This is a genomic window from Streptomyces sp. NPDC029041, from assembly GCF_040637515.1.
Lineage (GTDB): Bacteria > Actinomycetota > Actinomycetes > Streptomycetales > Streptomycetaceae > Streptomyces.
This window is the reverse complement of the sequence record NZ_JBEZWO010000025.1, coordinates 1-57,671: the sequence shown is the minus strand read 5'-3', so window position 1 is coordinate 57,671 and position 57,671 is coordinate 1. Positions and strand designations below refer to the sequence as shown.

The window sequence follows — 57,671 nt, the reverse complement described above, 5'->3', positions numbered from 1 at the left end:
AGCCGGCCCGCCGCATCCCGCTGCCGGTCCATGTCTTCGCACCGGTGCGGCACTGGCTCGCCGCACCCGCGCCCCGGCGCACCGACGCGGCGCCGCTCCCGGCGCCCGCGTCGGCAGAGCCGCGGCCGGCGGCACCGACGGCGTCCGCCCGGTCCGGCGCCGACCGCGCGCAGGACTACGTCACCGGCTGCTTCGCCGACGTGAGCGGCATCGGGGCCGACCAGTTGCACCCGCGCGTGCCGCTGGAGCACTACGGCCTGAACTCGCATCTGGTCGCGCGGTTCAACGAGCGGCTGCGGCAGGACGTCCAGGGAGTGTCCAGCACGATCCTGTTCGAGTACGCGGACCTGGCGGGGGTCGCCGCCCATCTGGCGGCGCACCACGAGGGCCCCTGGTCGGACCTCCAGGCCGCGCCCGCGGTGTCCACGGCACCGCCGGCATCCGCATCGGCATCGGCATCGGCATCGGCATCGGCATCGGCATCGGTGGTGAGGAAACCGGACGACGCGCCGGAACCGATCGCCGTCATCGGCATCGCGGGCCGCTACCCGGGGGCCAGGGACCTGGATACGTTCTGGAGCAATCTCGCCGGGGGCGTCGACAGTGTCGGCCCGCTGCCCGCCGAACGCGCCCGTGAGGGCTGGCCCACCGAGCGCATGTGGGGTGGATTCCTCGACGGTGTGGACCGCTTCGACGCGCTGTTCTTCCAGATCACCCCGCGCGACGCACAGCTGATGGACCCCCAGGAGCGGCAGTTCCTCGAGGTGGCCTGGGAGACCCTGGAGGACGCGGGCTGCACCCGGTCCCGTATCAAGGAGCAACTGAACTCCGACGTCGGCGTGTTCGTCGGCACGATGTACAACGAGTACCCGTTCTTCGGGGTGGAGCGTTCCCAGGCCGGGGAACCCTGTGACACCGGCTCCGCCGTGGCGGGCATCGCCAACCGGGTCTCCTACTTCCTGGATCTGCACGGCCCGAGCCTGGCCGTGGACACCATGTGCTCGTCGTCGCTGACCGCGCTGCACCTGGCGGTGGAGAGCCTGCGGCGCGGCGAGTGCGCCGCGGCCCTGGCGGGCGGGGTCAACCTGTCGCTGCATCCGCACAAGTTCCGCCAGCAGGACCGGCTGAAGATGGCCTCCAGCGACCACCGGTGCCGCAGTTTCGGCGCGGGCGGGGACGGTTTCGTGCCGGCCGAGGGTGTCGGGGCGGTGCTGCTCAAGCCGCTGTCCGCCGCCGAGGCCGACGGTGACCGCATCCACGCCGTCATCCGGGGCACGGCCGTCAACCACGGCGGCCGGACCAACGGCTACATGGTGCCCAACCCCGTGGCCCAGGGCGAGCTGGTCCGTGCGGCGCTGCGGCGCGCAGGCGCCGAGCCGGCCACCATCGGCTATCTGGAGGCGCACGGCACCGGCACGCAGCTCGGTGACCCGGTGGAGATCAACGGCCTGAACCGGGCCTTCGCCGACGCCTCGGTGGCCCCCGCCAGCCGGGCCATCGGCTCGGTGAAGTCCAACATCGGCCACGCGGAGGCGGCGGCCGGCATCGCGGGCCTGACGAAGGTGATCCTCCAGCTGCGCCACCGCCGCCTCGTGCCGTCCCTGCACGCCGACGAGCTCAATTCCGCGGTGGACTGGGCGGCTTCCCCGTTCGAGCTGGTGCGCGAGGAACGGCCCTGGACCGCGCTCACCGGCCCGGACGGTGCCGCGCTGCCGCGCCGCGCGGGCATCAGCGCCTTCGGCGCCGGGGGAGCCAACGCGCACGTCGTGGTGGAGGAGTACACCGCCCCCGAACCGGCCCCCTCGTCCGCCGGACCCGGTGAGCCGGAAGCGCAGTTGATCGTGGTGTCGGCGCACGACCTCGACCGGTTGCGGGCCCTCGCCGGGCGGCTGCGGGACCGGCTCGGCCGAGCCGGCCGCCCCGCGCCGGCCCTGGCCGACGTCGCGCACACCTTGCAGAGCGGCCGGGAACCGCTGCGGGAACGGTTCGCGGTGGTGGCCCACGACGTGCCGGGCCTGTGCCGTGCGCTGGACCGGTTCGCGTCCGGCGACACCGGGGCCGGTGTGCACGGACGCACCCCGGGCGGCCGTCTGCCCGACGGCCCCCTCGCCGTGCTCGACCCGGCGGCCGACCGGGACGCGGAACTGCTGCGCCTGGCCCGGCACTGGACGGGGGGCGGGACGGTCGACTGGGCAGGCCTGCACACGGCACGCCGCCGCCTGGTGGCGTTGCCCTCGTACCCGTTCGCCGGAAACCGCCACTGGCTGCCGGAGCCCGCGCCCACGGCCGGGGGGAAGGCTCCCCTGTCCGCCGCGGCCCCCGCGGCGGAGCAGGCACCGGCGACCGAGGCCGCCGGTGAGGTGTCTCCCGTGTTGTACGGCCGTACCTGGCGGGCGCTGACGGGACTCGGCGACCAGCCCGTTCCCCCGGGGCGTGTCGTGTGTGTGTTCGGCGCGCACAGTGAACCGGTGGCGCGTGCCGTCGCCCGGCTGCTCGGACCGGACCGGGTGCTGCTCGTCCGCGCGGGTGCCGACGCCGGGGACGGCGTGCGGGGACTCGCGGACGAGGCGGCGGCGGACGCGTTCGCGCGGGGCCTGTCGGCCGAGGGGCCGGAGGCCGTCGGCGGTCTGATCGACCTCGCCGACCTCGGCCGCCCCGAGCAGGAGGGCCCCGGCGCCTTCACGACCCGGCTGGTTCTGCTGCGTCGTCTCGTCCGTGCCCTGCGCGGACACGGCGGCCGGGTGCTGCAGGTGACCGAGGGCCTGTACGGGCCCGCGGGCGCCGGCAGCTCGCTCGCCGGGGCGCGCCTGGCCGGGTTCGTGCGGATGCTCACGGCGGAGTACCGGCGGGTGGCGGGCACCGTCCTCGACCTGGACGTGTCGGCCACCGGCCCGGACACGGCCGCCCGCCACATCCTGGCCGAGTACGCCGAACGGCACGGCCCGAGCGAGGTGTCCGTGCGCGGCGGGGTGCGCCACCGCGCCGACCTGGTGGCGCTGCCCGACACCGGGCACCGGCCGCTGCGCCTCGACGCGGACCGCGCCTACCTCGTCACCGGCGGAACCCGCGGTATCGGGGCCCGCGTCGCCCGGTTCCTGGTCAGCCGCGGTGCGCGGCGGATCGCACTGACCGGGGTCCGGCCGCTCCCGGCGCGCGCGCACTGGCCGCTGCTCGAACCGGGCTCACCCGAGGCGCGGACGGCCGCGCTGGTCGGGGAGTTGGAGGCCCTGGGCGCACGGGTCCTGGTGCATGCGGGACCGCTGAGCGAGCGGGACCGTACCGACCGGTTCCTGCGCCGGGTGCGTGACGAACTCGGGCCGATCGGCGGCGTCGTGCACTGCGCCGGCCGCGGGCCGGCCGGCCGGCCGTCGTTCATCGGCAAGGACATGGCCGACTTCGGCCCCGTCCTCGAACCGAAGACCACGGGCCTGGAGGTGCTGGACGAGCTGTGCGCCGGTGACCGGCCGGACTTCTTCGTGCTGTTCTCCTCCCTGTCCGCCGTCGCGCCCGGCCTGGCCGCCGGCGTTCTGGACTACGCGGCGGCCAACGCCTTCCTCGACTGCTACGCGGAGCACCGGGTGCGCTCGGGCCGCACCTGGTTCCGCTCGATCGCCTGGCCCACCTGGAGCGAGTCGGGCATGGGCGCGGAGCGGCCGGACAGCTGTGCGCCCGTGGGCGTGGGTCCGCTCGGCGACGAGGCGGGGCTGCGCACGCTGGAGCGCGTGCTCGCCCTGCCCGCCGAGCAGGCGCGCGTCGTGCCCTGCCCGCCGCTCGACGGTGTGCCCCCCGACCCAGCAAAGCTGCTCGGCCGTCCGCACGGCCCCGGCGCCACCGACGCCGAGGAGCCCACGGCCGCGTCCGCGGCCCATGTCACCGCCGAGCCGCCCGCCCCGGCCGGCTCCGCAGCCCCTGCGTTCCCGGCCGGGGACGCCCGGCCCCTGCCCACTGAAGAGGAGCACCTCGTGGCGCACACCCCGGTCACCGGACCGCCCTGGCTGGCCTCGGTGTTCAGCGAACTCCTCGCGATCCCCGAGGAGGATCTCGACGCGACGGCCCCCCTGGGCGATCTGGGAGTGGAGTCCGTGCTCCTGGGGGAGATCCTGCTGCGGCTCGAGGACATGACGGGCCTGACGCTGGACCCGGCCACGCTGCTCGACCACCCCACGCTCGAACTGCTGGGCCGGCACCTGCTGGACCTCGGGGTGCCCGCGGCTCCCGACGGGCCCCCCGCGCCCGCGGCGCCCCCCGCCGTCCCGGCCTCCGTCAGCGCGGGCGCCCAGCCCGCCGCCGTGGCGGTGGCCGCGCCGGCAGCCGGGTCCACGGGCCCCGGCCTGTCGCGGAAGATCGCCGTCGTCGGGCTGTCCTGCCGCTTCCCCGGTGCCGCCGACGCCGCCGCCTTCCAGCGCAATCTGCTGGCCGGGGTGTGCTCGGTGACGGAGGTTCCCGCCGCGCGCTGGGACGTCGAAGAGCTCTACCGGCCCGAGCCCGAACCGGGTCGCAGTATCAGCAAGTGGGGCGGATTCCTGGACGGCATCGAGGACTTCGACCCCGAGTGGTTCGGCATGAGCGAGGACGAGGCCCGTTGCCTCGACCCGGCCGTACGCCTCTTCCTGGAGGGCGCCGCGGGCTGTCTCGCGGACGCCGGATACGCCCCGCAGGAGCTCGCGGGCCGGGACGTGGGAGTGTTCGCAGGTGCCCGGCTGTCCCACTACAACAAGCGGGTCGGCGACCGGCGCGGCCTCGTCGGCATGGGCTCCGACCAGAACTTCATCGCCGCCCGCGTCGCCCACCACTTCGATCTGCACGGCCCCAACCTCGTGGTGGACAGCGCCTGTTCGTCCTCGCTCGTGGCGCTGCAGCTGGCCTGCCGCAGTCTGCTGGACGGCGAGTCGGAGCTGGCGCTGGCCGGCGGCGTGGACGTGCTCCTGGATGAGGAGCCGTATCTCGACTTCAGCGCGGCCAAGGCGCTGTCCCGAAACGGCCGGTGCGCGACCTTCGACGAGGGCGCCGACGGGTTCGTGCCCGGCGAGGGCTGCGGCATCGTCCTGCTCAAGCCGCTGGAGTCGGCGCTGAGGGACGGCAACCGGGTGCACGCCGTGCTCGACGCGGTCGCCGTCAACAACGACGGCCGCACCATGGGCCTGACCACCCCCAATCCGGCGGCCCAGGCCAAGGTGGTGCGCAGGGCCCTCGCCGCGGCGGGCCGGGGGGCCGACGAGGTCGGCCTGGTCGAGGCCCACGGCACCGGCACGATGATCGGCGACCCGATCGAACTGCGCGCCCTGACCGACGTGTTCCGCGAGGAGACGCAGCGCACCGGCTTCTGCGCGATCGGCAGCGTCAAGACCAACGTCGGGCACCTGCTGAGCGCCGCCGGCATGGCCGGGCTGATCAAGGCGGTGCTCGCGGTGCGGGACGGGCACATCGCGCCGACGCTGTTCTGCGAGCGGCCCAATCCGCGCTTCGACTTCGCCGCCTCGCCGTTCTACCCGAGCCGCGCGGCCCGGGACTGGGTGCCCGAGCCGGGCCGGGTGCGGGTCGCCGGGGTGAGCGCCTTCGGACTGGGCGGCACCAACGCCCACGCCGTGGTCAGCCAGCTGGACCCGGCACTGGCGGCGGCGCACCGGCCCCGGCCCGCGCTGCCCGCCCCGGTCTTCCGGCGCCGCAGGCTGTGGCTCGAGGCCGCCCGCCCCACCGAACCACGGATCACGGTCCCCGCCCCGGCACCGGCACCCGCCCCGGCACCGGCACCGGCACCGGCACCGGCACCGGCCACCACACCGGCCGCCGGCCGCCCGCCGCTGGGCGCGTCCATCCTCGGTCTGTCCTTCGAGGAGCCCTCCCCCCTCCCCGACTCCGGTTACGCCCCCCTCACCCCGACCGGCGCAGGCTCCACGGCAGCGCCGCAGGAAGGACGGAAGTGGTGAACGTGCCCTCCGCACCGCAGCCCGAGCACGAGCTGGTGTGCCACCTCGTGCTGGAGCACGGCGACTTCATCATGCAGAACCACCGGGTGCACGGGGTGTCCGTCATGCCGGGGGTGACCTTCCTGGACATCGTCTTCCGGATCCTGCGCGACCGGGGCTTCGACACCACCCGGGCCGAGCTGCGCAACGTCCTCTTCCACGAGGCGATCGCCACCGCCGAGGGCCGGGACCGCGACATCCGCATCACGGTGTCCACGTCCCTCGACGGCAGCCGCTGGATCACGGCGGAGAGCCGCACCCGCGAGGGCGGGAACCCCGCCTCGGAGTACCGGGAGAACTTCCGCGGCGAACTGGTCCTGCACGACGTGCCCGAACCCGAGCCGCTCGACGTCGACCGGCTGCGCACCACGGCCCGGCGCGTGGCCGACCTCGACGAGATGTACGCACGCGCCCGCGCCGAGGAGATCCGGCACGGGTCGGCGATGCGCTGCTTCGGCCGCCTCTACTACGGCGAGGGCGAACTCCTCGCCGAGCTGGGCCTGGACGAGGAGTCGGCCGCGCTCGACGGTCACTTCCACCTGCATCCGGCGAAGATGGACTGCACCACCATCGCCGCGTTCGCGCAGCTGCCGCCGCCGGACCAGGACCCGTTCATACCGGTGTTCATCGAGTCCTTCCGCGCCCCGCGCCCGCTCACCGGGGTCGCCTACGCCTACATGCCGCGCCCCGAGACGTACGCGCAGTCCGGCGACATCATGCACAACGACTGCGCGCTGTACGACGGGGACGGCCGCTTCCTCGCCGGGTTCACCAAGCTCACCTGCAAGCGCATCCGCAACCCCGAGCTGATCACCCGGCTCCTCGACGCCCCGCAGGCGCGCGGCGCCGCGCCCGGCCCCGTGGTGCCCACCCCCGTCGCCGCGCCGGCCGCCTCCGACGCCGGCGGGTCCGGTGCCGACGCGGTGCGTGCGCACCTGCGCGCACTGGTCGGCGGTCTGCTGGGCAGGGCGCCCGAGAGCATCCGTACCGACGCGGGCTTCTACGACCTCGGCCTGGACTCCGGGCACATGCTGGACATCAGCCGCCGCCTGGAGGAGTACGTCTGCGCGCCGCTGTACCCGACGCTGCTGTTCGAGTTCTCCGACATCGACTCGCTCGCCGCGCACCTGTACGCCGAATACGGCACGCCGACGGGCAGCGCCCCCGACCACGCCGCCGACCACGCCGTCGCAGCGCCACCGCCGGCCGCCGCGCCCGCGCCCGCGGTCGCGCCGGCGCTCGGCTGCCACCGGCCCGTGTGGGCGCCGCTGCCCGCCGAGGCCGCCGCCGAGCAGGCGGGCGACGCGCGGACGGTCGTCCTCGTCGGCGCCGACGCCGCGACCGCGGCCGCCCTGCGCGAGGCCGGAGTGGCCCGCGTGGTGCGCGCCGAACGTGCCTCGGCGTTCCAGCGGATGGCCGCCGACCACTACCGGCTCGACCCGGCGGACCCGGCCCAGCTCGGCGAACTGTCCACCGCGCTGACCGCGGACGGCGTTTCTGCCGCGGCGTACGTGCGCTGCGCCCGCGCCGGCCGCACGGACGGCTCCACCGGTGCGCTGCCGGACGCCTACCGGGAGAGCTGGGCGCTGGCCGTGGCCGTGGCCGGAACCCGGCCGACGCGGCCGGTCGCGGTGCTGTTCCTGCACCCGCGTGACGCTGCCGCTCCCCGGCCGCAGGAGGACGCGCTGGGCGCGCTCGCCCGCACCGTCACCGCCGAGGCCCCCCTGCTGCGTTGCCGCGCCGTCGGACACGAGGCGGCCACGGCGGCGGAGCTGGCCGCTGTCATCGCCGCCGAGAGCGCGGACCTGTCCCAGGAGAGCGAGGTGCGTCACGCGGGCGGCACCCGGCTGGTGGTGCGGCACGAACCGCTGCCGGTGCCCGCCGGAGCCGCCGGGCCGCGCGCGGACGGCGTGTACCTCGTCACCGGCGGGGGCGGCGGTCTCGCCGCGCTGCTGGTGGATCGTCTGGTCGCGCGTGGTCCCGTACGGCTGGTGCTGACCGGCCGCAGCGAGCCCGGCGCCGCGCTCGCCGAGCGGATCGAGGGCTGGCGCAGCCGCGGCGCGGACGTCACGTACGTGCGCGGCGACGTCGCCCACGCCGACGACACGCTGGCCGCCGTGGCCTGCGCCCGCGAGAGGTACGGCCGGCTCGACGGGGTCTTCCACTGCGCGGGCAGCGTCGACGACGGGCTGTTCTTCCGCAAGGAAGCGGAGCGTTCCGCCGCCGTGCTGGCGGCCAAGGTGGCCGGCACCCGGAACCTGGACGAGGCCACCGCGGACGACGATCTGGCGTTCTTCGCACTGTTCTCGTCGGTGTCCGCCTCCGTCGCCAACCCGGGCCAGGCCGACTACGCCTACGGCAACGCGTTCATGGAGCACTTCGCCGAGCAGCGGGCCGCCCGCGCGGACCGCCGCGGTGTCTCGCTCGCGGTCGGCTGGCCGCTGTGGGCCGAGGGCGGCATGCGGGTCTCCGACGAGGTGCTGCGCCGCTCGGCGGACAGCACCGGGCTGCACGCCCTGCCCACCGAGGCGGGCCTGGACGCGCTGTTCGGGCTGCTGTCGAAGGCCACGCCGCGCGCCGTCGTCACCTACGGCGACCAGGAGCGGATCGCCGGGCTGCTGCCCGCGCCCGCGCCCGTGCCGTCGGCCGGCGCGACCGGTCCGGCGCGGGAGCCGCACGGCGACGACATCGCGATCATCGGGGTCGCCGGCCGCTACCCCGGGGCGGAGGACCTCGACGCGTTCTGGCGCAATCTCGCCGAGGGCCGCGACTGTGTCACCGAAGTGCCCGAGGACCGCTGGGAACACGCGGCGTACTACGACCCGGAGCGCGGGAAGACCGGCCGTACGTACGGGCGCTGGGGTGGGTTCCTGGACGGCGTCGACCGCTTCGACGCGGCCTCGTTCGGTATCTCGCGGCGTGAGGCCGAGCTGATGGACCCCCAGGAACGGCTGTTCCTCACCGTGGGCCGGCAGGCCGTGGAGAACGCCGGCTACCGCCCCGAGGAACTGTCCCGCACCCGGGTCGGGGTCTTCGCCGGTGTCATGTGGAACCACTATCAGCTGTGTACGGACGGCGCCGGTTCGGCCGCCCCGACCGCCCTGCACTGCTCCGTCGCCAACCGGCTGTCGTACTGCCTGGACCTGTCCGGGCCCAGCATGGCGGTGGACACCGCCTGCTCGTCCTCGCTGACCTCACTGCACCTGGCCGCGGAGAGCATCCGGCGCGGAGAGTGCGAGCTCGCCATCGCGGGCGGCGTCAACGTCGCGGCGCATCCGCAGAAGTATCTGCAGCTCGCCGAGGGGCGGTTCCTGTCCACGGACGGGCGCTGCCGTGCCTTCGGGGCGGACGGCGACGGCTACGTTCCGGGTGAGGGCGTCGGGGCGGTGCTGCTCAAGCCGCTGGCCGCCGCGCTCTCGGACGGCGACCACGTGCACGCCGTGATCAAGGGCTCCTTCCTCAACCACTCGGGGCGCACCAGTGGGTTCACCGTGCCGAGTCCCACGGCGCAGGCCGCGTTGATCGCCGACGCCCTGGAGCGCTCCGGGGTCGGCGCGGACAGCGTCGGCTACATCGAGGCGCACGGGACCGGCACCGCGCTCGGCGACCCGATCGAGGTCGAGGGGCTGCGCCAGGCGTTCGCGGACTCGGGGCTCGCCCCGGGCAGCTGCGCCGTCGGCTCGGTGAAGTCCGGGATCGGGCATCTGGAGAGCGCGGCCGGGATCGCCGCCGTCACCAAGGTGCTGCTGCAGATGCGCCACCGCGAGCTGGTGCCGTCGCTGCACAGTGAACCGCCCAACCCGCACATCGACTTCGCTTCCTCGCCCTTCGCCGTGCAGCGGACCCGGGCACCGTGGACCCCGCCGCCGGGCAGTACGGTGCTGCGCGCGGGGGTGAGCGCGTTCGGCGCGGGCGGTTCCAACGCCCATGTGCTGCTGGAGAGCGCGCCGCCCGCGGCACCCACCCCCTCGGTGGGCCCGCAGTTGTTCGTGTTCTCGGCCAAGGACGAGACGACCCTGCACGAGGTGGTCCGCCGCCAGCTGCGTCACCTGGAGGAGCTGGGGCGTGCCGCCGGCTCGGCCGACGAGGTGACGGCTCTGCTCACCCGTGAGGTGGCCGGGCTGCTCGAGGTGCCGGCCGACGCCGTGGACGTACGGGAGAGCCTTGCCGACCTCGGGGTCGACCGGCTGGGCCTCGCCGAGCTGGGCCGCCGCGTCGAGGGCCTGATGCCCGGCGGGGCGCCGCTCTCCGGGCAGGCGTCGATCACCGAACTGGCCTCGGCCGCGGCGCGGGCCGCCCGGTCGGAGGCGGTGCCGCTCGCGGACATCGCGCACACGTTGCGGGTGGGGCGTGCCCAGTCGGCGGTCCGGCTCGCCGTGGTCTGCGACGAGCCGCAGGCACTGCGGAGCCGGTTGGAGCGGTTCCTGGACGGCGAGGAGCCCGGTGAGGGCGTCTTCACGGGCAGCGTGAGCGAGGAGGCACCCCCGGCGCGTCTCGAGCGGGCCGCCGAGCTGTTCCGTCTGGGCCGCCTGGCCGAACTGGCCCGCGCCTGGGCGGACGGCGCCGTGGTGGCATGGGAGGAGTGCCGGGCCGACGGCGGCACACCGCCGCGTCGCATACCGCTGCCCGCCCATCCGTTGGACGAGCGCTCGTACTGGATCGGCGGCTGGAAGACCGCGCAGCGGGCCGCCGCCGAGCCGACCCGCGCCACGACTGCCCCTGCCGAGACCCCGGACACCCCGCTCCAGACCGCACAGAGCGACCCGTCGCCGGTCGCGCCGCGGCCCGCGATCGACCGGGAGGACGTGCTGGCGGCCGTGGTGGACGCGGTCCGGGCCCGGCTCTACCTGGAACGGGACGAGGTCAGCCACCGGCTGTCGTTCAACGAGATGGGCGTGGACTCGGTCGGCGCCGTGGAGATCGTGGAGCGGCTCGGGGCGCGGTTCGCCCTGGAGATGGACCCGGTGGCGCTCTTCGACCACCCCACGGTGCCCCGGCTCGCCGAGCACGTCATGGAGCTGTGGCGGCAGAGCCCGGCACCGGAGCCGGAGGCCGCGGCGGCCGTTGATCCGGCTGATACCGCCCCGGCCGCGGATCCCGCTGATACCGCCGCGGCCGCGGATCCGGCTGATACCGCCGCCCCGCCGGCACCCGTACCCGCGAGCGCGACCGGGGCCGGGGCGGTCGCTGCGGACGTCTGCGAGGACATCGCCGTCATCGGCATGTCGGGGCGCTTCCCCGGAGCCGAGGACCTGGACGCGTTCTGGGAGAACATCGCGGCCGGGCGGGACAGCTTCACGGAGGTGCCCGCGGCGCGCTGGGACGTCGGCGCCGTCTTCGACGCCGACCGGCTGGCCCCCGACAGGACGTACAGCAAGTGGGCGGCCATGCTGCCCGAGGTGGACCGCTTCGACGCGGCGTTCTTCAACCACTCGCCGCTGGAAGCCGAGGTGATGGACCCGCAGCAGCGGCTGTTCCTGGAGCAGTCCTGGGCGGCCCTGGAGCACGCCGGGTACGCGGTGGGCGCCGACGAGCGCACGTCGTGCGGGGTGTTCGTGGGCTGCGCGCCCGGCGACTACTCGACGCTGCTCACCGCGGCGGGCCGGGCCGACACCGGTCATGCCTTCCTGGGCACCACCAGTTCCCTGCTGCCCGCCCGGATCGGCTACTTCCTGAATCTGGACGGCCCCACCATGGCCGTCGACACGGCCTGCTCGTCCTCGCTCGTGGCCGTGCACCTGGCCGTCGACAGCATCCGGCGCGGCGAGTGCGCCATGGCCCTCGCGGGCGGCGTGGCCCTGATGGTCACCCCGCAGCTGCACGTCAGGGCCAGCAAGGTGGGGATGCTGTCACCGCGCGGCACGTGTGTGCCGTTCGACGCCTCGGCCGACGGCACCGTGCTCGGTGAGGGTGTGGGCGCCGTCGTACTGAAGCGCCTGGACCGGGCCATCGCCGACGGCGACCACATCCACGGCGTCATCAAGGCGACCGGCGTCAACGGTGACGGCCGCACCAACGGAATCACCGCGCCCAGTGCCGTGTCCCAGGCCGGGCTGATCGCGGACGTGCACCGCAGGGCCGGGGTGACGGCCGAGGACATCGGGTACGTGGAGGCCCACGGCACCGGTACCGCGCTCGGCGATCCGATCGAGGTACGGGCGCTGACGGAGGTGTTCCGCCGCTCGACCGAGCGCAGGGGCTACTGCGGCATCGGGACCGTGAAGGCGAACATCGGCCACACGACCATGGCGGCGGGGATCGCGGGCCTGCTGAAGGCGCTGCTCGCGCTGCGCCACCGCGAACTGCCGCCCATGCCCTCCTTCGAGGCGCCGAACCCGAAGACGGAGCTGGAGACCAGTCCGTTTTTCGTGGTCCGCGAGCGTCAGGAGTGGCAGCCGGGCCCCGGTGGGCAGCGGATCGCCACGGTCAGCAGCTTCGGCTTCAGCGGGACCAACGCGCACGCCGTCGTCGCCCAGGCGCCCGCGCCCGAGGACCGTCCCGGCCTGCCGGAGCTGGAGCGGCTGTTCCCGGTGTCGGCCCGGGACGACGCGGCGCTGGACCGGCTGCTGCGCCGGCTCGCCGACGCCGACCTCGACGGGGTCGCCCCGGCCGATCTGGCCTTCACCCTCGGCGTGGGCCGTGCCCAGCTGCCCGTGCGGGCGGCCGTGATCGCCCGCACGGTGCCCGAACTGCGGCGGAAGCTGCGGCTGCTGGCGTCGGGTACGCAGGCTCCCGGCTGCTTCCGTACGGGTCGGGACGGTGCCGGCCGGCCGGACGAGCCGGACAGCCGGCCCCGCGCGGAACTCACCCGCCTCGCGGGCTCCGGATCGTCGGCCGAGCGCGTCGCCGCCCTGGAACGGCTGGCCGGCGCCTTCACCGCGGGCCAGGACCTCGACTGGGCGGCGCTGCCGTACGGGGACCGGCCGCGCCGGGTTCCGCTGCCCACGTACCCCTTCGCGGGAGGCCGGCACTGGATCACTCCCCCGGCCACGCCCGCTCCGGCGCCTGCCGCTCCGGCCGCAGGCCCTTCCCCGGCGTCCGCCGGGCCGGCGGCACATCCGCTTCTCGGCACCCCCGTCGGCACACCCGGCGACCCGGACGGCGCGCGCTTCGCGGTCCCCGTACCGGCCGCGCACTGGGTGCTCGACCACCACCGGATCGGCGACCGGCCCGTCCTGCCCGGCGCCGCCGGCCTCGACCTGGCGGTGGCCGCCGCCCGGCGCTGCGGTCTGCGCGGCACCGTGCGGCTGCACGGTGTGCGGTGGCTGCGGCTGATCGACGCCGAGGCCGCCGGCACCCTGCGGCTCACCCTGACCGGTGACGGCGACGGCTACCGATTCGCCCTCACCGCGGGCGACGACGGCGCCGTCTGCTCCAGGGGCTCGCTCACGGCGGACCCGGATGCCGTCGACGACGCTCCCGAGACGCTCGACGTCGCCGGGATCACCGCCCGGTGTCCCTACGAGGTGCCGGCGAACCGGTTCTACGACGACTTCCGCTCCGGCGGGATCGCGTACGGCTCGTCCTTCCGGGTCCTGGAGAAGATCACCTTCGGTGACGACGAGGTGCTCGGCACCCTGCGCGCCGCCCCGGACACCGCCGGGTTCGCTCTGCACCCGGCGCTGCTCGACGGCGCCCAGCAGACCATCGCCGCTCTGGAAGCGGGCAACGACGCCACCCTGGTGCCGTTCTCCGTCGAGACGGTGGAGGTCCTCGACGCATCTGCCGTCCCCGCCTTCGCGCATGTCGTCCGGGAGGACGCGCACCGTTACGCCGTGCGTCTGGCCGACCGGTCCGGGAGGGTCTGCGTCCGCTACCGGGGCCTCGCCCTGCGGGAGCAGAACAACCCGGTCGACTCCATGATGTACCGGCCGGTGTGGCGTCCCGCGGCCCTTCCGCAGGCCGGGCAGGTGCCCGCCGGAGGCCGCTCGGTGGTGGTGCACACCGCCGATTCGGCCGCGCTGGCCACCGCCCTGGCGGCCCGCACCGGCGCCGACGTGGTGGCGCTGCCCGGCACGGAACCGGCGGTGGCGGGCTCGTACACGGCGCTCGAAGAGCCCCTGGAGACGGTCTACTTCGTGGCCCGCACCGGCGACGCCGAGGGGCCCGCCGAGGCCGACCGCACCGCGTTGGACCTATTCCGCCTGGTCAAGCGGCTGCTCGCCGCGGGCCGTGCCCGCGACCGGATCGCGCTGCGCATCGTCCTGGCGGGTGCCGTCCCGGCCGACGCGGACGAGCCGGTGCGCCCGCACGCCGCGGGAGTGCTCGGACTGGCCCGGGCGATCGAGTCGGAGTGCCCGCGCTGGAGCGTCGCGTGTGTCGACGTCGGCGCCGACGGCGGCGGTGCCGGCGGTGCGGAGCGGGCGGCCGAGCGGATCGTGGCCGAGCCGGGCACCGAACCGCTGGTGCTGCTGCGCGGCGAGACCCGACTGGAGCGGACGTTCGAGCCGCTGCGGGTCGCCGCGCCGCAGGGCATGGAGCCCTTCCGCGAGGGCGGCGTGTACGTGGTCGTCGGCGGCGCCGGCGGCATCGGTTTCGCGCTGAGCAGGCTGCTCGCCCGGATCGCCCGGGCCCGTCTCGTGTGGATCGGCCGCAGCCCGCAGGGCCCCGGACACCGGGCCAAGGCCGAGGAGATCGCCGCGCTCGGCGGCCAGGTCCTGTACGTGCAGGCGGACGTCGCCGACGAGGCGGCGCTGCGCCGCGGGCTCGACGCCGTGCACGCCCGGTTCGGCCGGGTCCACGGCGTGGTGCACGCGGCGCTCGACCTGCGCGACCGCACCATCGCGCTCATGGACGAGGAGGACTTCCTCGCCGGGCTGGCGCCCAAGGTCGCCGGCGTCACCGCGTTCGCGCGGGTCTTCGGGGACGAGCCGCTGGACTTCATGCTCGTCTTCTCCTCCGCGGTCTCCTTCGTGGAGGCGGGCGGTCAGGCCAACTACGCGGCCGCGAGCACCTTCGAGGACGCGTACGTCCAATGGCTCGACCGGCGCCACGACTACCCGGTGTCCGTCGTGAACTGGGGCTTCTGGGGAAGCGTCGGCGCGGTGGCCAACGACCGGATGCGGGCGGCGTTCGCCCGCCTCGGCGTCGGTTCCGTCGAGCCGGCCGAGGGCATGGCGGTGATCCGCCGGATCATCACCGGGCGGCTGCCGCAGACCCTCGCGATGAAGGCGGACCGCGCGGCCCTGCCCGCCATGGGCATCCGGGTCGCGGGGTCGTCCGGGAGCGAGAACCCGGCGCCGGTGCGCCCGGCGGCCGCCTCCGCGCGGCCCGCGGGCCCGCAGTCCCCGGCCCCGTCGGCCGGCGGGTCCGGGCCGTCGGCCGACGCCGTGCGGTCCTACGTCGCCGGGGTGTTCGCCGAGGTCCTCAAGTACGAGACGGCGGCCCTCGACCCGGAGGCGACGTTCGAGAACTTCGGCGTCGACTCCCTCGTGAGCCTCAACATCGTCGACCGTTTCGAGCAGGACCTGGGGGACCTGCCGCAGACCCTGCTCTTCGAGTACATGACCATCGAGCAGGTCGCGGAGTACTTCCGGCGGGAGCACGGGGAACGGCTCGCCCGGGTCCTCACCCCGGCGCTGGAGCAGAACCGGGAGCAGGACCCGGCGAGCCCGTCACCCGCCGGCGCCCCGGCGGCCGGGAGCCCTCAGGACCCGCCGGGCACCGTCGGGGACGACGACCTCGCGGTGTTCAGCAGGGCGCAGGAGGCGTTCGCCGAGGTCGAGGCGTTCAGCCGCGACTTGCTGCGCAGCAGCTTCCCGCTCCTGGACGGCGTGCCGCGGCCGGGCGAGACCGTCACGGCCGACGCGCTCGCGGACCGGCTCGGCGTGGTCGGCCGGCACCGCCGCCTGTTCGACGCCGCCCTGAGCATCCTGCGGTCCTGCGGCGCGGTGACCGGCGACGACGGCACCGTCACGTTCACCGACTCCCCGGCGGCCGTCCCCCCGGACGGTGCACGCGTCGCCGCGCGCTACCCGGAGATGAGCGGTCACGTCAGGCTCCTGGAGCGCACCCTCGGCGCACTCGGCGAGGTCCTGGCGGGCCGCCGGAACCCGATGGACGTCCTCTTCCCGAAGGGATCGGTGGCCCTGGTCGAGCCCATCTACAAGGGTCAGCCCATCGCCGACCACTACAACCGGCTGCTCGCCGAGGAAGTGGCCGACGCCGCCCGCCGGGTACGGGCGAGCGAGGGCCGGCCGGTGCGGATTCTGGAGATCGGGGCGGGCACCGGCGCCAGCTCCCGGAGCGTGCTGCCGGCCCTGGCCGCCGCGGACGCCGAGGCCCACTACTGCTACACCGACATCTCCCCGGCCTTCCTGCGCCACGGCGAGCGGGAGTTCGGCCCGGCGTATCCGCGACTGGTCTTCCACACCCTCGACATCTCCGACGACCCGGTGGAGCAGGGCATCGAGCCCGGCTCGTACGACGTGGTGCTCGGCACCCATGTCCTGCACGCCACGCCGGACATGGAGCGCACCCTGCGCAACATCCACACCCTGCTGCGGCCGGGCGGTCTGGTGCTGGTCAACGAGATCACCCGCTTCTCCGAGTTCCTCACGCTCACCTTCGGGCTGACGACCGGCTGGTGGATGTACGAGGACGCGGAACGCCGGCTGCCGCACTCGCCGCTGCTCGCACCGGCGCAGTGGCGGCAGATCGCGGCGACGGCGGGGCTGCGCACCGTGCGCACCCGCGGGTTGCCGGGTGTGCCCGCCGACCGGCTGGAGCAGTCCCTGGTCGTGGCGGAGCGGCCCGCCGAGCACTCCCCCGCGCGGGTGCCGGACCGGGCGGCCGGCGAGCCGTCCGCGGAGTCCGTGCGGTCCTATGTGACCGGCGTGTTCGCGGAGGTCCTCAAGTACCGGGCCGGGGACCTCGATCCGGCGGCGACCTTCGAGAACTTCGGGGTCGACTCGCTGGTGAGCCTCAACATCGTCGACCGCCTCGAACAGGACCTGGGCGATCTGCCGCAGACGCTGCTCTTCGAGTACACGAGCATCGAGCGCCTCGCCGGGTACCTGATCGCCGAGCACGGGCAGAAGCTCGCCTCGGTGGTGAGCGGGGAACCTGAGCGGGCCCCGGAGGCGGCCCCGGCCGCCGCAGCGGCCCGTCCGGTCCGCGCCGAACTCGATGCCGGCGCGACGCCGCGGCCCGCCGAACCGGTCGAGGACGCACGATCCGAGGAGGAACTCAGGCCGGCCCGGCCGGCGCAGCCCGCGGCGGTCGCCGAGCCCGCGGCGGTGGCCGAGCCCGCGCGAGTCGCCGAGCCCGCGCGAGTCGCCGAGCCCGCGCGGGGCGCCGAGCCCGCGCGGGGCGCCGAGCCCGCGCGGGGCGCCGACTCCACGCGGGTCGCCGAGCCCGCGCCGACCAGCGCGACGGCCGGCGGTCCGGGCGGGGACGGTGGGGCGACGACGCCCCTGGACATCGCCGTCATCGGGGTCGTGGGCCGCTACCCCGGCTCCCCCGACCTGGAGACCTTCTGGCGCAACCTGTCCGAGGGCCGCAGCTGCGTCACCGAGATCCCTTCCGAACGCTGGGACTGGCGCCGCAACTTCGACCCGGACAAGAACCGCAAGCACCGCAGCTACAGCCGCTGGGGCGGCTTCCTGCAGGACATCGAGATGTTCGACGCCCCCCTCTTCGGCATCCTGCCGCGCGACGCGGCCGACATCGATCCGCAGGAGCGGCTGTTCCTGGAGAGCTGCTGGGAACTGCTGGAGACGTCCGGCTACCTCGGCACGTACACGCACGAACCGCAGACCGGCGTCTTCGCCGGGCTGATGTACGGCGAGTACGGTCTGCTCGCGGCGGCCACCGACTGGCCCGAGGGACGGTACGCCACGGGACACTCCGCCTACTGGTCGATGGCCAACCGCGTCTCCTACACCTTCGACCTGCAGGGCCCGAGCCTCGCCGTCGACTCCGCCTGCTCGTCCGCGCTCAGCGCCATCCAGCTGGCCTGCGAGAGCCTGCGGCGCGGCGAGTGCCGGATGGCGATCGCGGGCGGTACGAACCTGATCCTGCACCCGGCGCACTTCGCGGCCCTGTGCGCCCGCAACATGCTCTCCGCCGCGGACGCCTGCCGGGTCTTCGACGCGGGCGCCGACGGATTCGTGCCCGGCGAGGGCGCGGGCGCGGTGCTGCTCAAGCCGCTCGCGCAGGCCGAGGCCGACGGCGACACCATCTGGGGGGTCGTCAAGGGCGCGTTCAGCAACGCGGGCGGCAAGGTCAGCGGTTACACCGTGCCCAACCCCAACGCCCAGGCGCGGCTGGTGCAGCAGGCGCTTCAGCGGGCCGGCGTGCATCCGCGCACGGTGTCCTACGTGGAGACCCACGGCACCGGCACCGCCCTCGGCGACCCCATCGAACTGGGCGGTCTGACCAAGGCGTTCCGTGCCGCGGGCGCCACCGACGACGGCTACTGCGCGGTCGGGTCGGTGAAGTCCAACATCGGCCATCTGGAGGGCGCGGCCGGCATCGCCGCCATGACCAAGGTGCTGCTCCAGCTCAAGCACCGCACCCTGGCGCCCACCATCCATCTGGACGCCCTCAACCCGAAGATCGATTTCGGGCATTCGCCGTTCCGTCCGCAGCGCACCGCCGAACCCTGGGACCGTCCGGTCGCCGAGGTGGACGGCGCGGAGCGCAGCTGGCCGCGGCGCGCCGGTATCAGCTCGTTCGGAGCGGGAGGAGCGAACGTACACATGGTGCTCGAGGAGTACACCGGCCCTGAACGGCCGCAAGGCCAGGAGGGCGCCGCCGGTACCGAGGAGCCGGAGCTGTTCGTGCTGTCGGCGCTCGACCGGGCCACGCTCGCCGACTACGCCGGGCGCGTCGCCGACTTCGTGGCCGGACCCGAGGGGGCACGCGTCCCGCTCGCGGACCTGGCGCACACCAGCAGGGTCGGGCGGCGCGAGCTGCCCGAGCGGCTCGCCGTGACCGCGACCTCGCACGGTCAGCTCGCCTCGCGCCTGCGGGAGTTCGCCGACGGCGCGGAGGCGGGCGAGGGCGTCCTCGTCGGCACGGCCCGCAAGGGCGACCCCGGTGCCGGGCTCGGTGCCGAAGAACTCGCCGCCGCCCTGGCCGCCCGCGACTGGGCGGCCACGGCGGAGCACTGGACGTCCGGCGGCCGGCTCGACTGGCGTCCCGCGGACGCCGGGCGCCGGGTCCGCAGGGTCGCCTTCCCGACGTACCCCTTCCGCCGCAGCCGCCACTGGGTCACGTCCGACCCGCACCACCTGGCCCCGGAACTGCCCCGTCCCGCGGCCGCCGGGCACCCCGCGCCCACGCCCCCCGCCGCCGAGGGTGCCATCGCCGCGCCCGTCGCCTCCGAGCCCGTGGTGACGGCGCCGGATCCGGTCACCGCCGGCAGCACAGGACCGCAGGCCGGCTTCGCGGCGTCGACGGACCAAGCGCCGCCACCGGTCGCCGCGGAGATCCCCCGCCCCGAGCCCGTCACCCTCACGCAGGCCCCCGCGCCCGCCCGCACCGCACACCTGCCGGCAGCGCAGGCCGCCGGCGTGCCGACGAGTGAGGGGGACGAGGACGAGGACACGGCGGCAGCCGACGTCACCGTGGAGCGTGCCGCCACTCATCCCGCGCTCGCCCTCGCGGCGCACCACCGGATCTCCGGTGCCCGCTGGGTGCCCGGGGTGGCGCTTTTGGAGCTGGCGCGGGAGGCGTGCCCCGGTGCCGGGGACGCCACCGGCGTCGGGTTCCCCTTCCGGCTGGGCTCCGTGCGGTGGCTGACGCCGGTCGACCTGGACGGCGGTACCGACCGCGTGACGCTCGGCTTCACCAAGGGCGACGGCACGACGGCGTTCCGGATCACCGCGGGCGGCCCGTCCGGCGCCGCCGTCGCCCGGGGAAGCCTCACCGAGGGCCCCGGCGCCGCGGACGCCGACGTGGACCTGGCCGCGACGCGCGACCGTTGTACCGGGCGGCCCACGGTCTGCGAGTTCTACGACGCGTTCGCGGGCGCGGGCCTGGAATACGGCCGTCCGCTGCGCACCGTCGCGGAACTGTGGACCGGCGCCGGCGAGTGCCTGGCCCGGCTGAGCCTGAGCCGCCTGATGCGCCGTTCGGGCCCCGCCCACGCCCTGCACCCCGCGCTGCTCGACGGCGCGCTCCAGGCGGTGTCGAGCCTGTGCGCGGCGGACGAGTCGTATCTGCCCGTCGGCATCCAGGAGGTACGGGCGCACGGCCCGGTGCCTGCGGACAGCTGGGCCTACATCAGGGAGGTCACGGCCGACGGCGGCGGGACGGGCGGGCGGCGCCGGTTCGACATCCGCATCACCGACGGCTTGGGGCATGTCCTGCAAGCCGTGGACGGACTGGAGATCGCGCCGCGCCCGGGCGGCGCCGCTTCGCCGACCCGCACCCGTTACCTGGCCCCCGTGTGGAGGCCCGCGCCGCTGCCCGGGGAGACGCGGGCACCGGCGACGGTGCTGGTGTGCGGCGCCGACACATCCCGGCGCCTGGAACTGGCCGAACGGCTGGCGGCCACCGGCAGCACCGTGGTGTGCGCGGCCGACGGTCCGCGCTTCGGCCGCGACGACACCGGCCCCCGGCCCGCGTACACCCTGCCCGTCGCCGACCCGGCGGAGCACACGCGCCTGATCGAGGATCTCGCCGGACGCGGACTGCTGCCGGACGCCGTCGTGCATCTGGCCGACGAACCGACCGCCGGCGGCACGCCCGGACAGACACCCAGCGACGGGGCGTCGGCGCTGCCGTTCGTCCTGTGGTCGGCGGTGGCCGTGCTGGCCCGCCCCGAACGTCCCGGCCTGCGGGTCGTGTTCGCCCACCGTGCGGGCCCCCGCGGCGCCGCGCCCCTGCACACCGCCGTGGGGGCCACCCTGCGGACGCTGAGCCTGGAGCACAGCGCGTTCACCGGCGTACGTGTCGAGCTGCCCGCGGACGGTGCCGGCGCGGACGCGGTCGTGGCCGAGCTGCACGCCGCACGCCCGGGCGCCGCCGAGGTCTCCTACGCCGCCGACGGCACCCGCAGCGAGAAGAGCCTGGAACCGTTCGAGCCGCCGGCCGGTGGCCTGTGCGACGTCACGCTCCGGGCGGGCGGCACGTACCTGATCACCGGCGGCACGGGGGCGCTCGGGCTGCACTTCGCGGCGTACCTGGCCGAGCGGGCCACGGACGCCACGATCGTGCTGGTCGGCCGCTCGCGGCCGGGCGACGAGGCCGCCCGCCGCATCGCGGAACTGAACGGCGGCGGGGTCCGGGTGCTGCACCGGCCCGCCGACCTGCGGGACGCGGCGTCGCTGCAGCGCCTGGTGGCCTCGGTCGTCGAGGAGTTCGGGCCGCTGCGCGGTGTGCTGCACTCGGCGGGCGTGACCCGGGACGCCCGCGCCGTGAAGAAGACGGCGCGGGAACTCGACGAGGTCCTCGCACCGAAGGTGTCCGGCACCGTGCACCTCGACGAGGCGACCGCGGACCAGCCGCTGGACTTCTTCGTGCTGTTCTCCTCGATGTCCGGCGAGTCGGGCAACCTGGGGCAGGCCGACTACGCCTACGCCAACGCGTTCCTCAACGCCTTCGCCGCCCGCCGCGAGGATCTGCGCGCGGCCGGGCTGCGGTCCGGGCGCAGCCTGTCGATCGGCTGGCCGCTGTGGGCGGACGGCGGGATGACGGTGGACGACGCCACCCGTGAACTCTTCGCCCGTGCCTACGACATGGTGCCGTTGAGCACGCGTGCGGGTCTTCAGGCGTTCGTGCGGGGGCTCGCCACGGACCTGCCCTCCCTGTGCGTGGTGGAGTCGCTGGGGCGGCGGGAGGAGCCGGCGCCGGCCGCGGAGCCCCGGCCGGCCCCGGCACCCCGGGAGCAGGCTGTCGTGGACGAGGCGGCGCTGCGCGGGCTCGTGGAGCGCGAGGCGCAGGTACTCGCCTCCGGGTTCCTGCTCGTGGACCCCTCGGAGGTCGATGTCTCGGCGGAGCTGCTCGAGCTGGGCTTCGACTCGATCACGCTCACCGAGCTGGTCAACAAGGTCAACGAGCGCTTCGGCCTCGACCTCCTGCCCACCGTCCTGTTCGAGTGTCCGGACCTGGCCTCGTTCGCCGATTATCTGACGCGGCACCACGCCGCCGAGCTGGCGGGGCACTACGCGCCGCGGGGCCGGAACCAGGAACAGCGTGCGGACGCGCCCGAGGCGCGGACCGCGTCCGGGAGCGCCCCCGTCACCACGCCGGCCCCCGAACCGGCCCCCGGACCGGCCCCCGCCCAGGAGCCGGCCACCGTCACCGCGCCGGCCGTCCCGGTGATCGCGGAGAGCCCGGCCCCCGCACCCGTCACCGCGCCGGCCGTCCCGGTCGCGGCCGCCGCGGCGCGGGCGGTCGAGCGGGCGGAGATCGCCGTGATCGGGATCGCCGGCACGTTCCCCGGGTCTGCGGACGTCGACGAGTTCTGGGACCACCTGGCCGCCGGCACCGACCTGGTGCGGCCGGTGCCCGAGGACCGCACCGCGATCCGCGCCAACCCGGCCACCCGTGATCTGCTCGGCGGGTTCCTGGACCGCGTCGACACCTTCGACGCCCGCCTCTTCGGCATCTCGCCGAACGAGGCCGCCCTGATGGATCCGCAGCAGCGGCTCTTCCTCCAGACGGCCTGGCGCGTCTTCGAGGACGCGGGCTACCGCCCGGCCGACCTCGCGGGCACCCCGTGCGGGCTCTTCGTCGGCGTCGCCACCCATGACTACGACGACCTGCTCAAGGAGAGCGGCATCGCGGTCCAGGCCCACACCGCCACCGGCATCGCCCACTCGGTGCTCGCCAACCGGGTCTCGTACCTGCTCGACCTGCACGGCCCCAGCGAGGCTGTGGACACGGCGTGCTCCAGCTCCCTGGTCGCCATCCACCGTGCCCTGCGGGCCATGCAGGACGGCGAGTGCGAACTGGCCGTCGCGGGCGGGGTCAACGTCATCCTGACGCCCGGCCTGCTGGAGTCGTTCCGCCAGTCGGGCATGCTCAGCCCGGACGGCCGCTGCAAGACCTTCGACGCCGACGCCGACGGCTATGTCCGGGGCGAGGGCGTCGGCGCGGTGCTCCTGAAGCCGCTGGCCCGGGCCGAGGCCGACGGCGACCACATCTACGCGGTGGTCAAGGGCACCGCCGTCAACCACGGCGGCCGCAGCAACTCGCTGACCGCGCCCAACCCCGAGGCGCAGGCCCGGGTCGTGGCCGCCGCCGTGCGCGAGGCACGCGTCGCACCCGACACGATCACCTATGTCGAGGCGCACGGGACCGGTACCCGGCTCGGGGACCCGATCGAGATCGAGGGTCTGAAGAAGGCGTTCACGACGCTGCACGAGGAGCGCGGCGAGAGCGTGCCGCGCACCGGCCGGATCGCGCTCGGGGCGGTGAAGACCAACATCGGGCACCTGGAGACGGCCGCCGGGATCGCGGGCGTCCTCAAGGTGGTGCAGGCCATGCGTCACCGGGAGTTGCCCGCGAGCCTGCATCTGACGCGGCTCAGCCCGTATCTGCGGCTGGACGGCACACCGTTCCGGGTCAACGACCGCCACCACCCGTGGCAGCCCGCGGTCACGGCCGAGGGCCGGCCCGTGCTGCGGGCCGGGGTGAGCTCGTTCGGCTTCGGTGGCTCGAACGCCCATGTCGTGCTCGAGGCCTACCCGGCGCGGACCGCTCCCGCGGTCCAGGACTTCGCCCCGCACACCGTGCCGCTGTCCGCGGGCGACCCGGACGACCTGCGCGCCTACGCGGCACGGATCGCCCGGCACCTGGCCCGCACGCCGGAGGCCGATCTGGCGCGGGTCGCGTACACCTTGCAGACGGGCCGGACCGGGCACCGGTGCCGCTTCGCCGTGCGGGTGCGGGACCGCGACGAACTGATCGGCGCCCTGGAGTCGTACGCCGGCGGGGACCTGCCGGCCCACGCGGTGACCGGCACCGCCCGCCGTGACGCGCCTCCGGCTCGCGGCGACGAGGATCCCGCGCTGCTGCAGAAGCTGTGGTGCGAGGGCGCCGAGGTGCCGTGGAGCGCCTCGTGGCCGTCGCCCCCCGGCCGGATCCCGCTGCCCACGGCCCCGTTCGCCCGCACCCGCCACTGGTTCCGTGCCCCGGACGCGGAAGCGGCGCCGGTCACCGGCGAGCCCGCCGCGCCGGTCACCGGAGCGTCCGCCGCCCCCGGCTCGGCGCCGGTGGCGGCCCCCCTGGCCGCAGCCGTACCCGTGGCCGCACCCGTCCGCGACGAGCCGGTGCCGGGCTCCGTCCGCCCCAACCACTCCGTCTCCCGTTCAGGGGCCGGCAAGGAGGCCGTCATGACAGCCCGCAGTTCCACACCGCCGACGCGCAGCGGCCCGAGAATCCGCCTCGTGTCGCCGGGGGGCGCCGTCGGGAGCGCCCCGCCGGCTCCGGCGGCTCCGGCTCCGGCTCCGGTCCGCGCCGACACGCCGCCCACGGCCCGGCCCGAGGCACCCGCCACCGCCACCGCCACCGCGACGAAAGCCGCCGCCACGGCCACCGCGACCGCCACCATCGTCGACCTGCTGCGCGGTGAGCTGTCCACGATCCTGGGCATGCCGCCCGAGGAGGTCGACAACGACACCCCCTTCGGGGAGCTGGGGCTCGACTCCATCTACCGCATGGACCTCGTCCGCACGCTCAACGAGACCTTCGGCCTGGAGCTGAAGGCCGCGGAGCTCTACAGCTACGACACGGTGGACAAGCTCACGGCCTTCGTCTCGCCCCTGTGCGGCGCGGCCGAGCCCGTCCCCGCCGAGACGGCGCCGTCCTCCGCCGCGCCGCTGGAAGATCTGGTGCAGGAGGTCATCGAGCGCGAACTCGGCCGCCCGGCCGACCCCGCCCTGACCTTCGTCGACAACGGCTTCGGCTCCTTCGACATGCTGCGGGTCGTCGCCGCCCTGGAGCGGGTCTTCGGCGCCCTGCGCAAGACGCTGCTCTTCGACCACCCCACCGTCGGGGCGCTCGCCGCTCATCTCGCCGAGACCCACGGGCCGGACGCCGCACGGCAGCCGGCGGCCGCCCAGGACGTGCCCCGGCCCGCTCCGGCGCGCGAGCCGTACACCGGCGGGGCGCTGGTCGTGGAGAAGACGGCGCTGGCCGGGCAGCCGGACATCGCCGACACGGTGGCCGCGCTGGAGGCCGAGTACGGCCGTGAGGGCGGTCTGCCGGGCCGCGACATCGCCCCCCTGATCTTCCTGGGGGCGGGCCGCACGGCGTACTTCAACTTCTCCCTGCGCGGCGACGCCATGCTCACCTGGAGCTACGTCGGCCCGACCGAGGAGATGCCCGCCCTGGCCGCGGAGTTCGTGCGCTACGGGCAGGCACACGGCCTGGCCGCGAACATCGTCTCGCTGATCCGCCTGGAGGAGTCGGACGGCGTCCGGTTCACCGCCACGCCCTTCGGCGCGCTGCAACGCCTGGAGGACATCACCAACTTCAGCCTCGAGGGCGGCCCGATGCAGCGGCTGCGCTACGCGGTCCGCAAGTTCGAGAAGGCGGGCGCGTGCCGTACCGAGGAGTACAGGGTCGGCTCGGACCCGGGCGTCGACCAGGAGATCACCACGCTGATCGACCGCTGGTCCGCGGCCAAGGAGATGGTGAACCCGTACGTCTCCACCGTCCGGGACGAGATCGGGCGCGGCATCCTGGCCGAACGGCACCGGATGTTCCTGACCTACCTCGACGAACGCATGGTCAGCGCCGTCATCGTCACCAAGATCCCCTCCGAGGACGGGTACCTGCTCGACCTCGAGTTCTACCCGGAGGACGCCCCGCTCGGCAGCCTCGACCACACGGTGGTGCGGATCATCCGGCAGACCGCGCAGGAGGGCTGCACCGTCTTCAGCTTCGGCGGCAGCTTCGGCGCCAAGCTCTGCGAGTCGCCCAACGCCGCACCGGAGGCCGAGGCCGCCCTCACCGAGCTGCGCTCGCGCGGCATCTTCACCGGTGACGGCAACCTGCGTTTCAAGAACAAGTTCCGCACGCGGAACCTGCCGTTGTACCTGTGCCAGCCCGCGGACGCGGAGCGCACCGACGTCTCCCGGCTGATCCTCATGATCGCCGACCCCGACGTGGGCGGTGACCGCACGCCGGCGGCCCCGGCTCCGCGCGCCGCGGCCGAGGCGCCATCGGCCGTCCCGGTGGCCGCGCCGGTGCCCGCCGACGCCCGGCCCGCGGTGCGTCCGGCCCCGGTGTCCCCGGCGCCGGCCCGGCCGGCCGCCACCGCTGCTCCGGTGGCCGGGCCCGTGCCCGCCGACGCCCGCCGACGGGAGCGGCAGCTGTCGGACCGCGGCTGGAATCCGCTCCACCTGGCCTCAGCCGAGGTCGAGTTCGACCTGATCACCGACTCCTGGGCCGAACTCGACCGTCCCTTCGTGCACGCGCGGACCGAGCGGCTGCGCGCCGCGGCCGCCGCTCGGGCCGTGGGACAGACGCTCGAAGGGCTCGACCTGCTGCCGTTCTCCTGTGTCGTGGCCACCACGTCCGGGCGGGCCGCGGAGGCGGCGCTGTGCCGGGCCTGGCCGCAGCAGGGCGTCGTGGTGCACAACTCGCTCTTCCCGACCTGGTACTTCAGCCACCTCGACCACGGGTTCACCCCCGTCGCGGCCCGCCGCGCGGCGACCGCGGACGACGGTGTCTTCCGCGGTGACCTCGACCTCGGCCATCTGGAGGGCCTGCTCGCCGAGCACACCGGCCGGATCGCGTTCCTGTGCGTGGAGGTCGCCAACAACGCCCAGGGCGGGGCCGCGCTCAGCCTGCACAACCTCACCGGCATCCGGGAGGCCGCCGACCGGCACGGCCTGCAGCTCGTCCTGGACGCCACCCGGGTCCTGGACAACGCCGCGCTGATCGCCGCGCACGAGCCGGGTCAGACCGGCCGCGACCCGCTGGACGTGGCGCGTGAACTGCTGTCCCTCGCCGACAGCGTCACCATCAGCCTCTCCAAGGACTTCGGGGTGGACAGCGGGGGGATCGTCGCCACCGACGATCCGACCGTCGCCCACCATCTGCGGGAGCGGATCGCGCTGCGCGGCCCGGAGGCGGGGCGCGGCGCCCGAGCGCTGGCCGCCGCCGCACTCGACGACCTCGACTGGGCCGCCACCGCGACCGGTGAGCGGGTCCGGCGCGTGGCGGACCTGCGGCGGGCCCTGGCCGAGGCCGGTGCCCCGGTCGTCGAAGGCGCGGGCACGCACTGCGTGCTCCTGGACACGACACGCCTGAGTGCGCTGCGCGGCCACGAGCACCCCGTGCCGGCCTTCCTCGCGTGGCTCTACCTGCACACCGGCGTCCGCGCCGCGGCGCATCTGGACGGCGGCCCCGGCACCTCGGCCCTGGTCCGGCTGGCGCTGCCGGTCGGCCTCGGGCAGGAGGAGACCGACGAGCTCACCCGCCGGCTCACGGCGCTGTTCGCGGCCCCGCAGCGGATACCGGAGCTGCTGCTCGCGGCCGGCGACGACGGCCCCGCCCCGCTGGCCGCGTACCACCCGGCGGAGCAGGTGCCCGACGACATCAGGGAAGCGATGGCCGAGGGCCACACCGCCGAGAACGACAACTGGGCGGTGCTGCGCGAGCACCACCCCGGTGTCGAGCGGCTGCTGCTGCGGCTGCCGCAGGGCGAGGGCGGCGGCGACGTGGAGGTGTTCACCGCGGGCACCGGTCCCGTGCTGCTCCTGATGCTGCCGTTCAACATCGGCGCCGGGCTGTTCGGGCCCCAGTTCGCGGCCCTCAGCGAGCGCTACCGGGTGATCGTCGTCCACCACCCGGGCGTCGGCGACACCACCGCGTGCGAGGAGCTGACGTACGAGGGCATCGCGGATCTGTGCCGGCGGACGCTGAAACGGCTCGGCGTCGACGGTCCGGTGCACGTGGCCGGGGCGTCGTTCGGCGGGATCACCGCCCAGACGTTCGCGCTGCGCCACCCGGAGGCCACCGCGACGCTGACCCTGATCGGCAGTTCGTACAAGCTCGGCAACCGGGCCGGGGAGGTCAACCGGCTCGCCGTGGTGGCGCGGGAGGACTTCGACCGGGTGCAGGCGCACAGCGGTTCCTCGCGACTCGAGCGTGAACGCGCCCGCTACGAGCGGTTGCTGCTGCGCTGCGAAAGCATGGACCCGCAGACCGGGCTGCGCTACCTGGACGTGTTCGCCGCCGCCCCCGACCTGCTCGGGCGGCTCGGGGACATCGCCGTACCCACGCTGATCGTGCAGGGCCGGCACGACACCGTCATCCCGCAGAAGACGGCCCACCTGCTGCACGGTGCCATCCCCGACGCCCGCTACCACGAGGTGCCCGACGCCGGGCACTTCCCGAGCCTGTCGAGTTCCGACGAGTTCAACGCCGTCCTGACCGCCTTCCTCGAGGAGTTCCCGGCATGACCATCACCTCGAAGCCCGGCCTCAGGCCCGGGTCCACCACCCGGTCCGTCACGGTGCGGCCCGGCATGTGCGGCCCCGGTTCGCTGTTCGTCGGCCAGCTCGGCGACTGGACCTGGGAGACCGTCAGCGCCCAGTGCGACACCGACGTGTTCGCGGCCCGTGACGCCGACGGCAACCCCACCTACCTGGCGTTCTACTACTTCCGGGTGCGCGGCGGCCGGGCGCTGCACCCGGGCGCCCTCACCTTCGGCGACCGTCTCACGGTGACCTCCGGCTGCTACGACCAGGGCACCGAGTCGGTGCTCACGCTGCACCGGATCGACCGGGCCGGCGCGGCGGAAGCCGAGCGGCCGCTGGATCTGCACGAGTTCTACGAGCAGCCGCGGGACGGTTCCCTGTACGTGGAGAACTTCAACCGCTGGGTGACGCGCTCGGCGCCGGGCAGCAACGAGGGCCTGGTGAAGTCCTCACCGCCCGGGTTCCGCAACGACGGGCTGCCGCGGTTGCCCGCCGCGTACTCGCCGCGCGCCGTGTACCGCGAGGCACGCACCGCGCACACCTTCCGCGACCTGGCCGAGCCCGGTTTCCGGCTGCTGGAGGAGACCGTAGAGGTCGAGCACCCGGTGGACATCGTGCGCGACGTCAACGGGGTAGGCCTGCTCTATTTCGCCTCGTACTTCTCCATGGTCGACAAGGCCGCGCTCGCGCTGTGGCACCGGCTGGGCCGTTCCGACCGGGCGTTCCTGCGCCGGATCGTGGTCGACCAGCAGATGTGCTACCTCGGCAACGCCGACCTGGACTCGGTCCTGGTCCTGCACGCCCGCGTGCGGGCCGGCACGGCGGAGCCCGGCGAGGAACTCGTCGACGTCGTCATCCGCGACCGCGACAGCGGCCGCGTCATCGCCGTCAGCACCCTGCACACCCTGCACGACGCTCACGACCCCGAGGGGGAAGCATGACCCAGGCACCGATGGACGTGCGGGCGGAGACGGCCCGGCTCGTCCGTGAGGTCGTCACCGAGATCCTGCCCGGTGTGGACCCCGGACTCATCGGCGGCACACGGCACTTGAAGGACCTGGGTGCGGACTCCGTGGACCGGGTGGAGATCATCGCGGCGCTGCTCGACCGGACCGGCGTGGACCGCCCGATGTCCGATTTCAGCGACCTGCCCCATATCGACAGTCTCATCGACTTCCTGAGCGGAGCCCTGCGATGACCACGACCGACGCCGGACGGGCGTACGGTATCGAGGCGTTGAACGTGTGGTGCGGTCTGGCCCGCCTCTCCGCCGCCGACCTCTTCGCCGGCCGCGGGCTCGATCCCCAGCGCATCGACAACCTGATGATGTCGGAGCGCTCCATCGGCCTGCCCATCGAGGACCCGGTCACCAACGCGGTCAACGCGGCACGTCCGCTCGTCGAAGCCCTGGCCCCCGAGGAGCGCGACCGGATCGAGCTGGTGGTGACGTCCACCGAGTCGGGCGTCGACTACAGCAAGTCCCTCACCTCGTACGTCCACAAGTACCTGGGCCTGAACCGGCACTGCCGCCTCATCGAGGTCAAGCAGGCCTGCTTCGGGGCCACCGCGGCCGTGCAGACCGCGCTCGGCTATCTCGCCTCGGGCATCTCGCCCGGGGCGAAGGCCCTGGTCATCGCCACCGATGTGGCGGTCGTGGACGAGAAGGCCGAGTACTCCGAGCCCGCGGCAGGGCACGGCGCGGCGGCGATGCTGCTGAGCGACCGGCCCCGTGTTCTGACCGTGGACCTCGGCGCGTTCGGCAACTACAGCTACGAGACGCTGGACTCGGCCCGGCCCTCGCCCCGCTTCGACATCGCCGACGTCGACCGGTCGCTGTTCGCGTACCTCGACTGCCTGAAGAACGCCTACGCCGACTACACCACGCGCGTCACGGACGTGGACTTCGTCCGGGACTTCGACCATCTCGTCATGCACACCCCGTTCGCCGGTCTGGTCAAGGCCGGGCACCGCAAGATGATGCGTGAGCAGGGGGTGGGCGGGGCGCCGGTCGACGAGGACTTCGCCCGCCGGGTGGCGCCGTCCCTGATCTATCCCGGAGCGGTCGGCAACCTGTGCTCGGGGTCGGTGTACCTGGCCCTGGCCAGCCTGCTCGACTCGGGTGTCGTGACCACGCCGCGCCGGGTGGGCCTGTTCTCGTACGGCTCCGGCTGTTCCTCGGAGTTCTTCAGCGGGATCGTCGACGAGAGCTCCGCCGCGGCCGTCGCCGAGCAGGGCATCGGCAAGCGCCTTCAGGCCCGGGCCCGGATCAGCTTCGAGGAGTACCTGGCGGTCCTGGAGCACAACCTCGAGTGCCTGGTGCCGGTCGAGAACCGCACGGTGGACCCGGCTCCCTGGGAGCCGCTGCTGGCGCGGGTCGGCGACCGCCCGGAGATCCTCACCTTCACCGGCGTCAAGGACTACCACCGCCAGTACGCGTGGCGTTGAGAGCCCGCGTCATCTCCCCGGCCGGATCGGCGCGCCGCGACCGCTGGGTCGTGTCCGCAAACTCCTGTCGTCCGCCCGGAGGGCGGGCCCCGCGGCGTCATGGGGGTCCCCCTGCTCGAAGAGCTCGGGGGGAGCGTGCCAGGCGTCGCGGGGCAGGCGGGACTTCGCGGACACGACCCAGGGCACCGGGGGGAGACCACACCGGCGGACCGGAGACGCGGCGCGGGCTTCCCGCGAGCGGAGGGGACGCGGGAAACCCGTGCCGGACGCCGCGGCTCGGCCGGGGACCGGCACCAGCCGCGGCTCGGGCACGGCCGGGACAGGTCGGCCCGGCCAGTGGCCGGCTTCCTGCGGCTCGCCGAGCTGCAGGTGATGGCCAGTGGCCGGCTTCCTGCGGCTCGCCGAGCTGCAGGTGATCGAGGTGGAGGCGGCAGACCCCCGGCACGGCCGGGACCGCTGCCGCACGAGCGACAAGGAGACGATGTGTCCGGCTCTTGGACGACTGTCAGGACCGCCGGCCGGGACGAGGGCGGAGCCACGGCGGGCCTGCGCCTGTTCTGCTTCGCCCACGCGGGCGGCGGAAGCGCCTTCTTCCACCCGTGGCGGCGGGCGCTGGGGCCGGACGTCGAAGTGCGCTCCGTCGTGCTGCCCGGCCGCGAGCGCCGTGCCCGGGAAACCCCCCACACCCGGATGGGCCCGCTGGTCGACGGCCTCGTCGCGGAACTGGCGCCCCAACTCTCGGTGCCCTACGTGCTGTTCGGGCACAGCCTCGGCTCCATCGTCGCCTACGAGACCGCTCGGGCCCTGCTCGAACGGGGCTTGAGGGCGCCTTCGGCGCTGCTCGTGTCCGGACGGCGCGGCCCCTTCGTCGCCGACCACCGGCGGCCCGTGCACGACCTGCCCGAGGACGAATTCCTCACCGAGATGTCCCGCCTCGGCGGCACCCCGCCCGAACTGCTGAGCAAGCGGGAACTGCTGCGGCACTTCCTGCCGCCGCTGCGCGCCGACCACGAGATCAACGAGACGTACCGGCCGGATCCGCTGCCGGGGCCGGCCCTGACCTGCCCGGTCTTCGCTTTCACCGGTGCCGCCGACCCCCTGGCCGACCCGCACGCGGTGGCCGGCTGGCGGGAGGTGACCAGCGGGGACTTCCGGCTGCGTGTCTTCCCCGGCGACCACTTCTATCTCAAGGGGGCGCCGGAGGACGTGACGACCGCGCTGCGGGAGGCGCTGGCGGCCGTGCAGCAGGCCTCAAGTGTTCTTCGACGCCCGGTTCATACAGTCGCTACGTGATTGTCACGCTCCGACTGAGCCGGGAGACCAGATGAACCTGCTGGATGTCACCGCACCGTCCGGATTCCATGTACGGCTGCGTGACTTCCTGCGTGACCAGTCGCAGCACACCACCACGGCGACGGTCAGACGGAACGAGAGCGCCTACAGCTGCGGCGGCCAGGACCGCAACGTGTACTTCCTGGAGAGCGGCCAGATCAAGACCGTCATGTTCTCCCGTTCCGGCAAGGAGTGCCTGCTGCGCATCCACACGCCCGGGGAGATCTTCGGCGAGCTGTGCTCCCTCGGCGGCATCCGCGAGGAGTCGGCCATCGCCATGCGCGACAGCGTCGTGCACCGCATGTCCTACGAGCACTTCCTGTCCTCGATCACCGCGGCCGGGTTCGTCGACGACTTCATCAACCACCTCTCCCGCCGCCTGGCCGAACAGCAGCAGTCGATCACCCATCTGGTGACCGTCGACAGCGAGCAGCGCCTCGGCGAGATCCTGCTGGACCTGGCCCGCAAACTCGGCCGGGGCGACGGGCGGCGGCCGCACATCGCGGGGCGCATCACCCACGAGGAACTGGCCGGCATGGTCGGCACCACCCGCTCGCGCGTCGGGTATTTCCTCAAGGGCTTCCGCGACCGGGGTCTGGTCGACGTCACCCCCGGGTCCCACCTGATCATCGACCAGCGCCGGCTCAGCGCCTATCTGGAGAGCCGCTGCGTCTGACCCGCCTCTCCACCCGACGACCCTCACGAGGTGACGCCCCCATGTGGGACCAGAAGTTCGAGACTCTGCTCAGGGACCGGCTGCCCGGCCTCGACGCCGACGCCCCGCTCACCGAGGACCTGCCGCTCGCGGCCTTCGGCCTCGACTCGATGGCGACGGTCGGTCTGATCATGGCCATCGAGGAGAGCTACGGCACCCCGCTTCCCGACGACGCCGTACAGCCCGCCCACTTCACCACTCCCGGCACGGTCTGGAAGCTCGTCGGCTCGCTCGCACCGAGCGCCGAGGGCACCGGCCGATGAGCAGCACGAAGCTGCTGCACCACTGGTTCCTCGACGGACTGGCCCGCAACCCCGAGGGCACCGCGCTGCGCATCAACGACCGCCGGTGGACCTACGCGGAAGCCGACCGCACCGCGCGTTCCTGGGCCGCCGCACTGCACGGCGGGCCGCGTGCGCCGCGCCGGGTCGGGGTGCTCGCGGCGAAGAGCGAGGAGAGTCTGCTCGGCTTCCTGGCCGCGCTGTACGCGGGCTGCACGGCCGTGCCGCTCAACCCGGAGTACCCGCTCGACCGCAACCGCGACATCGCGGCGGCCGCCCGGCTCGACGCCCTGATCGTGGACCGGGCGGGCGCCGCCCAGCTCGACGCCGTCGCCGCCGCCGCGCCGCCGGTGGTCACGCTGGCGCCGCGGCGCGAGGAGTGGACCGGGACGCCGCCGGACACCGCCGTGGTGGTCCCGGACCCGGCCGGGGACCGGCCGCCCGCTCAGGGGCCCGACTCGCTGGCGTACATCCTCTTCACGTCGGGCTCCACGGGCCGCCCCAAGGGCGTGCCGATCCGGCACGGCAACGTGTCCGCCTTCCTGTCCGCGTCCCTGCCGCGCTACGACTTCGGGCCGGAGGACGTCTTCGGGCAGGTGTACGAACTCACCTTCGATCTGTCGATGTTCGAGATCTGGTGCGCCTGGTCGAGCGGGGCCTGTCTGACCGTCCTCAACCGGCTGCAGGCGCTCAACCCGGCCCGCTACATCCGCGATCACGGCATCACGGTGTGGACCTCGACGCCCAGCCTGGTCGCCGCGCTGCGCACCCGCGGCCTGCTCGCCGCGGGCACCCTGCCCTCGGTGCGCCACACCGTCTTCTGCGGTGAGCCGCTGCCCGAGGAGAGCGCCGCGTACTGGAGCGCGGCGGCGCCCGGCACCGCCATCGACAACCTCTACGGCCCCACCGAGCTGACCATCGCCTGCACCGCGTACCGCTGGTCGGCGGCCGCCGGTTCGGGCACCGTACCCATCGGGGAGCCGAACGCCGGTCTGCGCCATGTCCTGCTCGAGGACGGCCTGGTCGGCTCCGACACCGGTGAACTGTGCGTCACCGGGCCGCAGATGTTCGACGGCTACCTCGACCCCGCGAACGACGCGGACCGCTTCCTCACGCACGAGGGGCTGCGCTGGTACCGCACGGGCGACCGGGTACGCCGGGCCGCCGACGGCACGCTGGTGCACCTCGGGCGTGGCGACGGACAGGTCAAGATCCACGGCTACCGGGTGGAGCTGTCCGAGGTGGAGGAGGCCCTGCGCGCGTGTGCTCCGGGCGCCGAGGCCGTGGTGCTCACGGTGCCCGAAGCGGCCGGGCCCGTCCTCGCCGCCTTCCTCATCGGGGACGACACCGACGGCCTGACCACCCGGACGGCTCAGGATTTGGCCCGTCGGCTGCCGCCGTACATGCTGCCCGCCCACCTGTGGGCGCTGTCGGATCCGCCGCTGAACGCCAACGGCAAGACGGACCGGCTGCGGCTGCGCGAGGAGGCGGAACGCCGTCTGGCCGGCGATCTCGCCGGGACGTCCTGACCTGCCTCGCACCGGAGTGTTCGTCGCCCGGCGGTGTTCTGACCGCCGGGCGCTCTCATGTCCCCTCCACCACCGCCACGGCCGGCCGGCCCGACGCCGGCGCCCGGTGCGCGCGGCCCGCCAGCTCGCCCTGCACCGAGGGCACGGCGTCCAGCAGCGCACGGGTCCGCCGGTGCCGCGGCGCGGTGAACACCTCGGCGACGGGCCCCTCCTCGCACACCCTGCCCTCGTCGAGCACGAGGACCCTGTCCGCCATCCGGGCGATCACGCCCAGGTCATGGCTGATCAGCAGGAGCCCCAGGCCCAGCCGTGTTCTGAGCCCGTCGAGCAGGGCGAGGATGTCGGCCTGGATCCGGACATCGAGGCTCGAGGTGACCTCGTCGCACAGCAGCAGCCGCGGCTCGGCGGCCAGTGCCCGTGCGAGGGCCACCCGCTGGCGCTGGCCGCCCGACAGGGTGCGCGGCAGCCGGCCGGCCCACTGCGGATCGAGCCCCACCAGGTGGAGCAGCCGCTCGGTCTCCTCGGCCGCGGCCCGGCGGTCGAGTCCGCGCAGGACGCGCAGGGGCCTGGCGACCGTCGCCCCCACCGTGCGCCGCGGATTGAGCGAGCCGTTCGCGTCCTGCGCCACGAGCTGCACGAGGCGGCGCTGGCCGAGGGTGCGGCCACGCAGCGGCCCGGGGACCGCGGCGCCCGCCAGTTCGATCACACCGGCGTCGGGAGTGTGGTGGCCCGTGACGCAGCGCGCCAGGGTCGTCTTGCCCGTCCCGGAACCGCCGAGCAGCGCCACGCACTCGCCCGGATCGATGTGGAACGACACGTCCTGGGAGGTCACCACCTGTCGGCTGCCCCGCCCGTGTCCGGCGCGCAGCCCGCTCACCCTCAGCACGGGCACGGGCACGGGCACGGCCTCGGCAGCGCCGTCGGCCGGCGCCACCGGGCGGTCCGTCGCCGCCGGGCGGCGGTCCGCCGCCTCGCCGATGTCCGGTACCGCGCGCAGCAGTTCACGGGTGTACGCGGCGCGGGGGCGGCCCAGCACCGAGGCGACCGGCCCTTCCTCCACGACGCGGCCGGCCCGCAGGACCGCGAGGCGGTCGGTCAGGCGGGCCGCCGCGGGCAGGTCGTGGGTGATGAACAGCAGGGTCAGCTCGCGTTCGGCGGCCAGCCGGGCCACCTCGTCCAGGACGAGGCGCTGGGTGAGCACGTCGAGGCCGGTCGTCGGCTCGTCCAGGACGAGGACGTCGGGTTCGGCGGCGAGCACCCGGCCGAGGGCGAGGCGCTGTTGCTGCCCGCCGGACAGCTCGTGCGGGAAGCGACGCAGGAAGCCGGGGTCGTCGGGCAGTCCCACGCCGCGCAGGGTGCGGGCGATGTGCCGGGGGGTACGGGCCGCGGCGAGTTCCGAGACCAGGGCGCCGACCCGCATCGTGGGGGTCAGCGCGGCGGCGGGGTCCTGCGGCAGATACCCCACGGTCTCCCGCCGCAGCCGGCGCAGTTCCCGGCCGCGCAGGGCGAGCGGGTCCCGGCCGGCCACGCGTATCGCGCCGGCCGCGGCCCGAAGTCCGGGGCGCAGCGCGCCGAGCAGGGCGAGCGCGAGGGTGGTCTTGCCCGATCCCGACTCACCCACGACACCGATGCGTTGGCCGGCCCGCACGGTCAGGTGCAGGTCGTCCAGGACGGGCCGCCCCTGGGGGTCGGCCACGGTCAGGCCGGTGACGGAGATCAGCTCCGGTGCGGTGGGCGGCGCGCCGGGCGCCCGCCCGGGGCGGGACTGCCGGGGCGCGGGGGCGGCCGGGGCCCCGTGGGCGTCGAAGAGTGCGCTCATGGCACGAACCTCGCGATCGCCCGGTCCAGGGCGAGGTTGACGGAGACGGTGAGCACGGCGAGCCCCAGGGCCGGTGCCGCCACGCCCCAGGGCGCCAGCGTCACGCCCTCCATGTTCTCGCTGATCATGGCGCCCCAGTTGGGGCTGTCCGGGCCGAAGCCGAGGAAGCCCGCGGCGGCGGTGAGCGAGATGGCGATGGCGAGGCGGGTGCCGGCATCGGCCAGGACGGGCCGCACGATGTTGGGCAGGATCTCGCGGGCCATCACGGCCACGGGCCCGTCGCCGAGCGCGACGGCCTGGTCGACGTATCCGGCGTGCACGACCTGTGCCGTGGCGGCCCGGGCGACGCGGGAGACGAAGGGCACGCCGGTGACGGCGACCGCGGTGACCAGCGTGAGCGTGCGGTAGCCCCAGCCGTGCATCAGTACCAGCAGGACGAGGACCGGCGGCAGCGCGAGCAGCAGGGTGTCGAGGCGGGAGAGCAGTGCGTCGACGCGCCCGCCGAGATAGCCGGCGAGCACTCCGGTCGCGGTGCCCAGGAGGGTGGTGACGGCCGTGGCGAGGAGGGGGACGAGAACCAGCGGGCGGCCTCCGGCGAGGAAGCGGGACCACACGTCACGGCCGTCGCCGTCCGAGCCGAGCGGCAGGCCGGCGCCGGGGTCGTAGGGCGTGGCGGTGATACGGGCCGGGTCGTGCGGGGCGAGCCACGGCCCGACCAGGGCGAACAGGACGACGACGGCGACGGGCAGCAGCCACGGCAGCGCCGTGCGAAAGCTGCGCCGGGGGGTCGCGGCGTCGTGGTCCCGGGCCCGGGCGCCGGGCGCCGGCGGTGTCGACGGCGATGTCGTCGCCGGGGTCGGGGCGGTCATGTCACCGTCCTCCGGCGCGGGTCGGCTGCCATCGCCAGCAGGTCGGCCAGGAGCAGGCCGCCGACCACCGCGGCGGCCATGAGCAGTCCGATGCCTTCCAGGACGGCCGCGTCGTGGTGCTGCACGGCGCCCACCAGTTCCCGTGACAGGCCCGGGTAGTTGAAGACCTGCTCGACCACGGCCGTACCGCCGACGAGGGTTCCGGCGAGCCAGCCGAAGACCTGTGCGCACGGTCCCGCCGCGGTCGGCAGCAGATGCCGCAGCACCACGCGGGCCGGGGGCAGTCCGGCGAGGCGGGCCGCTTCGACGTGCGGGGCGGCCGCCGCGTCCACGACGGCGGCGCGGACCATGCGGCTGGCCCAGGCGGCGGAGAACAGCGTCAGCGCGGCCACCGGGAGCACCAGCGCCTCCGGGTGGGCGATCAGCGGTTCGCCGAACGGCACCAGGGAGACGGCGGGGAGCACACCGAGCCAGGAGGAGAAGACCAGCGTCAGGATGCCCGCCGTGACGAACTGGGGCACCGAGACCAGGGCCACTGCACAGCCGGAGAGCAGCCGGTCCAGCAGTCCGCCCGGCCGCAGCCCCGCCGCGAGCCCGATCGCGAGCGCCAGGACGACCGTGAGCAGGGCGCACACCCCGGCGAGCAGCAGCGTGTCGGCCAGCGGCCCCGCGATGATCTCGGCGACCGGACGGCGGTCCACCAGGCTGTGTCCCAGGTCGCCGGTGACCGCCGCCCCGATCCAGTCGCCGTAGCGCACGAGCAGAGGCCGGTCCAGGCCGAGTTCGCTGTGCAGACGGGCGATGTCGGCCGCCGAGGCGGAGCCGCCGAGGGCGGCCGCGGCGGCGTCGCCGGGCAGCACCTCGGCGGCGGCGAACAGCACGAACGAGCCTGCCAGCAAGGTGGCCAGGGCGCCGCAGAGCCGCCGGGTGACGGGGACCGCGAGCCGCGCGAGGGACGTCACGCGGCCCTCGCCCGGGTGAAGACCGGGGTGGACTGGCTGGACCACACCCCCGACAGTCCGGGTACGCAGGCGTCCAGCTGCTCCTGGAATCCCCACAGCAGGTCGCCGCCGGAGGCGAACAGGTCGCGCTGGACGGCGGCGAAGGCGGCCTCGCGCCTGCTGTCGTCGACCGTGGCCTGGGCGTCGCCCAGCCGCTTCCAGTGCCGCTCGCCGAGGCCGGTGACGTTGAAGAACGCGCCTTCGGTCGTGGTGGCGGACAGGTGCACGGCGGCGGGCCGGTTGGCGTAGTAGAAGGTCTGGAACGGGATGTCGGACAGGCCCTTGAGGTCGGCGTAGTACGTGTCGGCGGGCACCTGCCGCACGTCCAGGTCCACGCCGGCCTCCTTGAGCTGCTGGCCGAGCAGCTTGGCCGCGGTGACGAAGCCGGGCACGGTGTCGGCGGCGCGCAGCGTCAGGGAGTCGACCTTGGCGCGGGCGAACAGCCGCTTCGCCTCGGCGACATCGCGCTCCCGGGTGCCGCCCGCGTAGCCGGGCAGGCCCTTGCCGACCAGGTCCTCGCCGGTGCTGCCGAGGCCGAGCAGCACCTTGCGCACCAGCGCGGTACGGTCCGCGGCCAGCCGCACCGCGCGCCGCACGTCGGGGTTGTCGAAGGGGGCGAGGTGCTGGTTCATGGCGAAGGACAGGGCGTTGGAGTTGGCCGTGTCGCCACGCCGCAGCCGTATCGCCCGGTTGGCCCGCTCGGCCTTGGCGCCCGTGGCGGAGATCCCTGAGGCGTAGTCGATCTGGCCGCTTTTGAGGGCGGCGAGGCGGGCGGCGGGGTCGGCGATGAGGGCGAGTTCGATCCGGTGGAAGTGCGAGGTGCCGTCCCAGTACCTGTCGTTGACGGCCAGTCGCAGGTTCTTCCCGTCGTGCTCCTCGAGCCGGTAGGGGCCGGAGCCGACGCCCTTGGCGAAGTCCTTCTCACCCGTGCCCTCGGGGAACACCGGGGAGAACACCGCGAGGATGCCTTCCCTGAAGTCGCCGCGGGGGCGTTTGAGTCCCACCTTCAGGGTGTGCGCGTCGACGGCCTTGAGCCGGTCCAGGTCCAGGTCGGCGAAGTTGTTGGCGCGGGTGGACGGCGGGCTGGCCAGGGTGCGCAGCGAGTAGGCGACGTCCGCGGCCCGCACCGGTGAGCCGTCGTGGAACACCGCGCGCCGGCGGATGCGGACGGTCCACTCGGTGGCGTCCCGGTTGGGCTCGACGGACTCGGCCAGTCCCGCTTCGTAGCGGCTGCCCCTCAGGTACATCAGCTGGTCGTACAGGTGGTACAGGGCGATGTAGCTGGCGCCGAACCCGGCGTGCCGGGGGTCGAGGCCGATGCTGCCGGTGGCGTCCGACGCCCCGACCCGCAACAGGTTCCCGGCTGCGGCCGACGTGGTCCCGCTGCTCTCGGTGGCGCAGGCGGACAGGGCGGTGGCGCCCGCGGCGGCCGTGGCGGCAGCGCTCCACTGCAGGAAGCGGCGCCGCTCGACGCCGTTGGCCTGTTTCATGGCAGAAGGCTCCTCAGACTCATGGAGAGGTACGGCGGCACCTGCCGTGCGCACGCGCGTGACTGCTGGAGGGGAGCGGCCAGGCGCGCGGGACTGCGCACGTCGGCCACGCCCCTCCGCTCGGCTGGTGCGCGGCGGGCCGTCAGGCCCACCAGTCCCGGGTGCCGCCCTCGTCGGCGCCGCACTGGCGCCAGATCTTGCCGTCGCGCAGCACGTACACACCGAAGGTGACGACCGTCTCGCCGCGGCACTTCATGGTGCCGCGCATCATGACGGTGTCGTCGGTCTGGGTGAACTCGTTCATCTCCACGTGCTCGAGGTCGAGTTCCCAGTACCGCTTCAGCAGGGCGCGGATGTCGGCGCGTCCGCGCACGGTGCCGGTGAAGCGGACCCACTCGGCCTCGGGGTGGTAGAGGTCGACCAGCCCGTCGAGGTCCCGCTCGGCGGTGCAGCGGATCATCTCGGCGAACAGCGGGTGGAGGGCGATGTCGGTGTCCGTGCTCATGACGGGGCTCCTGTCGCGTCGAGGGGTGCCGGGGCGGGGCTCACGGGTGCGGCCGGCGTCGTGAAGCGGTCCCGGATGAGTCGTTTGACGACCTTGCCCAGGTCGTTGCGCGGCAGTTCGTCGACCGTGAGGATCCGTTCGGGGATCTCGTGGGCGGCGAGGCCGCCGTCCTTCGCGTGGGCGGCGAGGATGGCCGTCAGCAGCTCCGGGTCGCGGGTGGCGCCCGCCGCGGGCACGACCGCGGCGGCCACGCCGGCCGTCCCGGTGCCGACGACGGCCACGTCGGCGACCGCCTCGTGCTCCAGCAGGACCGCCTCGACCCGGAGGGACGACACGAGTCCGGCCGGGGTGCGCACGGCGTCGGTCTCGCGGTCGAAGAGATACAGCTCGCCCTCGGTGTCGACGTGTCCGAGGTCCCCGGTGTCGCACCAGCCCCCGTCCGGAGCGCCGTCCGCTTCGGGGCCGGCGTCCAGCCGGTCGCGCGGCGGCGCGCCGTCGGCCCGCAGCCAGATCCGGCCGGTCTGCCCCGTGGGCAGCGCCGCACCGTGCTCGTCGGTGATGAGGACGTGGGTGCCGCGGGCGGGACGGCCGACCGACATGGGGCGCGCCGGGTCGAAGGTACCGATGGTCACCGCGGGTTTGGCCTGGCTGGCCGAGTAGGCGCCGATCACCGAGGCCCGGGGCATCGCCGTCAGCAGGGCGCGGGCGAGCGGGGGGTGCAGGAACGCCGAGGCGGTGGCCACGGTGGTGACGGACGTCAGGTCGTACCGGCCGAGCGCGCCGTCGCGGGTCATCTGGACGGCGAGGTGGGGGGTCATCATGACGGTGCTCGCCGCGTGGCGTTCGATGAGCGCGCACAGCCGGTCGGCGTCGCCGGGCGGCGCGAGGACGAGGGTCGTCGGGGTGGCGTTGAGGACCATGGAGACGGTCGTGGCGCTCGCGGTGATGCCGAGGTGCACGGACGCCACCATGGGGGTGGGTTCGTCGTGCGCCATCACGGAGGGCGGGCCGCCCGCCGTCGCCAGGTTCTGGTGGGAGACGATCACGCCGCGGGCCAGTCCCGTGGTGCCCGAGGAGTACACGATCTCGGCGGCGTCGTCGGGCCGGTGGGTGAGGTCCACCGGTGCTTCGCCCGGCTCGGACAGTTCGTCGAGCGTCCCGGTCCAGGTGACGGCGGAGGTCGTGGGCGGGGCTGTCCGGCCGTGCACGATGCCGGCCATCCCGCACTGCAGGGCGCGCCGCCCGAGTTCCCCGGCCGGCAGCCGGACCGGCAGGTGCAGGACGGTGGCACCGGCCTTGAGCACGCCGAGGTAGGCGACCGCGTAGTCGGCCCAGTCCATGTCCCCGAAGAAGATCCCGATCCGGGTGCCCCGCGGTGTGCCGGCCGCGAGCAGCCCGCGGGCCAGTGCCTCCGACCGCCGGTCCCAGTCGCCGTAGACCAGGTCGGGGTGGCCGTCGATGACGAGCGCCGTGCGGTCGGGGTGGAGCGCGGCGTGGGAGCGGAGCTGGTGGGTGAGGTAGGAGAACGTCCCCTCCGTCATGGCGTGTTCAACCCACTATCTGGAACGCGACACCGCTGCGGCCCCCGAAGCGGGGAGCGGTGGCGGCGAGCAGGTGGTCGAGGATGAACCGGGCGCGCTCGGCGGGCAGGTCGTCGCTGAGGGAACCGAGATAGCGCTCGTGCGCGGCGAGTGAACGCACCGCGCGCTCGCGGGCGTCGTCGTCGACAGCCACGGCGTGTGTGGCCTGCGGCGAGCCGGCGATCGCCACCCGGGCCGCCCGCCAGGGCTCCAGCCCTTCGTCGAGCAGTTCGGGGAAGATCCAGCGGTTGGCCGCGTCGGCGACGGCGTCCAGGGCCGCGAGGCCCACGGCGCGGTGGTCGGGGGTGTTCCACGCGCCGGACGCCCACCGGTCGTGGTGGTTGAAGGTGACGATGAGCTGCGGGCGGTGCCGGCGGATGGCGCGGGCCAGGTCGCGGCGCAGGCCGGGGCCGTACTCGATCGTCCCGTCGCAGTGGCCGTCGAGGAAGTCGACCTCGTGCACACCCAGTTCGGCGGCGGCCTTGCGCTGTTCGGCCTCGCGCACCGGCCCGCAGCGGGCCGGGTCGAGGTCACCGATGCCGGCCTCGCCGCGCGTGACGAGGAGGTAGGCCACCTCACGTCCCTGGGCGGTCCACTGGGCGACGGCGGGCCCGGCGCCGAACTCGATGTCGTCGGGGTGGGCGACGATCGCGAGGACGCGGCTGAAGTCGTCGGGCAGTTCGAGCAGGGGGTCGGCCATGGGGTTTCCTTCCCGGTGGACGAAGGAGGCGGGGGCGGTCAGGCGGCGTCGGCCTCGGTCCGCGCGGGGACCTTGATGACCAGGGCGGCGATCAGGATCGCGGCCACGGCCAGGCCCGCGCTGGACAGGAACGCGACCGTATAGCCGTGCGTGCCGTCGAGGCCGCCGACGGCCTGTGTGACCGTGGTCAGCACCGCGAGGCCGAGGGAACCGCCGACCAGGATGGCGGTGTTGAACAGCCCGGACACCGCACCGGCGTCGGCGGGGTCGACGCCGGTGGTGGCGAGCGTGCCCGCCGGCATCATCGTCAGGCCGAGGCCGATGCCGGAGATGATCGTCGGGCCGAGGACGGTGCCGACGAAGCTGCCCGACGACGCGGCGAGGCCGAGCCAGCCCATGCCGGCCCCCAGACACGCAAGGCCCGCGATCAGCATCCGGGTCAGTCCGACGCGGGCCACCGTCTTCATGCAGATCTGGGCGAACACCAGCAGGGTGGCGATCAGCGGCAGATACGCGAGACCGGTCTGAAGCGCGGAGAACCCGAGGATCTCCTGCAGGTAGAGGGTCACGAAGAAGAAGTAGCTCATCTGCGTGGCGCCGAAGATCATCATGATGGCGAGTGCGCCGCTGGTGTTGCGCAGCCGGAAGACCTGCAGCGGGAGGAACGGGTGGGCCTGGCGGCGTTCGACGGCGAGGAACACGGCGAACAGCACGGCGGCGAGCACCAGGAGGCCGCCGCGCAGCGGGGAGGCCCACGAGCGCTGGGTGTCGAGGAACGCGAAGACGGTCATCAGCAGGGCGGCGGTGAACGTCGCGGCGCCCGCCACGTCGATCGAGGGCCGCTCGTCGGAGCGGCTCTCCTTGATGGTGGTGGCGGCGAGCGCCACGATCGCGGCGCCGATCGGGACGGCGACGAAGAAGCTGAACTCCCAGCCGGGGCCCGACGTCAGCAGTCCGCCGATGATCAGGCCGAACAGAGCGCCGGCGGCCTGCGTGCTGCCCCACAGGGCGAACGCCCGCTGCCGCGCCGGGCCCTCCTCGAAGGAGGTGATGATCAGCGACAGGACGACCGGGGCGGTCAGCGCGCCGCCCAGGCCCTGCGCGGCCCGCGCGATCACCATGACCGTCGGGTCGGTGCTGAATCCGCAGACGACGGAGGCCAGCGTGAACACGGTGACGCCGGTGATCAGCACCCGGCGCCTGCCGAAGAGGTCACCGATGCGGCCGCCGAGCGGCAGCAGTCCTCCGTACAGCAGGCCGTAGGCGTTGACGACCCAGGGCAGGCCGGACTCGGTGAAGCCGAGATCGCGCTGGATGAAGGGCAGCGCGACGTTGACGATGGTCTGGTCGACCTGGATGAGCAGTTCGGCCATCAGCAGCGTGACGAGGATCAGCCGGACGACCAGGGCGCGGGGGCCTGTGTCGGGGCTCTTCTCGGCGGCTGACCGGCCGTCGGCGGTCCTGACGGTCATGGCTCTCCTGAAATCCTCGTGCCACACCCGCCGCTCGGGCAGGCTTGGTCGAGGCCACGTTAGGGGCGGGGTGCCGGGCGGACTGCTCAATACAGCGCATCGCCGGTGACGGGCCGAAACCGTGTCCCGGTGGCCGGACACGGCGCGGGGGCCCGGCCCGCGCGCACGCCCCGGCCTCCGCGGTCGGCGCAGCGCTTTCACCACTCGACGTGCATCGCGCGCGGGGCGCGAATGATCATGTCCGCCTTCCATTCGACCTCGCCGCTCAGGCGCAGCTCCGGCATGCCCACGACGAGCGCCTTGAGCGCTTCCTGCAGCTCGACCCGGGCGAGGTGCGCGCCGAGGCAGTGGTGGGCTCCGTGGCCGAAGACCATGTGGCGGTTGTCGGCGCGGTCGATGACGACCTCGTCGGCGTGGTCGAAGACGCGTCCGTCGCGGTTCACCGCGCTCGTGTCGACGATGACCGGCTCGCCCGCGCGCACCAGGACGCCGCCGACGGTCAGGTCCTCCAGGGCGTAGCGCGGGGAGATGCCGTTGGCGGCGAACGGGACGAAGCGCAGCAGTTCCTCGACGGCGGCGGGGATCGCCTCGGGGTCGGCGCACAGCCGCGTCCACAGTTCGCGCCGCTGCTGGAGGACGTGGACGAAGCTGGAGATCTCGCTGGCGGTCGTCTCGAACCCGCCGATGAGGATCGAGATGCACAGGCCGATGAGTTCCGGCTCGGCCAGCCGGTCGTGGGCGTCGCGTGCCTCGATGAGTGCGCTGGTGAGGTCGTCCCGGGGCTCGGCACGGCGCTGCTGCACCAGGTCCTCGAAGTACTTCTGCAGATCCATGAAGCTCTGCACGCACTCCTCGTCGGTCAGTTCACCCGTGGACAGCGCCGCGTCGCACCAGCCACGCAGCCGCGCCCGGTCCTCCTCCGGCACGCCGAGCAGTTCGCAGATCACGGTGACCGGGATGGCCAGTGCGTAGGAGCCGACCAGCTCGGCGGGCGCGCCGCCGGCCTTCATGTCGGCGACGAGCCCGGCGGCCAGCTCGCCGATCCAGGCCCGCTTGGCCTCGATGCGGCGCGGGGTGAAGGCCTTGGAGACGAGCGTGCGCAGCCGGGTGTGGTCCGGGGGGTCCATCGTGAGGATGCTCTCGGGCACGGGTCGCGGCGTCATGCGCGGCTCGTCCCGCTGGGTGGCCATGTTGCGGGAGAAGCGCCGGTCGGTCAGGACGAGCCGGGCGTCGTCGTACCGGGTGACCAGCCAGGCGGGCTCGCCGAACGGCAGCTGGACGCGGATCGGATCGCCGTCCTCGAACAACTTCGCGTACGACTCCGAGAGTTCGAGTCCCTCGCTTCCGGTGAAGGGGTACGCGACCGGTGCCGGCTTCTCGGTTTCCACTTCGGTGCTCATTGTCGACTGCCTCCTCGGAAATGCCCGCCGTGACGCGGCGTCACGCTAACGGCTGAGGCCGCTGCCGCCTGCTCAATCGGGAGCATCCGGAGGAAGGAGCGGGCGGGATACTCCGCCCATGACTCAGATACGGATTCAGGCCACCTTCGTCGTCGACGTCTGGGACGGCACCGACGACGAGCAGGTCGACGGCGGGCCGGTCACCGGTCGCGTCGAACTGACCAAGACCTACACGGAAGGCGACGTGAAGGGCACGGCCACCGGCCACATGGTGACGACCCAGGGCCCCGGTGGTGCCGCCTACGCGGCGCAGGAGCGCGTCACGGGCACCATGGGCGGCCGCACCGGCACCTTCGTCCTGGAGCACCGGGCGACGCAGGTACCGGGCAGCGACCCGGTGACCTGGGCGGGCATCGTGCCCGGTTCCGGCACCGGCGAACTGGCCGGTGTCAGCGGCGAGGGCACGCTGGGCCACGGCACCCTCGACCTGCGGATCGCGTTCCCCGAGGACGGCGCCGCGTAGGCAGGGTCCGTTCAGCCCTTCTCGGCGGCCGCCAGGATCTTCACGGAGGTGTGGAAGAAGCGCCCCGTGGCCCGTACCCCGAACGCCTTCTCCACCACGGGGGCCGGGTTGACCGGGCGGCCGTTGCGCAGACGCCAGCGCACGAACGCCGTGCCCTGGCAGGCGCCCAGCACCTCCCACTCCCCGTTGGGCGAACGCAGCGGGAACGCGCGGCCCGTCAGCGAGCCCGATGTGTAGATCATCGAGTGGCGCTCGTCCGCGGCCGGCTGCTGCCCGACGAAGGGGGAGGCCGCCAGCTCCGCGCGCAGTTCCGCGACCGTGCGCACGATCGTCGGGATCTCGAACCCGAAGGCCTCGGCGAGGCCGCCCTCGATCCGCTCGACGATGGCCTCCCGGTCGCTCTCGGCGCTGGTGAAGAAGGCGTTGCCGCTGGCGATGTAGGTGCGCGCCGCACCGAAGCCCAGCCGGGTGAGGACCTCGCGCAGGCGGGCCATCTCGACCTTGCGCTGCCCGACGTTGACGGCGCGCAGGAAGGCGATGTGGGTCTGACCGCTCGTCATCGGGTCCTTGTCCTCGTCGTTGCCGCCGCGCCGCTCCCGGCGGACCAGGGGCGCCATGGTCTCACGGGGTGCCGTTCGCACCGCGCCTCAGAAGGTCCGCTCCGCCATCGGGAAGCGGTGGCTCGCGGCGTTCCTGCGGGCCAGGTCGTCGGCGAACTGGCCGAGCAGGAGCCGGTCGTCGCGCTGCCAGTGGAAGTGCCCGCCGGGGAAGCGGCGGACACGGAAGGAACCGCGCGTGTAGCCGCGCCAGCCGTTGAGGTCCGCGCCGCGCACCGTCGGGTCCTCACGTCCGGCCATCGCCGTGAGGGGCGCGTGCACGGTGGTGTCGAGTCCTTCCTCGTACGTCTCCGCCAGAGTGAAACCGGCTCGCAGCAAGGGAAGCTGGAGCCGGGCGAGGTTCGCCTCGCCGAGGACGTCGGGGTGCACGGCGGGGTGGCGGCGGGCCCGGAGCAGGAACTCCTCGTCCGGCAGGTGCCCGAGGGGCTCCCCGCGGGCCGGCAGATGCGGGGCCGGGCAGCCGGAGACGTAGAGCCGTTCGGCGACCAGTTCGTGGTCCCACTCCAGGCGGGCCGCGATCTCGTAGGCCAGTACGGCGCCGAAGCCGTGCCCGTACAGCGCGAAGGGCCGGTCGCACAGGCGGGCCACGGTCGGCATGAGAGCGCGCAGCAGCGGCTCCATATGACGGCTCGGTTCCTCGCCCCTGCGGCTGCCGTGCCCCGGGAGTTCCAGCGGTGTGACCGTGACGTGCGGCTGGAGAAGGCGGCCCCAGGGCCGGTAGACGCCCGCCGAAGCGCCGAGGTACGGAAGACAGAACAGGCGGACGGGCGTACCACTCATGTTCCCCCCTTGGTCCACGGCCCGCTCCAGGGGCCGTTCCTGCCACCGGACCCTACGGAGGGATCGCGGCGGCGCCCGTTTTCTGCAGGGGCCTTGCGGTGGGGCCCGAGCGTTTGTGCACCGCGAGCTCGTGGCGGTCTCGAGCGGTACTCCAGGCGCGGTCCATAGCGTCCCGTCGGGGACGACCAGGACCCGGGAGAGGAGAACGCATGACCGGCGCTCTCGTGCACGGCGCAGTCCGGACGCGGCCCCGTTTGATGGCGGTCCACGCCCACCCCGACGACGAGTCCAGCAAGGGCGCGGCGACCATGGCGAAGTACGCCGCCGAGGGCGCCGAGGTCCTGGTCGTCACCTGCACCGGAGGTGAACGGGGCTCGCTGCTCAATCCGCGCTGCCCGCGACCGCCCGGGCCGGTGGACATGGCCGCGCTGCGCGCCCGCGAGATGGCCAGGGCGCGGCAGATCCTCGGGGTCCGGCAGTGCTGGCTCGGCTACCGGGACTCGGGGCTGCCGCAGGGCGGCGAGCCGCTCCCGGGGTCCTGCTTCGCACGGGCCGACCCGCGGGCGGCCACGGCCCGGCTGGTGCGGCTGATCCGCCGGTTCCGGCCTCACGTCATCACGACGTACGACGAGGAGGGCGGTTATCCCCATCCGGACCATGTGATGACACACCGCATCACGGTGGCGGCGTTCGACGCGGCCGGTGACGGCGCGGCGCACCCGTGGGCGGGGCGGCCGTGGCAGCCGCTGAAGCTGTACTACAACCACGGCTCGCATCCGGCGCGCAGCGCGGCGCTGCACCGGACGCTGCGCGAACGCGGCAGCACCGCGCCGTACGCGCCGTTGCCCAACGAGCCGGTCCGGCAGCCGCACATCACCACACGGGTGCCCTGCGCCGACTACTTCCCGCTGCGCGACCGGGCTCTGCTCGCCCATGCCTCACAAGTGGACCCGCAGGGCATCTGGTTCGCCGTGCCCACGCCGGTGCAGCAGGAGGTGTGGCCCACCGAGGACTACACGCTCGCGCGGTCGCTGGTGGAGACGGAGCTGCCGGAGAACGATCTGTTCGCCGGGATCGCCAGGGAGGCCGGGGGCGTCCGCCCGGACATCCGGCCCCCCGTGTCCGCGGGGTCCGTGGCGTTCGGCGAGCCGGCGGCTACGGGCTCGGGGTGAAGACGCCGTCCGCCGCGGCGGACGCGGCCGCGCGGGCCGCCCGGCCGGGCAGGAGCGGGTCGGGCGCGGCCCGCAGCAGGAGCAGTTGGTGATAGAGCGGCCCGGTGGCGGCGACGAGCACCGCCCGCGCGGCGGTGTGCGGCGGGACCTCCCCGCGCTCCCCGGCCCGTTCCACGGTGACCTCGCAGCGCGCGTAGCGGTCCTCCCAGAACTGCCGCAGGGCGTTCGCCGCCTGTTCGGAGCGGAAGGAGGCGGCGATCAGAGCCGCGGTGACCGACGGCCGTTCGGTGAGCGCCGCCTGGATCTCGTGGTTCAGCGCCGCCAGATCGCCGTACAGGGTGCCGGTGTCGGGGGGCTGCCAGGCGTCGCCCGTCCCGGCGTCGAGGACATCGGCGAGCAGCCCGCCGACATCGCGCCAGCGCCGGTACACCGTGGTGCGGTGGACGCCCGCGCGGTCCGCGACGGTGTCGACGGTGAGTGCGTCGTAACCGTGCTCGACGAGTTCGGCGCGGACCGCGTCCAGAACCCGGGCGCGGTTGCGGGCGGTGCGGCCTCCGGGCCGCTGGATGGGGGCCGGCACGGTGGAAGGGGCCTGGGCGGCGGCACGGGGACCCGGATGGCCGGTATCCGCTGGTCCGCTTGCTCCCGGTGGTGGCGACATGACAGCATCCTAATGCAACTGATGTCGCACTAGTGAGGTCGTGGATGCTCCTCCGACGTGTTCGACCGGCCCTGCGGCCCCTGCCGGCCGCCCCTTCCCCGAATGCTTCGGAGCCCTCGCATGCCCACGCAGATCACCCTCCGGTCCGTCACCAAGTCCTTCGACGGGCGGACCGTTCTCGACTCCGTCACCTGCTCGATCCGCGCGGGTGAGCGCGCGGGGATCGTCGGGGAGAACGGCTCGGGCAAGAGCACTCTGCTGCGCCTGCTCGCCGGGGACGAACGCCCCGACGAGGGCGAGGTCGTCGTCCACGCCGACGGCGGCGTCGGCCGGCTCGCCCAGGACGAACAGCTCCCGCCGCACGCCACCGTCCAGGATGTGATCGACCGGGCGCTGGGCGATCTGCGCGCCATCGAGGAGCGCCTGCGCCACCTGGAGGCGTCGATGGCCGACGGCGGCCAGGGTGCCCTGGCCGAGTACGGGGACCTGATGACGGTCTTCGAACTGCGCGGCGGCTATGAGGCCGACGCCCGGGTGGAGCGCGCCCTGCACGGCCTGGGCCTGGGTCTGCTGGACCGCGGCCGAAGCGTGGCCGGCCTGTCCGGCGGGGAGCAGGTACGCCTGCGGCTGGCGGCGGTCCTCGCGGCCGGCCCCGAGGTACTGCTGCTGGACGAGCCGACCAACCATCTCGACGCGGACGCCCTGCACTGGCTGGAGGAGCACCTGCGCACGCGGCGCGGCACCACGGTGGCCGTCTCCCACGACCGGATGTTCCTGGAACGCGTCACGACGTGCCTGCTGGAGGTGGACGCCGACCGCCGCACCGTCGTGCGGTACGGCAACGGCTACGCCGGATACCTCGCCGAGAAGGCGGCGGCGCGCGAGCACTGGGCCCAGGCGCACACCCGCTGGCAGGCCGAGGTGGACGGCCTGCGCGAGGCCGCCGCGACGACCGCCCGGCGGGTGGCCCCGGGGCGGGCGATGAAGGACGGCAACAAGATGGCGTACGACCGGGCGGCGGGGCGCGTGCAGCAGTCCCTGGCGGGCCGGGTGCGCCAGGCGGAGGAGCGGCTGCGCCGGCTGCTGGAGGATCCGGTGCCGCCCCCGCCGGAGCCCTTGCACTTCGCTCCGGCGCTGCGGTCGGCCCGGGTGCGGGGCTGCGTGCTCGACGCGGCCGGCATCGGTGTCACCGGCCGGCTCGGCCGCACGGATCTGACGATGGCGGCCGGTGACCGGCTGCTGGTCACGGGAGCGAACGGCGCGGGCAAGAGCACCCTGCTGCGGGTCCTGGCCGGGGAGCTGACCCCGGACACCGGCTCGGTGACACGCCGGGGCCGGGTCGGCTGGCTGCCGCAGGAGCCGCCGCCCGGCCGGCCCGGGGAGACGCTGCTCGGCGCGTTCGCACGGGACCGGGCGGGCGACGCCGACGAGCACCGCGACCTTCTGCTGTCCCTCGGCCTGTTCGGCGCCGAGCACCTGTCGGTGCCGGTACGGGACCTGTCCACCGGACAGCGCCAGCGGCTCGCCCTGGCCCGGCTGGTGACGCGGCCGACGGACGTGCTGCTGCTCGACGAGCCGACCAACCACCTCTCCCCCGCGCTCGTGGAGGAACTCGAGGCGGCCCTGGGCGGTTACGACGGCGCGCTGGTCGTCGTCAGTCACGATCGCAGGCTCCGCCGGCGCTGGCAGGGGGCGCACCTGTCCTTGTCGACGACCGCCTCGCAGGCGGTCCGGGTCTGAGGGCGTGGTTCTCATCCCTCCCCGAAGCCGTGACCGGGGACCGCTGCCCCTCGGACACCACGGCCGCCGAGTGGGCCCTGATCAAGCCCTCCTGCCCGTTCCGGCCCGCCGGACCGAGACCGGCGGGCACACCGCCGGGGTGCTGGTTCGTCGACACGGACATGTATCCATGGATCGGGTTATCCGATGAAGTCCGGCTCGGGTTGCTCATCGAGTGGATCGTTCCTGAGCTGGAGAGAGTTGCCGCGGTCGACCGGTCCTCAACCCGCACTGGCGGCGGCACCAGGGCCTCCTGCTGCTCGGTGAGTAGACACCAACGAGCTGTTCAGCAGGCCCTGCTCGCATGCACCGGACGTCCCGCGATCGCCCGATCGGGACTCCTGTTCGACCGCCACCGCCGTTCCACCAGCCTGACGGCCAGCTTTTCCTGGCTGCCCCACCCGGCAGGGAACGACCAGCCAGTCCACGGATGACCGCGCCGCCCTCGAGCGAGCAGGCCGGCGACCGCAGCACCTGCCGCCCGGGCGAGGGTGGTGGTGCGGCCGACGTACATCGGTCCACCGGGCCGCTCCTCCTGCCGCGGCGGGATGCCGACCGGGCGGTCGTAGGCGGCAGCGCACTCGCGCGGGGTGTGGCTGTCGGCCTCCCGGCCGTGCCCGGCCGGGAGGCCGAGTCGCCGGGCGTCTTCTGGAACCGCCCCGACGGCCGCACCCGCTCCCGCCCGCCGGTCCCCGCGTCGGCCCGGGTGATCGGTTCCGGGGGGGGATGAGCGGCAGGGTGATGAGCGGCAGCCGGGTGCGCGTGCGGGCGGGTTCACGAGATCACATCGTCACCGCGCACCTCCTGCGGTGTGGTGTCGCGCAGTTCCCCGTCGAGCATGATCCAGCGCGTGATGCCGATGGACTCCAGGAACGGGATGTCGTGGCTGGCCACGATCAGGGCGCCCTGGTAGGAGGCGAGGGCCGTGGTGAGCTGGCGGACGCTGGCCATGTCGAGGTTGTTGGTCGGCTCGTCCAGCATGAGGAGCTGGGGAGCCGGTTCGGCGAGCATCAGCGCGGCCAGGGCCGCACGGAAGCGCTCACCGCCCGACAGGGTCGCCGCCGGCTGGTCGGCACGTGCCCCCTTGAACAGGAAGCGGGCCAGGCGGGAGCGGATCCGGTTGTTGGTCGCGTGCGGGGCGAACCGGGCCACGTTCTGTGCGACGCTCAGCTCCTCGTCCAGCACGTCGAGCCGCTGGGGCAGGAAACGCAGCGGGACGTGTGCGCGTGCCTCACCGGCCACCGGGTCCAGCTCGCCGGTGATGGTGCGCAGCAGCGTGGTCTTGCCCGCGCCGTTGCGCCCCACCAGCGCGATCCGTTCAGGTCCGCGCAGTTCGAACAGGCCTTGGACGCGGGCCCCGTAGGCCAGCTCGAGTTCGCGCAGGGTGAGCACGGTGCGGCCCGGCGGGACGGCGGTGCAGGGGAGGTCGACATGGATCTCGTCGTCGTCGCGGACCGCCTCCACCGCCTCGTCCAGGCGTTCCTTCGCCTCGGCGAGTTTCTCCTCGTGCATGATGCGGTGCTTGCCCGCGGCGACCTGTGCCTGCCGTTTACGCTCCCCCATGACGACCTTGGGTTCGCGTTTGGTGTCCCACATCTTCTGCCCGTAGCGCTTGCGCCGGGCCAGTTTGATCTGGGCGTCCGCCAGTTCGCGCTTCTGTTTCTTCAGGTCGGACTCGGCGACGCGCACCATGCGTTCGGCGGCCTCCTGTTCGGCGGCGAGGGCCTCCTCGTAGGCGGAGAGGTTCCCGCCGTACCAGGTGACCTCGCCGCCCCGCAGGTCCGCGATCTGGTCGACCCGCTCGAGCAGTTCACGGTCGTGGCTGACCACGACCATGACCTTGGACCAGGCCTCGACCGTGGCGTACAGGCGGCGCCGGGCGTGCAGGTCGAGGTTGTTCGTGGGCTCGTCCAGGAGCAGCACGTCGGGCCGGCGCAGCAGCAGCGCGGCGAGCCGCAGCAGTACCGACTCGCCGCCGGAGACCTCGCCGATGGTGCGGTCCAGGCCGATGTGGCCGAGGCCCAGGCCGCCGAGCAGGGCGATCGCCCGCTCCTCCACGTCCCAGTCGTCGCCGACGGCGGTGAAGTGCTCCTCGCGCACGTCTCCCGCCTCGATGGCGTGCAGCGCGGCGCGGGTGTCGGCGATGCCCAGCGCCTGGTCGACCCGCAGGGCCGTGTCGAGTGTGACGTTCTGCGGCAGATAGCCGACCTCTCCGGAAACCCGTACGGTGCCCGCGGCCGGTGTCAGCTCGCCGGCCATCAACTTCAACAGGGTCGACTTCCCTGATCCGTTGAGGCCGATCAGACCGGTGCGGCCCGGGCCGAAGGCGACCTGGAGACCGTCGAAGACGGGTGTGCCGTCGGGCCAGGTGTAGGTCAGGCCGGCGCAGGTGATGGAGGCCGGGGCGGCGAAATTCGGGTGGGTTGACATACGGGCCTCGCGGTTGCTCGGTGCGAACGGTGGGGGGTGCAACGCGTTCGAGACACCGCGGGCCACGGGCGGGAAAAACCTGTACCGGCGGGGAGGACGGCTCGGGATGCCGAGGTCTCACACGACGACATGGACGCGGCGACGTGCACGGATGACGTGTGCACTGCGTGACATGCGCGGTGTCTCAGGACCTCAGACGAGCAACGTCCTTCTCCAATCGACGGCAGCAGAACCGCTATACAGCGTATAACGCTGCGTACGGACTGTCAACGACTCGTGCCGGATGGTGTGCCCCACGGGCCCTCCTTGCTGTTCGTGCCCTCGTGCGGGGTCCTCAGTAGCGGTAGTGGTCCGGCTTGTAGGGGCCCTCGATCCCGACACCGATGTACGCCGCCTGCTCCGGACGCAGCTTGGTCAGCTTCACGCCCAGCGAGCCCAGGTGCAGCCGCGCCACCTTCTCGTCCAGGTGCTTGGGGAGCACGTGCACACCCGTGGGGTACTCGGACTGCTTGGTGAACAGCTCGATCTGGGCCAGCGTCTGGTCCGCGAACGAGTTCGACATCACGAACGACGGATGCCCCGTCGCGTTGCCCAGGTTCAGCAGACGCCCCTCGGACAGCACGATGACGACCTTGCCGTCCGGGAACGTCCAGGTGTGGACCTGCGGCTTCACCTCGTCCTTCACGATCCCGTCGATCCTCGCCAGGCCCGCCATGTCGATCTCGTTGTCGAAGTGGCCGATGTTCCCGACGATCGCCTGGTGCTTCATCCTGGCCATGTCGCCCGCCATGATGACGTCCTTGTTCCCGGTCGTCGTGACGAAGATGTCCGCGGTGTCGACCACTTCGTCCAGCGTCGTGACCTGGAAACCGTCCATCGCCGCCTGCAACGCGCAGATCGGGTCGATCTCGGTGACGATCACCCGCGCACCCTGGCCCCGCAGCGACTCCGCGCAGCCCTTGCCCACATCGCCGTAACCGCACACGACCGCCGTCTTGCCACCGATCAGCACATCCGTGGCCCGGTTGATGCCGTCCACCAGCGAGTGCCGGCAGCCGTACTTGTTGTCGAACTTCGACTTCGTCACCGCGTCGTTCACATTGATCGCGGGGAACAGGAGGGAGCCCTCACGCTGCATCTCGTACAGGCGGTGCACACCTGTCGTGGTCTCCTCCGTGACACCACGGATCCCGGAGGCGACGGCCGTCCAGTCGAGTGCGCTGTTCTCCAGCAGATCGCGGACGACGGCGAGTTCCTCGTTGTCGGCGTCGGGCAGGGCACCGGTCTTGCGGTAGTCGACGCCCAGGTGGACGAGGAGGGTGGCGTCACCGCCGTCGTCGAGGATCATGTTCGGGCCGCCGGTCGGCGAGCCGGGCCACGTCAGGGCCTGCTCGGTGCACCACCAGTACTCCTGAAGCGTCTCGCCCTTCCACGCGAAGACGGGGATGCCGGCGGCGGCGATCGCGGCGGCCGCGTGGTCCTGGGTGGAGAAGATGTTGCACGAGACCCAGCGGACCTCGGCGCCCAGTGCGGTCAGCGTCTCGATGAGTACGGCCGTCTGCACCGTCATGTGCAGGGAACCGGTGATCCGTGCGCCCTTCAACGGCTGTGCCCGCGCGTACTCCGCGCGGATCGCCATCAGGCCGGGCATCTCGTGCTCGGCGAGGGTGATTTCCTTGCGGCCGAACTCGGCCAGGGAGAGGTCGGCGACCTTGAAGTCCGTGAAGTCAGCCGGCGGCTGCGAGGGCATGGGTGCTCCTTGGGATACGGATGCCGCGACGGGTGCTCCGGATGTTCCGGTGGATCTCGAGCGTCGCGGTGGACCGGTTGAGGGTGATGTAGTGCAGCCCGGGCGCCCCCTCGGCGAGCAGCCGCTCGGCCATGACGGTGGCGTACTCGACGCCGATCCGGTGGCCTTCGGCGGGATCGCCGCCGGCGGCTTCGAGACGGGCGGCCAGCGCGGCGGGGAAGCGGGCGTCGGACAGTTCGGCGAACCGGCGGATCTGCCGCGCGTCGGTGGCCGGCATGATCTCGGGAATGATCGGGGTGTCGCAGCCGGCGGCCACGACCCGGTCGCGCAGCCGCAGATAGTCCTCCACGTCGAAGAACATCTGCGTGACGGCGTAGTCCGCGCCGGCCCGGCACTTGGCGACGAAGTGGCGGATGTCGCTGCTCCAGTCGGGCGAGCGCGGATGCCGTTCGGGGAAGGCCGCGACACCGACGCTGAAGTCTCCCGACTCCCGCACGAGGTTGACCAGTTCGTGCGCGTACGTGAAGCCCTGGGGGTGCGGTGTCCAGGCCGCACGGGGATCGCCCGGAGGGTCGCCCCGCAGGACGAGCACATCGCGCACGCCCGCGTCCGCGTACTGGCCGATGATGTGGCGCAGCTCGGCCACCGAGTGCCCCACCGCGGTCAGGTGGGCGACCGGACGCAGGGTCGTCTCGGTGGCGATGCGCCTGGTGACCTCCACGGTACGGTCGCGGGAGGAGCCGCCGGCACCGTAGGTGACGGAGACGAACGTCGGCGAGAGCGCCTCGATCCGGCGGATCGCCTGCCACAGCGTGCGGCTGCCCGCTTCCGTCCGGGGCGGGAAGAACTCGAAGGAGAAGCTGGGGGTGCCGCTCGCCAGGACGTCGCGCAGCGTGCTCACTTACGGCCTCCGGCGTTGAAGTAGCTCGCTTCGGGGTGGTGGACGACGATCGCGTCGGTGGACTGCTCGGGGTGGAGCTGGAACTCCTCGGACAGCACGACGCCGATACGCTCCGGCTCCAGCAATCCGGCGATCTTGGCCCGGTCTGCGAGGTCCGGGCAGGCGGGGTAGCCGAGCGAGTAGCGGCAGCCTCGGTACTCGGTGCGCAGCATGCCGTCGAGCGAGGCCGGGTCGGCGCCCGAGATGCCCAGCTCGGCCCGGACCCGGGCGTGCCAGTGTTCAGCCAGTGCCTCGGCCAACTGGACGGACAGTCCGTGCAGTTCGAGGTAGTCCCGGTAGGAGTCGGAGGCGAACAGCTCCGCCGTGGCCTGGCCGATCCTCGAGCCGACGGTGACGACCTGGAGCCCGACCACGTCCGTCTCGCCGGACTCCTCGGACCGGAAGAAGTCGGCCAGGCACAGCCGCCGGCCCCGGCGCTGACGCGGGAAGGTGAAGCGGGTGCGCTCGCCGCCCAGCTCGTCCAGGATGATCAGGTCGTCGCCCTTGGACACGCACCGGAAGTACCCGTGGACGACGGCGGCCTCCAGCAGGTTCTCCGTGCGCAGCCGGTCCAGCCACATCCGCAGCCGCGGCGGCCCCTCGCTCGTGACGGTGTCGCCCTTGAGCCCCCACTGGCCCTTGAACAGGGCGTTCTCGTCGAGCCAGGAGGCGTACTCGTTGAGCTGGATGCCCTTGACGACGCGGGTCCCCCAGAACGGCGGTGTGGGGACGGGGTTGTCGGTGGCGACGTCGGAGCGGACGTGGCCTTCCTCCGGGTGTTCCTCCACCACGGCGGCGGCCCTCGCGGCTACCCGGCGCTGCTTCAGCTCGGGCAGTTTCGCGCCGGGCACGCCCCGCTTGACGCCGATGAGGGCATCCATCAGGCGCAGGCCCTCGAAGGCGTCGCGGGCGTAGCGGACCTCGCCCTGATAGATCTCGTGCAGGTCCTGCTCGACGTAGGCGCGGGTGAGGGCGGCGCCGCCGAGGATGACCGGGTAGTCCGCCGCGAGGCCGCGCCGGTTGAGCTCCTCCAGGTTCTCCTTCATGATCACCGTGGACTTCACCAGCAGGCCGGACATGCCGATGACGTCGGCCTTGTGCTCCTCGGCGGCTTCCAGGATCGCGGAGACCGGCTGCTTGATGCCGAGGTTGACCACGTTGTAGCCGTTGTTGGACAGGATGATGTCGACGAGGTTCTTGCCGATGTCGTGGACGTCGCCGCGGACCGTGGCCAGCACGATGGTGCCCTTGCCCCCGGCGTCCGACTTCTCCATGTGCGGCTCCAGGTACGCCACCGCCCTTTTCATCACCTCGGCGGACTGCAGGACGAACGGCAGCTGCATCTGGCCGGAGCCGAACAGCTCGCCGACGACCTTCATGCCGTCCAGCAGGGTCTCGTTGACGATGTCGAGCGCGGGCCGCTCCTGCAGGGCCCCGTCCAGGTCCGCTTCGAGGCCGTTCTTCTCACCGTCGATGATGCGGCGCTTCAGGCGCTCGTCCAGGGGCAGGGCGGCCAGTTCCTCGGCCTTG

28 protein-coding genes and 1 pseudogene (1 of these 29 running past the window's edge) are annotated in these 57,671 nt (G+C 73.8%); 12 read left to right on the top strand and 17 right to left on the bottom strand.

Annotation, left to right across the window (positions count from 1 at the left end):
• The 9 genes from AB0F04_RS37080 to AB0F04_RS37040 form a co-directional block, all read left to right on the top strand.
• Positions 1 to 5,927, top strand: partial view of an amino acid adenylation domain-containing protein gene (locus tag AB0F04_RS37080; protein WP_362050618.1) — the end only. 7,513 nt of this gene lie to the left of the window's left edge; only the last 5,927 of its 13,440 coding nucleotides appear in the window; its start codon lies off the left edge, out of view; it ends in the stop codon at positions 5,925 to 5,927.
• Positions 5,924 to 28,333, top strand: a complete 22,410-nt coding sequence (locus AB0F04_RS37075; protein WP_362050615.1) for an SDR family NAD(P)-dependent oxidoreductase — start codon at positions 5,924 to 5,926, stop codon at positions 28,331 to 28,333. The genes AB0F04_RS37080 and AB0F04_RS37075 overlap by 4 nt, the downstream gene beginning before the upstream one ends.
• Complete coding sequence (locus AB0F04_RS37070) at positions 28,330 to 29,292, top strand: LnmK family bifunctional acyltransferase/decarboxylase (protein ID WP_362050612.1); 963 nt, start codon at positions 28,330 to 28,332, stop codon at positions 29,290 to 29,292. The genes AB0F04_RS37075 and AB0F04_RS37070 overlap by 4 nt, the downstream gene beginning before the upstream one ends.
• Positions 29,289 to 29,549, top strand: coding sequence for an acyl carrier protein (locus AB0F04_RS37065; RefSeq protein WP_362050609.1), 261 nt, complete (start codon positions 29,289 to 29,291; stop codon positions 29,547 to 29,549). The genes AB0F04_RS37070 and AB0F04_RS37065 overlap by 4 nt, the downstream gene beginning before the upstream one ends.
• Entirely contained in the window at positions 29,546 to 30,796 is a 1,251-nt protein-coding gene (locus AB0F04_RS37060) for a hydroxymethylglutaryl-CoA synthase (protein WP_362050606.1), read from the top strand. The genes AB0F04_RS37065 and AB0F04_RS37060 overlap by 4 nt, the downstream gene beginning before the upstream one ends.
• A 483-nt stretch (positions 30,797 to 31,279) precedes the next feature.
• Positions 31,280 to 32,089: an alpha/beta fold hydrolase gene (locus AB0F04_RS37055; protein ID WP_362050603.1), complete on the top strand. Its 810-nt coding sequence runs from the start codon at positions 31,280 to 31,282 to the stop codon at positions 32,087 to 32,089.
• A gap of 31 nt (positions 32,090 to 32,120) precedes the next feature.
• The gene (locus AB0F04_RS37050) at positions 32,121 to 32,804 is read left to right on the top strand and encodes a Crp/Fnr family transcriptional regulator (protein ID WP_362050600.1); all 684 of its coding nucleotides are present in this window, start codon (positions 32,121 to 32,123) and stop codon (positions 32,802 to 32,804) included.
• 41 nt (positions 32,805 to 32,845) lie between these two features.
• Positions 32,846 to 33,106 carry an acyl carrier protein gene (locus tag AB0F04_RS37045; protein ID WP_362050597.1) on the top strand — a complete coding sequence of 87 codons (261 nt, stop codon included), beginning with the start codon at positions 32,846 to 32,848 and terminating at the stop codon, positions 33,104 to 33,106.
• Positions 33,103 to 34,653, top strand: a complete 1,551-nt coding sequence (locus tag AB0F04_RS37040; protein WP_362050594.1) for a D-alanine--poly(phosphoribitol) ligase — start codon at positions 33,103 to 33,105, stop codon at positions 34,651 to 34,653. Before AB0F04_RS37045 ends, AB0F04_RS37040 begins: the two co-directional genes overlap by 4 nt.
• A 55-nt stretch (positions 34,654 to 34,708) precedes the next feature.
• Here AB0F04_RS37040 and AB0F04_RS37035 read toward each other — a convergent pair whose 3' ends face one another.
• The 9 genes from AB0F04_RS37035 to AB0F04_RS36995 form a co-directional block, all read right to left on the bottom strand.
• Positions 34,709 to 36,472, bottom strand: coding sequence for an ABC transporter ATP-binding protein (locus tag AB0F04_RS37035; protein ID WP_362050591.1), 1,764 nt, complete (start codon positions 36,470 to 36,472; stop codon positions 34,709 to 34,711).
• Complete coding sequence (locus AB0F04_RS37030; RefSeq protein ID WP_362050588.1) at positions 36,469 to 37,341, bottom strand: ABC transporter permease; 873 nt, start codon at positions 37,339 to 37,341, stop codon at positions 36,469 to 36,471. Before AB0F04_RS37030 ends, AB0F04_RS37035 begins: the two co-directional genes overlap by 4 nt.
• On the bottom strand, positions 37,338 to 38,303 hold the full coding sequence (locus AB0F04_RS37025; RefSeq protein ID WP_362050585.1) for an ABC transporter permease: 966 nt from the start codon (positions 38,301 to 38,303) through the stop codon (positions 37,338 to 37,340). The genes AB0F04_RS37030 and AB0F04_RS37025 overlap by 4 nt, the downstream gene beginning before the upstream one ends.
• The gene (locus AB0F04_RS37020) at positions 38,300 to 39,832 is read right to left on the bottom strand and encodes an ABC transporter substrate-binding protein (RefSeq protein ID WP_362050582.1); all 1,533 of its coding nucleotides are present in this window, start codon (positions 39,830 to 39,832) and stop codon (positions 38,300 to 38,302) included. The genes AB0F04_RS37025 and AB0F04_RS37020 overlap by 4 nt, the downstream gene beginning before the upstream one ends.
• Before the next feature lie 142 nt (positions 39,833 to 39,974).
• Positions 39,975 to 40,337: a nuclear transport factor 2 family protein gene (locus AB0F04_RS37015; protein WP_362050580.1), complete on the bottom strand. Its 363-nt coding sequence runs from the start codon at positions 40,335 to 40,337 to the stop codon at positions 39,975 to 39,977.
• On the bottom strand, positions 40,334 to 41,878 hold the full coding sequence (locus tag AB0F04_RS37010; protein WP_362050577.1) for a class I adenylate-forming enzyme family protein: 1,545 nt from the start codon (positions 41,876 to 41,878) through the stop codon (positions 40,334 to 40,336). Before AB0F04_RS37010 ends, AB0F04_RS37015 begins: the two co-directional genes overlap by 4 nt.
• A gap of 7 nt (positions 41,879 to 41,885) precedes the next feature.
• Positions 41,886 to 42,617: a PIG-L family deacetylase gene (locus tag AB0F04_RS37005; protein ID WP_362050574.1), complete on the bottom strand. Its 732-nt coding sequence runs from the start codon at positions 42,615 to 42,617 to the stop codon at positions 41,886 to 41,888.
• A gap of 38 nt (positions 42,618 to 42,655) precedes the next feature.
• A complete protein-coding gene (locus AB0F04_RS37000) occupies positions 42,656 to 44,089 on the bottom strand; it encodes an MFS transporter (protein ID WP_362050571.1) in 1,434 nt (477 codons plus the stop codon).
• Between the two features lie 197 nt (positions 44,090 to 44,286).
• Entirely contained in the window at positions 44,287 to 45,489 is a 1,203-nt protein-coding gene (locus AB0F04_RS36995; RefSeq protein WP_362050568.1) for a cytochrome P450, read from the bottom strand.
• A gap of 118 nt (positions 45,490 to 45,607) precedes the next feature.
• Here AB0F04_RS36995 and AB0F04_RS36990 point away from each other — a divergent pair, with 118 nt between their 5' ends.
• The gene (locus tag AB0F04_RS36990) at positions 45,608 to 46,012 is read left to right on the top strand and encodes a DUF3224 domain-containing protein (RefSeq protein ID WP_362050566.1); all 405 of its coding nucleotides are present in this window, start codon (positions 45,608 to 45,610) and stop codon (positions 46,010 to 46,012) included.
• An 11-nt stretch (positions 46,013 to 46,023) separates the two neighbouring features.
• Here the strand turns inward: AB0F04_RS36990 and AB0F04_RS36985 are convergent, their stop codons facing one another.
• Entirely contained in the window at positions 46,024 to 46,629 is a 606-nt protein-coding gene (locus AB0F04_RS36985; RefSeq protein WP_362050564.1) for a DUF1697 domain-containing protein, read from the bottom strand.
• Between the two features lie 30 nt (positions 46,630 to 46,659).
• Entirely contained in the window at positions 46,660 to 47,409 is a 750-nt protein-coding gene (locus tag AB0F04_RS36980; protein ID WP_362050562.1) for an alpha/beta fold hydrolase, read from the bottom strand.
• Between the two features lie 209 nt (positions 47,410 to 47,618).
• Here AB0F04_RS36980 and mca point away from each other — a divergent pair, with 209 nt between their 5' ends.
• On the top strand, positions 47,619 to 48,581 hold the full coding sequence (gene mca, locus AB0F04_RS36975) for a mycothiol conjugate amidase Mca (protein WP_362050559.1): 963 nt from the start codon (positions 47,619 to 47,621) through the stop codon (positions 48,579 to 48,581).
• Here mca and AB0F04_RS36970 read toward each other — a convergent pair.
• Entirely contained in the window at positions 48,565 to 49,161 is a 597-nt protein-coding gene (locus AB0F04_RS36970; protein ID WP_362050556.1) for a TetR/AcrR family transcriptional regulator, read from the bottom strand. The two genes, mca and AB0F04_RS36970, sit on opposite strands and share 17 nt — an antisense overlap.
• A gap of 201 nt (positions 49,162 to 49,362) precedes the next feature.
• Here AB0F04_RS36970 and abc-f point away from each other — a divergent pair, with 201 nt between their 5' ends.
• Entirely contained in the window at positions 49,363 to 50,982 is a 1,620-nt protein-coding gene (gene abc-f / locus AB0F04_RS36965) for a ribosomal protection-like ABC-F family protein (RefSeq protein WP_362050553.1), read from the top strand.
• A gap of 556 nt (positions 50,983 to 51,538) precedes the next feature.
• Here the strand turns inward: abc-f and AB0F04_RS36960 are convergent.
• The 5 genes and pseudogenes from AB0F04_RS36960 to AB0F04_RS36940 form a co-directional block, all read right to left on the bottom strand.
• Positions 51,539 to 51,676 (bottom strand): annotated as a pseudogene (locus AB0F04_RS36960) (SAM-dependent methyltransferase); the annotation flags it as partial.
• 119 nt (positions 51,677 to 51,795) lie between these two features.
• A complete protein-coding gene (locus AB0F04_RS36955; protein WP_362050550.1) occupies positions 51,796 to 53,451 on the bottom strand; it encodes an ATP-binding cassette domain-containing protein in 1,656 nt (551 codons plus the stop codon).
• Positions 53,452 to 53,785: 334 nt separating this feature from the next.
• A complete protein-coding gene (ahcY, locus tag AB0F04_RS36950; RefSeq protein WP_362050547.1) occupies positions 53,786 to 55,201 on the bottom strand; it encodes an adenosylhomocysteinase in 1,416 nt (471 codons plus the stop codon).
• A complete protein-coding gene (metF, locus tag AB0F04_RS36945; RefSeq protein WP_362050544.1) occupies positions 55,179 to 56,102 on the bottom strand; it encodes a methylenetetrahydrofolate reductase [NAD(P)H] in 924 nt (307 codons plus the stop codon). Before metF ends, ahcY begins: the two co-directional genes overlap by 23 nt.
• Positions 56,099 to 57,671, bottom strand: a 1,573-nt coding sequence (locus AB0F04_RS36940; RefSeq protein ID WP_362050541.1) for a vitamin B12 dependent-methionine synthase activation domain-containing protein, incomplete at its 5' end; no start/stop codon positions are given. The genes metF and AB0F04_RS36940, both read right to left, overlap by 4 nt.

Coding starts and splice junctions, on each gene's coding strand:
- abc-f (WP_362050553.1), top strand. CDS start 49,363: ATGCCCACGCAGATCACCCTCCGGTCCGTCACCAAGTCCTTCGACGGG.
- AB0F04_RS36995 (WP_362050568.1), bottom strand. CDS start 45,489: ATGAGCACCGAAGTGGAAACCGAGAAGCCGGCACCGGTCGCGTACCCC.
- AB0F04_RS36980 (WP_362050562.1), bottom strand. CDS start 47,409: ATGAGTGGTACGCCCGTCCGCCTGTTCTGTCTTCCGTACCTCGGCGCT.
- AB0F04_RS37030 (WP_362050588.1), bottom strand. CDS start 37,341: ATGACCGCCCCGACCCCGGCGACGACATCGCCGTCGACACCGCCGGCG.
- AB0F04_RS36985 (WP_362050564.1), bottom strand. CDS start 46,629: ATGGCGCCCCTGGTCCGCCGGGAGCGGCGCGGCGGCAACGACGAGGAC.
- AB0F04_RS37070 (WP_362050612.1), top strand. CDS start 28,330: ATGACCATCACCTCGAAGCCCGGCCTCAGGCCCGGGTCCACCACCCGG.
- AB0F04_RS37000 (WP_362050571.1), bottom strand. CDS start 44,089: ATGACCGTCAGGACCGCCGACGGCCGGTCAGCCGCCGAGAAGAGCCCC.
- AB0F04_RS37015 (WP_362050580.1), bottom strand. CDS start 40,337: ATGAGCACGGACACCGACATCGCCCTCCACCCGCTGTTCGCCGAGATG.
- AB0F04_RS37060 (WP_362050606.1), top strand. CDS start 29,546: ATGACCACGACCGACGCCGGACGGGCGTACGGTATCGAGGCGTTGAAC.
- AB0F04_RS37065 (WP_362050609.1), top strand. CDS start 29,289: ATGACCCAGGCACCGATGGACGTGCGGGCGGAGACGGCCCGGCTCGTC.
- mca (WP_362050559.1), top strand. CDS start 47,619: ATGACCGGCGCTCTCGTGCACGGCGCAGTCCGGACGCGGCCCCGTTTG.
- AB0F04_RS37020 (WP_362050582.1), bottom strand. CDS start 39,832: ATGAAACAGGCCAACGGCGTCGAGCGGCGCCGCTTCCTGCAGTGGAGC.
- AB0F04_RS37040 (WP_362050594.1), top strand. CDS start 33,103: ATGAGCAGCACGAAGCTGCTGCACCACTGGTTCCTCGACGGACTGGCC.
- AB0F04_RS37010 (WP_362050577.1), bottom strand. CDS start 41,878: ATGACGGAGGGGACGTTCTCCTACCTCACCCACCAGCTCCGCTCCCAC.
- AB0F04_RS37050 (WP_362050600.1), top strand. CDS start 32,121: ATGAACCTGCTGGATGTCACCGCACCGTCCGGATTCCATGTACGGCTG.
- AB0F04_RS36990 (WP_362050566.1), top strand. CDS start 45,608: ATGACTCAGATACGGATTCAGGCCACCTTCGTCGTCGACGTCTGGGAC.
- AB0F04_RS36955 (WP_362050550.1), bottom strand. CDS start 53,451: ATGTCAACCCACCCGAATTTCGCCGCCCCGGCCTCCATCACCTGCGCC.
- AB0F04_RS37045 (WP_362050597.1), top strand. CDS start 32,846: ATGTGGGACCAGAAGTTCGAGACTCTGCTCAGGGACCGGCTGCCCGGC.
- AB0F04_RS37005 (WP_362050574.1), bottom strand. CDS start 42,617: ATGGCCGACCCCCTGCTCGAACTGCCCGACGACTTCAGCCGCGTCCTC.
- ahcY (WP_362050547.1), bottom strand. CDS start 55,201: ATGCCCTCGCAGCCGCCGGCTGACTTCACGGACTTCAAGGTCGCCGAC.
- AB0F04_RS37035 (WP_362050591.1), bottom strand. CDS start 36,472: ATGAGCGCACTCTTCGACGCCCACGGGGCCCCGGCCGCCCCCGCGCCC.